Genomic DNA, 56,312 nt, shown 5'->3' with positions numbered 1-56,312 from the left:
AATTAAGCTGATGAATGGTTAATATTTCTGGCCCATAGCCTAGCTTCTGCAAGCGCTCTCGGGTTTTGACTATTTCAATGGGGTCCGCATCAAGTGCTACCATGTGGCCTTTTGACTGCAAGCATTTTAGCATTTCTAGGGTATGGCCACCATACCCTAAGGTAGCGTCCAAGCCAGTTTGTCCGGGCTCTATTTGCAGAAAATCCAATATCTCTTTCACGCAAATTGAAATGTGCATTCCTGCAGGCGTATTGCCCTTTTGGATAATCTTCTCAACCGTATCGGCATATTTTTCTGGTTCTAGCTCTTTGTATTTCTCTTTAAAATTCCTTGGGTGTGTCCCTTTGTACCGCGGGCGCCGTTGGTGCTTCTGCTCTGGGTTCTCCATGATTTAACTTCCCTTTCTTTTCTCCTTTATGTTAAACGATCATTTTATTTTCTTTTTATACTTCTATTATACTGTCTATTCCCGTGCGGTACAACATTCGAATTGATTTTGTAAGTAAAATCGATACGAAAAAGCTTTTGGATAATCTTGTTTTTATTTATTGGTTAATTATGTTATAATACATTTATTTATATGAATTCATGTAGATTGGGAGATTTTAGTATGAAAAAGAAAGCTTTCGCTTTATTCTTTGCTTTCACTATTTCGCTATCATCATCTGTACACGCTCAATCAACACCCAGTGTGTTAACTCTTGTAAAAGACAATTTGCAATACCATTCCATACAGGGGTTTTCTGAGGGATTTTCTACGGTAAGTCAATATACAGACAAAAACAAAAACCGTGAAGTATTTGGGCTTATTGATACAGTAGGCAACGAAGTGATTCCCCTAAAATACCACGAGATGTCAAACGTTTCAGAGGGTTATATACGGGTTGGAATGGATATTGACAACAACCTTAATACCTGCACACAAGGCTCTGAGCGTGGAGTTGATAAATGGGGATTTCTCAATACAAAGGGGGAAACCGTTCTTCCAATTACATACGATAGAGCCGAAGATTTTAAGCAGGGCCTTGCCTTGGTGGGAACGAAATACGAATACGTACAAAAACCAATTGCAGGCTTGCCAAGCACAACGCAAGTCGGCTATAAAACCGGATTCATTAATAAGGATGGCAAGGTAGTTGTTCCGCTCATTTATGACGAAGCTTTCAGCTTTTCAGATGGGCTCGCAGTCGTTATGAAGGATATGAAATTCGGATTTGTTGATAGATCCGGCAAAGTAGTTGTTCCGCTTATTTATGATTTTGCAAACAAGTTTTCGGAAGGGTTGGCGGTTGTTTATCAAAACGGAAAGGCCGGTTATGTTAATACACAGGGAAAGGTTGTCATCCCCTTAAGATACGACTCTGCACAGAGCTTTCACGAAGGCTTGGCCATCATCCGGCAGGGAGAAAAAAACGGAGTGATTAACAAGCAAGGAAAAGTGATCCTTCAGCCCACTTATAGTTCGATTTACGACTTTTCAGAGGGATTAGCCTTTGTTTTTCAATCAAATAAAGAAATGACTGTTAAAAAATTCGGGTTTATTAATGCCACTGGAAAAGTCGTGATTCCTCTCAATTATTATAATGCGTCTCCTTTTTCAGATGGTTTATCCATTGTAAGAACAACGAAAGGGATTGATGGTGACAGTGTCATTGATAAAAGTGGAAAAATAGTACTCCAATACCCCAACAACACACTTGAGGATTTTAAGGATGGTTTTTCAATCATCGGAAATTATAGTGATAAACGTCATAACCTCTCCGATACATTCGGGATGATTGATAAAAAAGGAAACGAAGTGCTCCCCATAAAATACTCTAGTATCCTTCAAAATGACGGATACATTATTGCAAAAGAACAAAATGGAACCAGTACGATTTGGAAGATAAAATAGAATTGTTTCAATAAATAAGCACCTAGCAAACAGATTATTATTGTATTTACCATAGGGTGCATTTATTAAATACATCTTTTGTATTTTTGTTATGATTCATCCTTCGTTTCTTAGCAAGTAATACATTTGTAAGGCTTCGTCTTGTCTTATTATAATTAACTTAATTTTTATAACTCAATAAAAAAACTTTCCATTTGGAGGAACTTCTATGGCAAAATGTGCTCATTGTAAAAAACAAGGTCTATTTCTAAAATTAAATACGATGAAATTGTGTGACCAATGCCAAAAAGAATATGAAGTAACGATTGTTCCGCACATTGAACGCTGGCAAAATAACGTAGAATTTATAAAACAAAATGGCAACTTAGCGGAAAACCTTTCTTATGCCTTAGACGCTCTTGAATCATTATCTGCAATAAAAGAATTTGGCTCGACAGAAATTGATATTATTAACGCCATAGATAGTACGCAACGATTCAAGGAAGTATATGATTGGCTAGACGATATTACCGATTTAATAGGCGGTATGATAGATCAAGTCGAGAAATCTATCTTTCGTAATTTGAGGAAACTAGAAACTGCGACAGAAGACGATTTAGTCCAGGCATTTATTGAGTCCGTAAGGCAAGCAGGTGCCACTCCAAGCGATTTACCATATGATATCTCGAAAAGCATTCACAGTATTTTAAATAATCTTGTCGATGATGAGCATATTGTAAAAAACAAGATAGGGGATGAATACAGGTACTCTATATCGTGCGATTAAAAACAAAGCCTATTTATTAATTGCAGAAGTAGAGTTTTCTTCTTTGATTTTTATCTATATTTCTATTTAAAGAAAAGTATAAAATAACTCCCCCCGCTCTTGGAATTTCAGTTCCAATTGTGGGGGAATTCTACTTTGCAAATGTGATAAAAAAATGAAATAAAAAACGATGATTATAAAACCACCCACTTACATAAATTTTTTGATACATTAGCAATAAGTGAGTTAAAAATATCTTCTTACTTGTTTCAAATACTCACTATATTCTTTACCAAATTGATTTGTACACCATCTTTCTTCAGCAAGAATCACCCAATGTGATGAAATTTGAAAGACCAATACTGCGAGAAATAGAAGTATTGATTGCGTAAGTACAACAAAACCTAAAAAGTAAACACCATAGGCAACATACATTGGGTTGCGCGAAATGCGAAATAAGCCGCTCCGACAAATTCCATATTTATCGGGCCTAGCAAAGCCAACTACTGAAAAAATGAACAGTAATATCCCTAATATATAAATTGAAAATCCAATATAGAGCCATGGTTTACCCTCACGGATATTCAGAAAAAACATATCAACAATGATATACAGTGTAGATGCCTGATACAGTATATACATTTTCTTTTCTATCCCTTGCATAGGTGGGAAATGTGCCGCTCTAGGCAATGCTTTTCTATTAACAAGAGAGAGCAAGCCATACCGAATCAGAAAAAGTGGAATAAGCAATATCGCACTATTCATCTTTATCCTCCTATTTTCTATACTCTATTTATTAAGCTCTTTCATATAGTCTTCATACTCATATAAGGCTAATGATTCTACTTTCAATCTAGATGAAATCTACCTATTAACATACAGTAGCTAAATAAAAATTTGCTATTGCTATATTAAAAGAGCTATGCGAAAGCATAATTGGTAATTTATTGACTCTCTAACTCCTGAATATAATCTTCATATTCGTAAAAAGCCTCATCATTTCCTTCCATTAAGCAAATAACGCAATACGATATGATGGCAGTCCACCTTCTTACTAAAATTACCTGGTCTTCTGGTAAAATTCCTTTGAGCATTCCATCATTTTCTGTCCACATGTTGGAGTAATGTATAATGCCATTTATATTTGCAAAGAGTTCTCTATCGATTTCACTTTTCTGGAACTCATCTTTTAATTCGTTTAAGCATTCCATAATCTCAATAAAATTATCTATAAAAAGCTTTCCTCTATATGGGCGGAGCATACCTAAATATCCATTTTTCCACTTATCATTGTCAATATCCGGATTTCTTCCCGAATGGTAACTGAGTCGGTTGAGTATATCCACTTTTTCCAAGACTCATCATACCTCCAATCCCAAAGTTCTATCTATTACATTTATAACGCAAATTATACCGCTTGCAGCTTACGTTCGCGGCTTAAACTCTAAAAGCTATTTCAATGTATTACACCATAGCTATGTCACTTGCTAAGCCTCAACATCAATTTATAAATACTCAGTTTATTGAATTCTGATGAATAATTTAAACTACAAATGCCTATAAAAATCACGGAGTTTTTGCACCGCGATTTTTTGTTATCTTTCAAAGTTTCATGTACGACATATCGCTCAGTTTTCTTATTACATGTTTGCCTTCTTCATTCTCTTGTAGCAAAGTAACACCACCAGACATACCAAACAAGTCATATTTATTTAGCTTTTCAGGTTCAAATCCAAGCCAAATAGCATTAAACACACTCAATGTATCTCCATGCGATACGATAATAGCATTTTCATTTTCACCATTCATAATTTCATAAAATAAAGGCTGTAACCTATTCCACACATCTCTACGAGACTCGGCATTATGAAACATTTTATCGTCAACAGTAGACTCTTGGCACTCCATATTTTCACGCAACCATTGTACCGACTCTCCAACTGCGGAACCTAAGTTACGCTCCCTTAAAGCATCACGAATCACCAATTCAACATTTAAATGTGTTGCTACAATTTCGGCAGTACGTCTTGCACGAAGTAAATCTGAAGAATACATTATAAACTTCTCTTCCCCTAATTCAGAAGAGAGATTTTTACCGATATTTTCTGCTTGTTCTTTTCCTAGCTGTGATAAATCCCAGTCTGTCCAAGAACCAACCATACCATTGGTATGATGAACGGATTGAGTGTGTTGAATTGTTATTATTCTTTTCATAACAGTCTCCAATTAAATACACTTAAAAAATTGGTCATGAGAGTATACCAGTATCATAGAAAACAATTTATAACCGATAAACAGCAATATAAAATCCCACAAGAGTTGAAAGCTCGTTAAGTTTATCTAACTTTGCTTTATCCTGTTGTGATGTCTTCCGAGTGTATGGTGTCATTGTAAAAAGGTTTTGAATTTCTGAATTGTTATGCAATTTCAACGTGTAGCAAATTGATTTTCGTTCGATTAAAGTCATTCCCTCTGGATGGATAGGTGGTGTATTTAGATACGTCTCGTCATAAACAGCAGCTTTTAATCCAATTAAATGGTCTTCTGTTGGAGAAATTTCTATAAAAAAACCACTAGGGGACATCAATCTCTTAACTTCATCAATAGAATACGGCGCAAATATAGACACAATGCCATCGCAAGAGCCGTCAGCAAGTGGCACTTTAAAAGCATTTGCAACAGCAAAGTGAGCACTTTCGTCGCGGCAACGCTTCACAGCATGAATGACAGCGTTTTTTGAAATATCAATACCAAATAGGGTTACGGCTCTTTGGGTATCAAGCAATCCTTGTGTATAATATCCCTCACCACAGCCACAATCTAAAATAACTGCTGATTTCTGCATGGGAAAATAGGTTTTTACGATTTCGCAAAGCATATTTTTTAAAGGCTCATAATGTCCTCCGTCTAAAAAAGCTTTACGAGCTTCAACCATAGCTTTGTCATCACCAAATGTGTGAGAAGAGCGTTTTTGTGCCATTAGAAGATTGACATAACCAGATTTCGCTATGTCGTAGCTATGACCATTTACGCATAGAAGTGTGTTTTGACTTTGATTAAGGTTTGTTAAGCATTTTGGGCAAGAAAAGTTCAAGGTTCCACCTCATATTATTTTATTAAGTAATTATTGTTATATTTTTCACGATTGTTTTATATACACTTTAAAATTTGAATCATGGGTAAATTATTTCTATATTCAAAAACAAGAAAAACCCGCTGAATCCTAAGATTCATGCGGATTTTCCTTTGGTGCTGGTGATGCAACACCCTCCGAAAAAGGTAAATCCTCCTGTTTTATATTATCAGTATTTTCATCTAGCGGGTTCGTTATTATTCTAATCTTATCATCATAAACGTATACCCGATAGACAAAAGCAAGAAGGGTTTGTTTACCCTCTAAATCATCTACAGGTACATTTGCTATATAGTCTAAAATTTGAAGAATATCATCTATGGACTTGTGTGCCGAAACCTCAGTTTTATCAGTGGCTGCAAGCTGGGTGTAAAGCTTTCTCTGCTCTGTCTCTAACTCGGTTAATTTGTCCATTGTAGAACCACTAAAGATTCCTTGGGCAATAGCATTATTGATATTCTCTAATTGGTGGTCTATTTCTTTAATTCTTTTCTCAATCTCAATTCTTACTCCCGCAGCAGAGCCTAAAAGTTTCCCCTGCGCCTCAAATAATTTCTGAGCTATCTCGTGCCTTTGTTTGTTTGTCACCAGTGTCTCTTTAACATAATTTATTACCATCTGCTCTACCCTATCCTTTTGGATGGGCGCTTTATCACAGTTTTTTAGCCGCTTTTTACCAGAGCAGTCATAATAATAGTACTTGCCATTGCTTCTGGTACCTGTCATCGCCATGCCACATTCACCACAAAACAATTTGCCACTAAGCAGATAATCCACCTTTGCTTTGTTCCTAGCATTTACTTTGTTTGAACGTAAACGGGCTTGAACCTTGTCCCACAAATCATTTGAAATAATCTGGGGCACTGCACCTGGAATCTTTATTGCCGCCGGATTTGCTTTATGACTATTCCTTTTTCCGTTTTTTGCAGGCAGCATTTTATTATATACATATATTCCAATATATCTTTCGTTTTGAAGAAGAGCATTAATAGAGTTGGACCCGAAAGTTCTACCAGCTTTTGTTTTATAACCTTTTTCATTCAGCGTCTGAATAAGATATTTATATGATTTCCCAGAAGCATACAGCGTAAATATTAGTCGAACGGCTTCAGCTTCATATTCATTAATTACATATCGCTTATCCTTGACATCGTATCCTAGTAAAACAGATCCTCCACATACAAGACCTTGCCTTGCGATTCGATTCATCGCGTCCACCACCTTCTGTCTGGTTTGCAACACATGAATTTGATTTACAAGCGCATTAATACCTTCTGTTGCAAAGACCGCCGTATCATTTAGGTCACCGCCAACATACGGTTGCGTAACTGATATAATTTGTATATCGTGATTCTGCATGGTGCGTCGGAAAGAAAACCAGTCAACAATATCTCGGCTGAATCTGGATTGATCATATATTAGTACAACCTCAAATGATCCCATTTCAGCCATGTTGAACAGCTTCTGCAGCTCCGGCCGGTTAGATTTCATTCCTGAAACCGCCTCGTCTGCTAAAACTTCTATAATATTAAAACCCTTTTGCTTCGCGTATTCCACACATCGCTCAACCTGTACTTCAATTGTTTCGTGGCTCTGGTTGTCTGTCGAATACCGAGCATAGATAACTGCTCTTTTCATATGCCTCTCCCCTCTTGATTTCGGAGAGCTGAACTGATACAATATTAGTGCATTTATGTACTGTCAGCCCTTGGTTGATGGTTGCCGCTCGTTCCGGGGTTCAGCCGTGGCGGGCGGTTTTTTATTTATACTTTCCAGCGGTGACCACAGTTCAGGCAGGTAACTACCACTTTGCCAGAACCAATGCCGCCAGCAGCTGCGCCTAAAACGCCAACAGTAAATACACCCACTGCTGCTTTTCCTACTCCAAACCCCTTTTTGTTGGCGCTCAGTGAGGTAGAACCACACTTCGGGCAGCAGGCTACGCCGTTCGCTTTGTTCTCTTTGATGCGATCTTTCTTGGAGAGAGATTTAGATGCCTCCACAGTGGTTTCAGGCACCTGAGCGGGTGAGTGATTCATTGTTGCATAGCCATGATCTATGAACGCTTTTGCTTCCTTCAATTCGCACCCGGTCTTGTATCGAACGTATTTAATTGCCTTTATTTTGTCTTTGCCGAACATACTTGCAATTTCTGAAATATTCAGCCCATCAAAAGATACAGGTGGTTGATGCTTCATTGAAACTGCTTTTTTATCTGGCGGCGCAGAAAACGCCTTGCCTCGAAGCCTTTGCACTTCATTAAAAGCAACAATCCAATTATTAGGATATGCACTAATTTTTTGAGGCTTAAATCCTATAAACTCTTCTTTGAGTTTTAACTTCGACCATTTTGTATCATAAAAATCATCCAGCCTAGAATCTGTATAGCTGACACGTGTAATAATATCTGTATCCGGCTTTTTCTCGTTAATTTTGCAGAACACAATTTCATTCTTGTTTACAAACATGAAATAAGAGTCAAAGACAGAGTACAGATTTCCTACATACAGAATGACCATTCCGGAATCAGAAAAGACATGATGAGCAAGTGCAGCACTGATAACCTTTTCGTCTTTTTCGTAATATTTATCTGGCCCCAAGCGAACAGAGAAATCTATTCTCGCAGGTTCCAGTTGCGCCGCTGCTTCAACAATTGGTGCCCCACACTCAGAACAAAATTTTCCTCCTTTAATTTCCGCTCCACAATAAGAACAAATCATAAACTCTCCCCCCTTCCTTAATCACGCGCTCTGCTCCTCTATATCTTCATCTTCGCAATCTAACAAAGAGTCATCCTCATCAGTCGGACTAAGAGCATCTGACTCTTCGGGAGTATAATCCATTGAAAGGCTCTGGTTATACTGCTGGGCCAGCATCGTACGATTAAACTCTGCCGAGGGTTCTAATTCATTAACCAATTCTTCCAGCTCGTCCAAACTGGCTTTGAAGAATTCTTTTCGCATATTGACTTTGTTTAATCTTCTGTCATTTAGGCGTTTATGCATATTATTTTCAAGGGATACGGCATTTTCAGAAAAGATAAAGCTGTGGACATCAAACGGAAACGGAACACTAGCGCTTCCGAGTTCATCTACGCGCTCCTGTGGCTCTAAGCGACGGGTCATACCAATTTTAAATATATCACCGCCAAATGACCCCAAGTTGCTGATAACATACACGTACCCAGCCTGACCATTCTGCAATCTTGTAATTTCTTCTTTTTTGTGCTCGACTCCACTTAGCTGCTCACGAAGCTGAAGAATTCTTGTTTCCAGCTGTTGAATTTTATTATCGTCTTCGGTAGCACGAAGCTGTGCCTCGACATTTTCGATTTCCGCTTTATATTTGCTTTCTTCTTTTTCAACTTGCTTCCTTTGTTGAGCTAAACGACGGCGTTCCTCTGCTTCCTGACGCATTTGTTCCCGAATAGCACGTTGCTCTTCTTTGATTCTTTCTTTCTGAATAAAGTACTCATATTCAATCGCAATGGCTTGAAGAAATAGATATTCAACTTCTCCAATAAATTTTGAAACCGTTGGAGCGATGCTTTGATTTCCATCGGCGGCAATTGCTTGATATTTTTCACAAATTAATTTAATTGCAGACTCCGCTTTATCTAACTTCCCATAGCTGATAGAACTTAATACATTTTGCAGCTCTGCTTCCAGAGCAATTACCATCAATCTATAAATTGTAATGTTTGCTTTGGTTGTATATCGATCCTGGTATTTCGCCAAAACTTCCTTTATTAATTTATAATTCTGATTATATTTTTGGCGTAATTGCTTCACATCCATGCAGTAAAGCTTAATGCTAACCGTAGGACCTAATTCTTCTGCAATCTCATCTTCAATCGCAGGAATAATGATATCTGAATCAAATATATGCTGGTTGAAATATTTAGTCATGGAATATTCCATGCTTTTGTACAAGGTTTGCGTCTTTTGAACTTTTTTCTGCGCCGTAGCTAAAGCTTTAATCGCTTTTTCATGCTTGCTGGACATGATTTCTATATCAGAGGAAAGGTTTTCAATTTTTCTGCTTAGCTCTTCTACTTCTTTTGTTTTAGCTGAAAGCTCTCGTTCAGCTTCTTCCTGTGCTTCCTGAATTAGTTTTTCTTTAAATCCCTTTTGATCCGATATTTCTTCGCTAAGCACTTCAAGGCTTTTGTGTAGCTCTGCGGCTTGCTGGATTAACATATCATTGCGTTCGCAGTCCGCACAAACACCCCGGGCATTAACATTCAAGAAAAAACCTTTCTTACCACAGTTATTGCATACAGCCACTTTACTTCCCCTCCCGATTGACATATTATTCCAATATGTTACAATATTTTCAGGAGAGTTTCTTTTCTCGGGAACTTCTACCTTTGCCCCTTTCACTGTTCGCAGCAGTGGGAGGGGCTTTTTTATTGCTCTAATGTAAGTCTCTTGATTTCTTTAAGCCGGTACTCTACTAAATCTTCGCTCACGTTTAAGCAACGTGCCGTCTGTTGAATGGTTAAATCTCTATAATCATCAAAATCAGAATCGTGAGGATACAATAAACTAATTGCGAATTGGTTCGCCTGTCGCTCATAACGTCCTGCCTTGAGATATGTACGCGTATCAAGAAATATGGCATTAATATCCTTATGCATCAGTGAGTGTCCCAGCTCATGCGCACAAACAAACTTTTTCACCTGATCCTGTAATCCGCTATCAAGATAAACGATGTCTTGTCCATCATAGAACTGATAAAAACCCCGCACTCCTACAAGGGGAACCTGCATAATAATATAATCCAGATAGCCACATAATTCGTAAGGGTCGTTTGTTGAGAATTTTTTAATTAAGTCGTTCACAATTTCCATTTCGTTCATGCGAAATTTCCTTTTGCTATTTTTTCTTATTTTTTGCTTTTGCGGCAGCCATACCAAGTTCCATTGCACTACGAATACTATCTAAAGCTTCCGGCGTTAAAGGATCGCCATCAAACATTAATCCTTTTTGCCTTTCCATCATTACCATAATTTCATCTATTTTGTTTTTGATATCAAGCTCGTCCTCTTTTGTAAGGACGGGCATTTCTTTTTGTTCTCTATTAAGTAAAAAATCAATAGAAACAGAAAAGAAATCAGCTACTTTTGTGAGCTTATCTCCTGACGGAACAGTGACATCCCATCTTCGTATTGTACCATTTCCAAAACCTAGTTCTCTTTCTAATGAAGCTAAAGTTTCTCCACGCTCATCACAAAGTTTTTTTATTTTATCAACTAGCATCTTAGCGAACCGCCTTAAAAATATTTTAGAAATTCGCATATTTGCTATTGACTTCGATTAGCTCCTGTGCTAATATTAGCTTACAAGCTAAAGACAAAAGCAAACAGAAAGAGATGACGACTGCTACCACGCTATCTAAATCATCTATTTCTGAACTTTAGGGAATTTCCACACTTATAGAATAGCATAATTCCTAATCTGTGTCAATAGCAAATAATCTAATCGCGGAGGTGATTTTTCGATGTTGTACGAAAATGTAAAAGAACTTTGCAAGAAAAACAATATTACGTTTGCACATCTTGAGAGAAAGCTTGAATTTGGAAACGGCACTGTTCGAAAATGGGAGGTCGCATCACCAAGCGTAGAACGGCTGGAAAAAGTAGCTGATTATTTTGGAGTTACTACCGATTGGCTGCTTGGGAGAGTTTCTTAACCCCAGTATACCATCCCTCTCCCCTATTTCAAGAGGGCGGAAAATCGCTGTCCGATTTAAAGGACAGTAAATACAGAAAGGAGTTCTATGAATGGTAGTTGATATTAATCTTAATACCGGTAAGAAAACTGTTATTAAGCCTATGAATGACAATGACAAAGAGTCTCTAGCTACAATACTTATGAACTTGTACCGGCTACACGAAAGCCGTGAGATACAGACATCATAACCACCGCCTGCACCCGCTGCGGGCTGCATCAGGACAAGTCCAGTACTGGCAGAAAGGAGTGAACGACCATCAACGAAAACAAAATTATACTAGACCTCTGTGGAGGGACAGGCTCGTGGAGTAAGCCATACCGTGATGCCGGGTACGATGTCAGGTTGATTACCTTGCCCGACTACGATGTGCTTACATACGAGCCGCCGGAAAACGTTTATGGCATACTGGCCGCACCGCCGTGTACGGAGTTCAGCTCTGCTAAAAACGGCAGAGGCCCACGAGATATTTCAGGCGCTATACAGATTGTGAAAGCATGTTTAAAAATCATTTGGTTTTGTCAACTGCAAGGAAACCTGAAATTCTGGGCATTGGAAAACCCGAAAGCCTCAAGCTCTCCCTGCCCGTTATCCAAGTTCTTAGGACACCCGCATTATTGTTTTGAGCAGTGGCAGTTCGGAGGCACGGCAAAAAAAGCAACAAATATTTGGGGCTTCTTTAAGGACCCAGTTTCAACAGTGGATCTTGCGCCAGAAGTGTTTGAAACCATGGGGAGTAAGCATTCAGAAAACATGCACTATAAGCATCCCAAAACACCAGAGTGGTGCAAAGAGTATATTCATTCCATAAGTGGCGCTACCGCCCGTAGAGCTGCTATTCGCGCCATCACCCCGCCCGGCTTTGCCCAGGCCTTTTTCAAAGCAAATCAATAGGAAAGGAGTGAATCATCATGCCTATTACAACAGCTCTAGCTGCATCCTTTGCGGCACTTGCTTTAGTAGCGCTGGCACAGCAGATTCAGATTTGCCAGCTTAAGAAGCAAGTCAAAGCGGGGTTTCAAATTACTGAAAATGCTCTGAACAAAGGAAAAACCGCCACCCGACTGCAATCGGATAGCGGTGCACAAGTAAATATTCTATCCACATACTAATCTGAAAGAGAGGATTTGTCAAGTGACTTCCATAACTCCTGACTACTGCCCTGTGTGCAGTAGCATCGATATTAGTGCTGGATATTGTCAGCATTGCGGCAGTGAATCTGTTTCGGTCGTACTACAGCAAAAACCGCCGGATAGTATGGTTGCAATAAAACACCCCGGAGGTACTATGCTGATGTCTGCAGACCGTTTTCATAAACTAAGCGATTCTAAATTCAAGAAACTTATCGGAGGTAAATCTCATGAAAAACGTAACCCTGTCTGTAGAAGGCAGCAAGCTGCTAATTGAAGTAGATCTGTCGCAGAACTTTGGCCCCTCAAGCAGCGGTAAATCTATCTGCATCGCATCCAGTGAAGGGAACAAATCCGTTCCAGGCACTGAGGATATTAAAATCGGTCTGAATGTGTACAGGCCTAACAAATAAAGGAGGCTTTATCTGTGCTTTCAGAATTTAGACGGTTTGTTATCTCTGGTAATCCCAATCAACGAGAGGCTTTGGAAGAGCTCATACAAACGAAAGGTCTTACTCGAGAAGACGTTATCTTGATTTTACAAACAGTGGCTTTTCGGGGTCAAGATTTCGATGCTTCAACGAGATAGAGCCTAGTAAATCCTTTAGGTCGATTAAGCTGTGTATGCTGTTATAAATTTCTATAATTTCAGCGCCGGGAATTTTTCTCCAAACATAAACATCTGCGTCTATTGTTTTACGATTATTATCTAAGCCGCTAACTTCGAGGTCATAGTCATCTCCTAATCTGCGGTAAATAACATTCTCCATGTCAATCACTTTTATCTCATATGGTTCCCCGAGAAAAGACTGTACTTTTTTAATTCCGTTTGTTGGGTTATTTGTATTCAAAAACATTACCCCCTTTTTCCACATTATAACATTCCTATTTCACAATATCAATTTAGGAGGAACTACCTATGTCAAACATTGTAATCGAGATTACCGCCCCCGAAATCGTAACCGCTATTCAACAGCTTGCCGCCGTATTAGCACCCCGAAAAATTCAACCGGATATTCTCTCCCTTCCACAGCCACTTGCAGAGCAGGCAACTAGTACGCAGCTTATTCCTGTTCAACCAGAAGTACCGTCGCCAATGCAACCGTACCAACCCGCTGTACCTATAAGCCCTACTCAGGCGGCACCGATGCCAAGCAGCCCGATGATGGATGTGGCAAATACGGCCCCAGTTGTCACACCTGCACCTGTATACAGTGCCCCTATTGCCCTCTCAACTAATCAGACTCTCTCGATACCGGTAGCGGGGGCACCTACAGCAATGCCTGATAGTCAGACTCCTGTCGCACCGATAGCTGCAGCTCCTGCCTATCAGATTGACGATCTCGCCCGAGGTGCCGCGCAGTTGATGGACGCAGGCAAACATCAGGAATGCCGCGCATTGCTCACACAGTTTCAGGTGCGGGGCTTAGGCGATCTCAAGCCAGAGCAGTTTGGCGCATTTGCGACATGCCTGCGCCAGATGGGGGCGAAACTGTAAATGCCTAAAAAACATTCAATCCTTGGCCCTTCAAGCGCTAAACGCTGGATGAGCTGCCCCCCGTCGGTTAGACTGACAGAGAAAATGCCTGATACGACCAGCCCTTGGGCGGCGGAGGGTACATTGGCCCACAATGTGGCAGAGCTGAAAGTGAAAAAGAAGTTTACCGACCCTATGGGTGAACAGACTTTTAAGAGGCGATTAAAGAAACTAGGCGAAACTAAGCTGTTCGATGAGAGCGGTAAAGAGCGTAACCCAAAAGAATACTGGCCGGAAACGCTAAGCGCTACAGATGATTATCTGGACTATATTACTGGTGTGGTAATGTCATACCCTAAAAGACCCCATGTTTCTGTAGAAGTTGAATTGAACTTTGATAGATATGCAAAAGGAGGCTTTGGTACCTGCGATTGCTTGGTGCTGGGCGGCTCTGAACTGCATATCATCGATTTTAAATTCGGCAAAGGAGTACCGGTATCTGCTGAGAACAATCCGCAGATGATGCTGTATGCTTTAGGAGCCCTTGAATTGTATGGCGCCCTTTATGACATACACGACATTGTACTTACTATCTTTCAGCCCCGCGCAGACGGCGACACAGTCAAAGAGTGGAGTATCTCCCGAAATGATTTGGTTGACTGGGGAGTATTCACGGTTCGGCCACTAGCCGAGAAAGCCTTTGCTGGTGAGGGTGAGTTCCGTGGTGGTGACTGGTGCCGGTTCTGCCGGGCAAAGAACACCTGCCGGGCACGCGCTGACCAGTACACTGCTCTCGAAGACTTTGGCGCGCCGAACAGCAAGACCAAAACAGGCAAATTGCCAGTGCCTCCACTTCTCTCTGATGCAGAGGTAGGCGGTGTGCTCGAAAAGGCAATCGCACTGGAAAAGTGGGTTGCCGACTTAAAAGATTATGCGATCACATCATGCCTTGCGGGCAAAGAAATCCCCGGTTGGAAAGCTGTTGAAGGACGCAAGACCCGAGTGTGGGACGATCCAGACGCTGCTTTCGCCGACATTACCACCGCAGGCATTGAGGAAGCAATGCTGTACGAACGCAAACCGCTGACACTGGCGGGCATTGAAAAAATGCTGGGCAAAGCACGGTTTACAGAAGTTGCTGGCGCACATGTTACTGTATCCTCTGGCAAACCAGCACTTGCTCCTGTATCAGACAAACGCGATGCAATTACCAATAAACCCTCTGCAGAAGAGGATTTCAAATAAAAGGAGAAATACATTTATGGCTAACAACAATCCCGCACATATCGTTTTGAGGAACGTCCGTCTCTCTTACACACATCTGGACAAACCTTATGCGCAACAGCCCGGACAAGAACCCAAGTACAGCTGCACGGTGTTGGTACCGAAGAATCCTGCAACCAACCGGACTATGATTGACGCAGCAGTCGCTAATGCCACACAGAAAGCAATTGAGAAGTACGGCAAAGCTTTCCCTGCTACACCGAAAATCAGTGTACACGATGGTGACGGTGTTCGCCCTTCTGACGGGCAGCCGTTTGGGGAGGAGTGCAAAGGTTGCTGGGTATTCACGGCTTCCAACAAATCCCCTGTCACTGTGGTTGACCTCAACCTCCAGCCAATTCTGGATGCGACACAGATTTACTCTGGTATGTATGCCCATGTCGGTGTAACCTTCTTCGGCTACAATGCTCCACAGAACAAGGGTATTGGCGTTGCGTTAGATAACGTGATGAAGATTGCAGATGGTGACCCGCTGGGTGGTTCTCGTGCAAGTGCAGAGGATGATTTCGGTGCAGCAGAACCGCAAGTTTCCGCACCTTATACTCCCGCTTACCAGCAGGTCCCTCCCGCACAACAGTACCCGCAGCAGGGATACACACCCGCCAGTGTACCACCTTGGCAACCACAGGCCCCTGCATACGCACCGCCTCAATATCAGGCTCCGGCAGCCCCGCCGTACCAAGGGCCGGTTGACCCGATTACTGGTATCCCGCTGTAAAACCGTTTCTAGGGCGTTAACGGATAAAGCGCCCTTCCACTAATTTTTATAGAAAGGAGTTCGAGTTGTGGCTCATCATTTGAATATAGACCTTGAAACCTTTTCTTCTGTGGATATCAAAAAGGCTGGCATGTACAAATATGTGCAATCTCTGGATTTTGAAATCTTACTGTTTGCCTACTCATTTGACGGCGCACCAGTTCAGGTTATTGATTTAGCAAAAAACGAAGAGATTCCTGGCTCTATTATCAGCAGCCTTTACCGGCCTGACGTTATAAAACACGCTTATAATGCTGCTTTTGAGTGGTACTGCTTATCAAAACATTTCTACATTCCTGACCCTGGTAAATGGCTTACCCAGTGGCGCGACACAATGCTCCACGGCCTTTACTGTGGATATACTGCTGGCCTTGGTGCTACAGGTGCCGCTTTGGGTCTGCCAGAGGACAAACGCAAACTGGCAACTGGCAAAGCACTGATAAAGCTATTCTGTACTCCTACAACGCCCACAGCGCGAAACGGTGGCAGAACAAGAACACTGCCTCACCATGAACCGGAGAAGTGGAAACTTTTCAAAGAGTACAACCGGCAGGATGTAATTACCGAACAGGAGATACAGCGCCGCTTGTCACCGTTCCCAGTACCGGATTTTGTTCAGAAGCAATGGGAAACTGATTTGCGTATTAATGCCCGCGGCGTAGCCGTAGACCTCGACCTAATTTATGGGGCACTGGAGTGCAATGAGGCAATTACCGACACGCTGACACAAGAAGCCGTTCAGCTGACCGGTCTTGATAATCCTAACAGTGTTCCACAGCTTTCTGGTTGGCTCACAAAAGAAACTGGTACTCAAGTTACAGACCTGCGAAAAGAAACAGTCAAAACAATGTTGGAAGGTGAGATTCCAAATGATACGGTTCGACGGGCTTTAGAAATCAGGCAGGAACTTTCTAAAACAAGTGTAAAAAAATACACCGCCATGACTGAGGCGGTGTGTGAAGATGGTCGAGTACGTGGTTTGCTGCAGTATTACGGAGCCAATCGAACCGGTCGATGGGCAGGCAGAATCATTCAGCCTCAAAACTTACCGAGAACATACCTTCACGGTGACATGCTAGATCTGGCTCGTGAATTGGTCAAAGGCCGGAAGATTGACCACCTGCAGCTGATTTATGGCAGTATACCAGATACCCTTTCTCAGCTAATACGCACGGCTCTGATTCCAGCTCCCGGGCATCAATTTGTTGATGCCGATTTCAGCGCCATTGAGGCGCGTGTGATTGCGTGGCTTGCTGGCGAGGACTGGGTTCTGGACGTATTCCGCGGCCACGGCAAGATTTACGAAGCGACCGCAGCCAACATGTTTGGTGTGCCAATAGAGAAAATCGTCAAAGGGCATCCGGAATACGAGCTGCGTCAAAAGGGTAAAGTCGCGACGTTGGCACTTGGTTATCAAGGCTCTACTGGTGCACTTATCAAAATGAGTGCCCTCAAGATGGGAATACCAGAAGAGGATTTACCGGATATTGTTCGCCGTTGGCGAGAGGCCAACAAGAGAATTGTTGACCTTTGGTACTCTGTTGAAAACGCCGCGCTTGGTGTGGTTCGTACAGGACGACCCGCGGGTGTACGTGGGTTACTGTTTGCTTTAGAGGGTGACCATGATACTGACCAATATTTCCTTACCGTCACTCTGCCTTCTGGCCGCAAGCTCTACTATGCCCGACCCTCGCTCGGTACCAATCAATGGGGAAAGCCATCTATTCAATATTGGGGCATGAACCAGACAACCAAACGATGGGAACCCATAGAATCCTATGGCGGCAAATTAACAGAGAACATCGTACAAGCAATCGCCCGCGATTGCTTGGCAGAAAATATTGAACGTCTGGAAGCCGCCGGGTACCCGATTGTATTTCACATTCATGATGAAGTAGTAATCGACTATTCAAAAGAAAAGGCAGACCTTAAATCGGTCTGCCAAATAATGAGTATACCTATTTCATGGGCGCCTGGTCTGCCGTTGTCAGCAGAAGGATGGATTGGGGACTATTTCACAAAGGATTAAACTGATTCCATTAATCTATTAAAATCGTTTCTAGTATTCTCTAATAATTTTTTCGACTCAAAGACTATATCTGCACAAGCATCACTTGAAAAATACTCCGATTCCAGTTTTTCTTCTATGTTGGAATGTAAAGTGTTAATTTGTGTGCGATATATAGGATCAAAAAACAGATAAAATTCTCCCCTATGCTCTGTATAGAATTTTGAAAAACCAATTAGTGCACGGGTTAGATACTCGGCATCTTTCTCGTTTAGTGTCTCAGAATCCATTTTAGTGATATCTATAAGACAGTTAGTTATTTCTTTAAATAGAACCTGTTTCTGTTTCCAGATATCCATAGACACCGTGCGCTTTGCGATATACTTTTGTTGATAATAACCTATAGTGCCACTCGTAACTGCGCCTGTAATTGCCCCCAATATAGCAAAAACTCCCTCGCTCATCGCGCTACACCTCCCCTTATTATATTTAATTTGATATCTTACCCCATATTATTCCATTTGTAAAGGAGTGACTTCAACAAAATGCTTCAAAATGACCGGCAAATAACCATCAGCGCCGCCGGCAGCCGCAATGCTACCAAGTGGCCGACGCAGAAGCTCTACATATCTGAGCTTTACGATAAATTAGCCGTACCAGTACGCAGCACTGAAACGCTAACCGCTTACCTACGCATGACAAAGCCCCAACAGGATAATTTGAAAGATGTTGGCGGCTTTGTAGGCGGTGTCGTCCACGACGGAGGTCGTCGCAAAGGAAACGCCATCGATGGCCGTGATATTCTAACCCTTGACCTTGACCACGTCCCCGCCGGCGGCACTGACGACGTGCTGCGGCGGGTAGATGGCCTTGGCTGCGGGTACTGCATTTACTCCACCCGCAAGCACGCCCCAGAGGCTCCCCGACTACGTATTATTCTACCTTTAGACCGTACCTGCACGGCCGACGAGTACGAACCAATTTCTCGCAAAGCTGCACAGCTTATCGGTATAGAGATGTGCGACCCGTCCACGTTCGAGGCTTCCCGGTTAATGTACTGGCCATCTTGTTGTTCAGATAGTCAGTACATATACACTTTCGGAGATAAGCCTTTTCTTTCCGCTGATGGTGTTCTGGGACTCTATGCGCAGGCTGGGCAAGATTGGCACAATGTTACTATTTGGCCACAGGTACCCGGTGTGCAAGACCCACACAAACGCCTGGCAGCCAAGCAAGGCGACCCGGTTGAAAAGCACGGTGTTGTCGGCGCTTTCTGCCGAACATACAACGTGCTGTCCGCTATGGATAAGTTCCTGCCAGGTATCTATGAGCCAGTAGACAATATAAGCGACCGCTACACCTTTACAGGTGGTAGCACGACCGGCGGCGCTATCTTATACGACAACGGTACTTTTATATTCAGCCACCATGCTACTGACCCGGCAGGTGGCAAACTCTGTAATGCCTTTGACCTTGTTCGCTATCATCTATTTTCTGATAAGGACGACGAAGCCCAACCCGGCACACCAACTATCAGGCTGCCATCTTATACCGCCATGTGCGAGCTGGCTGTACAGGATAAAGAAGTTTCTACTCTACTCAACAGAGAGCGTTATGAGGCCGCGACAAGAGACTTCTCAGGAACAGTGCCTTTGCCCGAAGATGGTGCTACAGACGTTAACTGGATGGACCTGCTGCAGGTTAGTCCGCAATCGGGTTTACCAGCAAAATCCACCCGCAACGTTCGCATAATGCTAGAACATGACCCTCTATTAAAAGGCCGAATCAAGCTAAACACCTTCACAAATCAGCTACTGGGCATCGCTCCGCTGCCGTGGGGCATTCGCACCGATGCCGAAGGTGAATTCGAGTGGGGCGAGGCCGATGACGCAGGCATTCGAGATTACACTCATGAGGTACTTAAATTCCGTTCTTCTGAGGTTGTTTCTGATGCTGTTTTACTGGTAGCACAAAGAAATACTTTTGATCCTGTTTCAAATTACTTACACAGCCTACAGTGGGACGGAGTTTCACGCATAGACAACTTGTACATTGACTACTTCGGCGCAGAAGATTGCCCTTACACCCGCGCTGTGACCCGCAAGGCACTTGTCGGAGCTGTCGCCCGTGCGATAGAACCGGGTACCAAATTTGACACTATGACGGTTGTACAGGGTATTCAGGGCATCGGTAAAACGACTTTCTTTTCCCGGCTTGGCCGTGGATGGTTTTCTAATAGCGTTGGTACCTTTGAGGGCAAAGAAGCAGCTGAACTACTGCGCGGTGTATGGATAGTAGAAATAGGAGAATTGGAAGCTCTTAGCCGCTCCGATGTAAAACTGGTAAAGCAGTTCCTGAGTAAGACAGAAGACCAGTACCGGGCGGCCTACGCCCGGCGTACAGAAAAGCACCCCAGGCACTGCGTTTTCTTCGGCACTACTAATAACCAAGAGTACCTGCGTGACCCGACAGGCAACCGTCGTTTCTGGCCTGTTGATACAGGAGTACAGAACCCTAGCAAGAACGTATTTAAGGATTTAACTCCCGAGACAGTCAATCAGATATGGGCTGAATCCGTTGTGCGTTGGCAGCTTGGTGAACCTCTAATTCTTTCGAAAGAGCTCGAAGCCGAAGCAGATTCACGGCGTGAGATTCACATGGAAAGAGATCCTTTGCGCGGGCAAATAGAAGCCTTCTTAGAAAAGCAGATACCCGGAGATTGGTTCTCGTGGGACAGTGCTCGGCGAAATATGTTCTGGTCTTCTAGTGTTCGTGGTGACCTGCAACTAATGCCCAGAGACCGCGTTTGCGCATTGGAAATATGGCGTGAATGCCTTGGCGAAAACCGCACAATGCCCAAGGCAGATGCCCACAGAATCAACGAGATTTTAGGGGCTTTACCCGGTTGGGAAAGAGTTAGTACAATGCGATTTGGCTCTAACTACGGCACGCAAAAAGGCTTTAAATATATCGGAAAAGTTGTAAACCAAGATGTAAACCAAGTACCCGAAATTTGTAAACTTGTAAACCATGGTCAAGAAATGGGTGTAAACCAAGTAAACCAAATTTAACTCCATAGTTTACAAGATGATTTACACAAAAAACCGCAGTACAAAGCCATTATTTCTATTTGTAAACTATGTAAACCAATTTTATTTATATAAATAAAAAATAAAGGAATATAAAGTATATATACCTCTATAACTCTATATATTTCCCTCATATAACGTATATAGGGAAAAGGTTTACGGAAATTCTCGAAAGGAATTAATATGATAACTTGTGAAAAATGGTTATTTGTCTTTTTAAAATCTCAAGGATTAACTTGCTGTGATTATGTTCGTAAGAAAGCTTTTGAACAGGGATTTACCAGAAAAGAATTAAAACAGGCTCGCAAAGCTTTAGGGGTAAAATGCTGGAACGATTCCGTGATTAATGGTGAAACATTAAACTGGTTCTGGTATCTGCCAGAGTAGGAGGAAATATGAGAGAAGCAGCGATAGAAGCATATCTTCGCGACAGGGTGAAAGAACTGGGCGGCAAGGCGTGCAAATTCGTTTCGCCGGGAAACACAGGGGTGCCAGACAGATTGGTTTGTTTACCCGGAGGCAGGGCCGTATTCGTAGAGCTGAAAGCGCCAGGAAAACAACCAACGGCTTTGCAAAGAAGTCAGCATAAGAAATTAGAATCTCTTGGCTTTGAAGTGTGGGTAATCGACCGAAAAGAACGTGTTGATCAATTCATTGCTGAGTACATGGGCAGGTGAGGCTAAATGAAATTTCTCCCCCATAACTACCAGGCCTATTGCATTAACCGGATTGTGGACATGCCTGTATTCCCCGGACCCGGGCTAGGCGCTTATCTTGGCATGGGTCTCGGCAAAACGGTAATTACTCTGACCGCAGTAAATGAGTTAAAATACAGCCGCTTTGCCGTCCGAAAGGTATTGGTAATCGCCCCAAAGAAAGTGGCCGAAGCAACTTGGAGCAAAGAGGCTGCCAAGTGGGAACACCTAAAGCTACTGCGAATTATTCCGGTGCTGGGAAGTCTAAAACAGAGAATCCGAGCCCTCAACACCCCAGCAGACGTGTATGTCATAAACCGCGAGAATGTCCAATGGCTGGTAGACTACTACCGAAATGACTGGCCCTTCGACATGGTGGTGATAGACGAAAGCAGCAGCTTTAAGAATCACCAAGCCAAAAGATTCAAGTCTCTTTGCTGGGTAAGAAAGAGGATTTCCCGACTGGTAGAACTAACCGGTACCCCAGCCCCAAACGGACTGATTGACTTGTGGGCGCAGGTGTACTTACTGGATGGTGGTGAACGCTTGGGCAAAACAATAGGCGGGTTCCGGCAGCGGTATTTTGACCCAGACCAGCGCAGTGCCCAGCAGGTTTTTAGCTATAAACCAAAGGATGGAGCCGACGACACCATCCAAGACAAAATTAACGATATCTGCATCAGCATGAGTGCGGAAGATTATCTGGATTTACCCGAATGTCTCTCGATAGAAGTTCCTGTGCAGTTGGATACCAAGGCACAAGCAGCTTACAAGAAGCTAGAAAAGGACATGCTGCTAGAAATCAACGATGAGGAAATCACGGCCACTACAGCTGCAGCCCTTGGAACAAAGCTGTTACAGCTTGGAAATGGCGCTGTATACGGAGAAGACCGGCAGGTGGTAGAAATTCACAAGTGCAAGATTGAAGCATTTCTGGAACTTGTGGAAGCACTACAGGGGCAATCGGCGCTTGTGTTTTATAACTTCCAGCATGACCGAGACCGGATTTTAGCAGCACTGAAAAAGTCAGGCTTACGAATCAGGGTGTACAAAGATGCCCAGGATGAAACCGACTGGAATAATCACCAGATTGATATTCTCCTGGCGCATCCGGCCAGCACCGCCTACGGCCTGAACTTGCAGGATGGCGGTAATCACATTATCTGGTTCGGGCTTAACTGGTCCTTGGAATTAAAGCAGCAAGCAGATAAACGTCTGCACCGACAGGGTCAGAAACAGAAAGTTTTTATCCATCACCTGATAGTACAGGGTAGTATGGACGAGGATGTCATGGATGCTTTGCAGGGAAAAAGCAACACACAAGAAAGTCTTTTGAAGTCCCTTCGCGTCAGGATTGAAAAAGTAAAGGAGGAATCCGCATGAAAAGATTTTTAAATGCATTATCATCCCCAAAAGTCTATTGGTTCATCGTGCGATTAGCCGGGGTCTGCTTTATTCTCAGCGGCATCTCCACCGCCTTCTTAAACTATGCGAATCCCACTAACGCGGCTTTGAATAGTGTCTTTCTAGGATATTGTTTCATGGTCGCTAGACCAATAAGGGAGGCCTCTGAATGAAAGCACGTATTCCCTCCCAGCAGATGATGTCTAACCGGGATTTGAAAGTAGTAGACCAGTATATCCAGGAAGAAAGCCATAGCATGAGCTGCCGGCTGTTTAAGCTGGTAGCCGTCGCTTTGAACGATTTGTATGGGTTCGGAGCTAAACGGAATCTTGAATTATCCCAATATGTCGGGAATCTCATCATCGAGCATCAAGACGATGAAATCTTTTGGCAGCATGTGGACAAGCGTTGCGACCAGATGGGGTTGGGGTATGAGTCCGAGGATTATGAGAAAATGGAAGCCCGGCGAAGGAGGTAGCGAATGGCTGCAGCGACAAATCAACTTATTACCAATGTGAGTAAACAACAAGCTTTAAAAATCATAGCCAAGTATTCGCCTCACGGCCTATTTTGGTGTATCGATGGAAGTAAATTTATAGGAATAGACAACTCCACTGGTGATGCGTGGACTGAGGAATTTGAAACTTTTAAACAATGTGAATCTTGGTTATTAAGGGGGTATTAGAAGTGACCAAAAAAGAACTATCCCAGCTGCGCGATTTAAAGCGTGAGATACAACTACTAAAAGAGCAGCGCGCAGAAATCCGAAATAATATGCGTAGCATGAAAACTCCAAACTGTGTGGAAGCATCGAGCAAATACCCGCCGTACCAAAAGCACAGCGTTACGGTTTGTGGAGTTTCTCCTACCGAAACCGCTGCATTTCACGATGAAGATGCCCGACTTCAAAAAATCAAGTTGGCAATTGCTGAACGTGAGCGCCGGCGCCAAGAGGAATACGACAAGCTTGACCGATTTATCGAAAGTATTGAGGACAGCAAGATTCGTCAGATTATCACTCTGTACTACATACAAGGGCTAACATGGCCCCAAGTAGCTTACCGTATTGGGTGTCGTGACGAAGGAACCCCAAGGAAAAAGATTGAAAAATATTTATTAAATTCCGGTAATTCCGGATTGTATCCTGTAAAATAATATTATGGGAATTTTGTATCAAACGCTTGGCACATAGCCGGGCGTTTTTTCATACCTTTGTGCGGGTCCTATGAAAGGAGCCGTATATGAACTATACCAATAAAATATTTAATATGGACTGCCTGTCTGGTATGAGTATGTACCCGGATAAAAGTATCGATATGATACTGTGCGATTTGCCGTATGGCATTACAGACTGCAGATGGGACAGCTTGCTTCCATTTGACCAGCTGTGGCAGCAGTATCTACGCATCATTAAGAACAACGGGGCTATTGTTTTAACAGCATGCCAGCCATTTACCACAAGATTAATCAGTAGCCAACCGAAGCTATTCCGGTATTGCTGGTATTGGAGCAAAAACATGATAACCGGGTTCGCCAATGCTAAAAGGCAGCCGCTGCGGTGCGTGGAAGAAGTCTGTGTTTTCTATAAACATTTACCCACGTACAACCCACAGGGCATTATTGTACTGGATAAGCCTATTATTCAACGAGGAAAGAAAGCGCCGGCGCACGGAGATTTTGTTTATGCAAAGGATGGAAGCTTGTCTCATGATACCGAAACCTGTGTTGTACATTATCCAAGGCAGTTGCTGGAAGTAAAATGCGAACGCGGTCTTCACCCGACACAAAAGCCTGTTGCACTGTTTGAATACTTCATTCGGACATATACCAATCCCGGCGAATTAGTACTGGACAACTGCATGGGGAGCGGTACAACGGCGGTTGCATGTATTAACTCTAAGCGTAATTTTACAGGGTTCGAGTGGGACAAGCAGTATTATCATATAGCTACACGTAGAATGAAAGCGTATAATTAATATGTTGACTTTATAAATATTTAGTTCTAGTATTAAGGTTAATAAATTGTAGGAGCCATAACATGAAAAATAAATATTATTGGCCTTATTATACACTCGGAGTCATTCTGCCTATATGGATTGTAATATCGTGTATATTAGGTACCGTTGTAACAAATTATGCGGCAGAAAAAGGTAATTACACTCCTGTATATTTTTTCCCTTTGTTTATTTTTGTAATACCTGGCACTATATTGATTACTCTTCTTTTGACTTTTGTTAAAGTAACGGAAAATGAAATTATCTTCTTCAAACATGGTTTCTTACCCCGCAAAATCAATTTCTGCGATGTTACAGAATGGGGCTTATATATAAAATATGGAGGAAACGGAAGAACCGTAAGCCTTTTATATATCACGTCAATTCCTATTTCTGAGTTAAAATCCGGAAAAGTTATTAATAAAAAAGCTTTGAGGCATAAAAACAGGCGAAATTTTATCATTCTTGGATATGATGATAAGAGACTAATAACTTTTCTGATAGAGAACTTCCCCAAAAATTATAATAAGGAATTTTTATATGAAAAATCCGATTATTTAGGTATAGCTGATGAAAGCAAAAATCCATTGTTTAGGAATCTCCGCTAATAGTTAAGGGCGCCCTATGAGGCGTCCTTTTTCATACCCATTTTCAGGAGGTGAGCAGCAGTGAAGTGCATCAATTGCCCTTGGAACGATTACCACAAGGCGGGTGTGCCGTACTGCATGCTGCCGCGATGTTTATATCAGATAGAGCGAGGTGGTGACGAGTGTGGCGAAAGGCAAATATCAAAAGTGGCTGACTCCGGACGGAAGGCTCCTCCTTGAAGCTTGGGCACGAGAGGGCCTAACTGATGAGCAGCTCGCCGAAAAAATGGGAGTTAACCGTGCCACTCTATACGCTTGGAAAGCAAAGTATCCCGACATTTCCGACGCCTTAAAAAGAGGCAAGGAAGTTGTTGATATTGAAGTTGAGAATGCACTACTCAAACGGGCAAAGGGCTACGAGTACCTTGAAGAAAAAGTTGAGGTTGAGGAAGGACCGGGCGGGAAAGTAAAATCCCGCAAGGTAGTTCAAACGATAAAACAGGTTGTCCCTGATGTAGGAGCCGCGGCTTTCTGGCTGAAAAACAGGCGTCCAGATATATGGCGAGATAAACCACCAGAAAATGCTGGATCCGTTAATTCAGAAGACGACCCAATTACAGCAGCTATCAAGGAGGATTTTAAGTAATGGGATTCTCAGCAAAGCAAAAGGAAATACTGCGTTTTCCCTACGCCGGTAAAACCGCTTTGATTTGTGATGGTGCTGTTCGCTCTGGCAAAACTGCTGTTATGTCCCTCTCCTATCTTTTGTGGGCAATGGCCAACTACAACGGCCAGAATTTTGGCATTTGTGGGAAGACGGTTATCTCTGCCGAACGAAATGTAATAAAGCCGCTCCTAGCAATTAAATACCTCAAGGAGCACTTCGCTATTCGATTTGCTAATCACATACTGACCGTAAGCCGTGGAGGCAAAACCAACACCTTCTATGTATTCGGTGGAAAAGACGAAAGTTCCTATCAGCTGATTCAGGGCATCACGCTGGCCGGCGTGCTGCTGGATGAAGTAGCACTAATGCCCCGCTCCTTTGTGGAACAGGCTCTTGCCCGGTGCTCCGTAGAGGGTGCTAAGTTCTGGTTTAACTGCAACCCAGCCAACCCACAGCATTGGTTTTATGAGGAATGGATTAAGCAACTCGATAGCAAAGATGCTATGCACTTACATTTTCTCATGTCAGACAATCCGTCTCTTAGCAAAGAAACTCTTGCGAGATATGAAAGCATGTACACCGGCGTGTTTTATCGCCGCTATGTATTAGGTGAATGGGTACAGGCAGAGGGCCTCGTCTACCCTATGTTTGACCGCGAAAAGCATATCATCTCCGAATTTCTTGGTACAGGCCGTTACTTCATCAGTATTGATTACGGCATTCTAAATCCGTTCTCTGCAGGCTTGTGGTGTGTGCGTGATGGCGTTGCAATCAGAGTTGCCGAGTATTACCATGATGGCCGTAAAACAAAGCAGCAGCGAACCGACGAGGAACATTACTCAGAGGTAGAAAAGCTGGCCGGTGACCTCTACATCGAGCGTGTGGTGGTTGACCCGTCCGCAAGCAGCTTCATTGAAACAGTTTACCGGCACGGCCGGTTCCCTGTAGATAAAGCGAAGAACGATGTTATTCCCGGCATTGCGGCGGTTTCCTCTCTGCTGCAGGCAGGAAAGATACAAATTTGTGAGTGCTGCGATGATTGTATCCGAGAGTTCGAGGCGTACTCCTGGGACCCGGATAAGCCAGAGGACTCCGTGCTCAAAGAGTTTGACCATGCAATGGATGATGTGCGCTACTTTACCAGCACGATTTTAAGGAATGAATTCAGATGGGAGAATTGGCGGTGATACCGTGGGCTTTTTAAACTGGATTAAGGGGGTGTTTCACAACGTGTTTAGTCCACAGGAAGTTTACCAGATTTTCAAAGTTCAGCCGGCAGCGTCGTCTGTTATGATGGGATCTATCGAAAACTGGAAACAAATATACGAAGGTCGGGCTTGTTGGCTGGATGATGACCCGGAAATGCGCTCCGCCCAGTTTGCTTCCATCGTGTCTAGCGAAGCAGCCCGCTTAGCAACAATTGAGCTTGCCTTTAAAATCACAGGCTCTGCCCGCGCTGATTACCTTCAACAGCGCATGGCAAAGCTGCAAGATAAGATACGGACCCAACTGGAATATGCTTGTGCTATGGGCGGTATGATGCTGAAACCAAATGGCAGCGGCGTGGATTTCATTAAGCACGGAGAATTCATTCCGGTGGATTTGGATAGCAACGGAGACATAACAGGAGTCATATTCATATCATCAAAGCAGGTTGGTGACAAATACTACAATCGCTTTGAGTACCAACGTTTTGAGGGAAGCATATACAAAATCAGTAACAAGGCATTCGTGAGTGACAGCCCGAATACTATTGGCCGCCCGATTTCGTTAGCTGCTGTGCGAGAATGGGTAAACATTCAGCCGGAAGTCAGCATAGACCATCTAGAACAACCGCTGTTTTCGTATCTGAAAATGCCCTGGGCAAATCAGATTGACAGTTCTTCCCCCCTTGGTTGCTCTATCTTTGCAAAAGCAATAGACACGATTCAGGATATTGATATTACCGCTCGTGGCTTGCGAAGAGAAATTAAAACCGCTGATCGCAAGGTGTTTGTATCCGATAAAATTCTCCGGCGCGATAATAAAGGCAATGTTACGAACAACCCTATCCCCGACCTGATTCAAGGTTTAGAGTATGGCGTGGACGAAGCAAATACCTACCATGAATTCAATCCTACTATTCGTATTGCTGAGTACCGCCAGAGCATGCAAACATTTCTGAACATTGCCGGCAACCAATGCGGATTCTCTAACGGATATTTCTCCTTTGATGAGAAAACTGGTATGGTCACAGCAACGCAGGTTGAGGCTGACCAGCAGCGCACTGTATCTACTGCGACGGATATTCAAAAGGCATTGAAAACCGCCCTGTCCGGACTGGCTTATGCTCTGGGCGTTTATGCAACACTGTATAACCTCGCCCCTCCCGGAACATATGAAGAAAGCTATTCTATGAGGGACCTGTCTGTCAATGTTTCCGAGGACCGTGCCAGGGCTTGGCAGATGGTGATTGCTAACGTGCTGCCCAAATGGAAGTACCTCGTTGACTACGAGGGATATACCGAAGAAGAAGCAAAACAGCTTGTTGCGGAGGCGCAGCAAAGCGCAAATCTCAGCAATCCGTTTGGATTTGGGGAGCGTGATGCCTAATGCTCCCACCTGATTATTTTGACTACGCCGCAGACGACCTGCTGGGGCTATACAGCAAACTCGACGAAACCATCACCCGTGACATTGTGCGCCGTCTTGTAAAGACTGGCGGCGTTTCTTCTACAGCCAACTGGCAGATTCAAAGGCTCCAAGAATCAGGCCTGCTGCTGGATGATATTATTCGCGCTGTCTCACAAATGACCGACGCCAGCGACCAGCAGGTACGAGGGCTGTTTGAAGATGCTGGGATTCAGGCCTTAGAAATAGACATGAGTATCTATCGTGCCGCCGGCCTCTCTCCCCCACCTTTGCGGCAATCGTTAGGCGCTATGCAAGTGCTGCAAGCGGGTATGCAAAAAACTGCCGGCCACCTAAAAAACCTCTCAATGACTACAGCCATAGCTTCGCAGCAAACCTATATCAATGCCGTTACCCTTGCAGAAATGCAGGTGGAAAGCGGCGCTTTCGATTATATGACCGCTATCCGAAACGCTGTACGCTCTGCGGCTGAATCCGGGACCGAGGTTCTTTACCCCACCGGTCACCGCGATAAATTGGACGTGGCGATACGCAGAGCAACGCTGACAGGGGTAACGCAAACTGCGTCACAGATATCAGAGCATTATGCTGATGATATGGGCTGCGATTTGGTGGAAACAACAGCACACCCCGGAGCTCGGCCGGAACATCAAGCGTGGCAAGGCAAAATCTTTAGCCGGTCTGGTAAGCACAGCAAATATCCTGACTTTGTAAAATCTACAGGATATGGCACTGGTGCTGGGCTCTGCGGATGGAACTGTCGGCACAGTTTTTTTCCTTTTTTTGAAGGTATTTCTCCAAGTGCATACCCTAGAGAGACACTGCGTTATTATGAAAATCAAACCGTTAGATATAACGGTAAAGCTATTAAGTATTACGATGCCACTCAGATGCAGCGCGCCATGGAACGCCAGATTAGAGCTACCAAGCGAGAGCTTGCGGGGTATGATGCCGGAATCAAAAGCTCCGATAGCGAAGAACTGAAAAACGCATTGACTGAGCGTTTTCAGGCTGCCTCAGTGAAGCTATCCCGGCAGAAGTCACAGATGGACGATTTTCTCGGTCAGACCGGTATGCTACGACAAACTGAACGAGAGCAGGTGCTTGGATTCGGTAGAAGTCAGGCGCAGAAAGCGGTATGGTTTGGTAGCAGAAAACGGTAATGTTATTTCATAGTATCTATTGTACTATGTTTATCAACATAACATAAACCTATATGGGTATAAGAAATAGTGCTGTTATTAACGGGTACAATTTTATATGTATTTGTAAAAATGACAGCATCATATACCTCTTTATAATTATGTCTTAAATTTGAATGTAAATCTTGAATTTTAACGTAAGGTGCAATAATAATGTTATCTTTATAAGAAGTCAAAACAACATAGCTCTGTTTATCCATTTCAATCGTACTATAGCTTTCATTATAATTATTCACTCGAAAAAATGTATTTAAAATGTTAATGTATGACAAAACAAAGACAATTAGAGACGATGCTATTCCCAAAGCAATCAAGACCATGTTATTTCTATCATCACATATTGTTTTTATACCACAAAAGATAAAAAGAGATCCAAAGAAGCTAACCAAAAAAAATATAATAGTCCATCTTGTATTTAAATTTCTAATCTCGTTAAATAAATTAATATTTTCGGTATTTAGAGCGAATGATTCTGCTGCGTTGTATAAACATGTAATTAAATACACAATGTACACTAAAAAGTAGACTATGTTATATAACATCTTTTCATGGAATTTAAGTTTAGATTTACATGTCTTCCAGACGGCAAAAGGAACTCCGATACATACTATTATCACTATTAGATTTAATACTGAAGTCACAAATATATCTTGAACATCAAATTCAAGTAAAATGTTATCGATTCCGTAATAAGCATATAATGCTGATTTATAGAAACCAGAAAGAATAATTGCTAAGGTAGAGAATATTGCTAATGCTTTTACAGTAATATCAAAAAAAGAACTTATACTTTCTCTGTCTAACCTTTTACGTTCTTTCTGTTTAACTTTCGCTCTTATCCTTATTTTCATTATATTTTTATGCATTGTTTTCTCCTTTTTATTTATATATTACTATTATTTAATAAATATAACAAACTTCAACATTTTTCAAGTAAATATTCTATAAAAACAGCACCTACAATTTGCAGGTGCTGTTTTTATACCCCAGATTTTGACCGACCCGACGTCGTAAAACTACGGGCGCGGGTGATGCAACCACGTACAAAAGCGTAGCGGGAAAGGAACTATATGAAACGAGAAGACATTATTGCACTCGGAATTGAGGACAAGGATGTATTGGACAAGATTCTGGCGCTGAACGGTGCAGATATCGAAAAGCAGAAAACTTCTATTATTACTCTCACTACCGAGCGCGACGACTACAAAGAACGCCTAGAAGCCGCGAATCAGCAAATCGAACAGTTCAAGGGCCTGAATGTGGAGCAAATCCAGCAGGCTGCAGACGACTGGAAGCAGAAGTATGAAACTGCCGAATCCGATTATCAAAAAAAGCTAGCTGAACGCGATTACAACGATGCTGCTCTTGCCGCCCTGTCTGATGTGAATTTCACGTCAAAGGCTGCAAAGAGCTCTTTTCTTTCTATGCTGAAAGAGAAGCAGTTGAAGCTGGACGGCGGCAAACTAATCGGGTTCGATGATATTCTGACACAGGCCAAGACAGACGACCCCAGTGCGTTTGCCAGTGGCAAGCCCGCCCCCAAGTTTACTGAACCAATTACCGGTGCACCACTGCCGGAAATCACCAAAGAGGCATTTACAAAAATGTCGTACATGGAGAAATTAAAAATTAAAACAGAGCAGCCCGAAATCTACAAAGGGCTGACACAGAAATAGGAGGTAACAACATATGCCTGGTACTTTTCTTGGATTCCCGTTTGATGAGGAACTTTTCAACCAAACTTGGGGTGAAGCTCCAGACCCTGTAAAAACCGCTATGCTGAACAGCGGCGCACTGGTGGAAGATTCCCAGATTGCGTCCATGATTCAGAATGACGGTAATTTCTACACCATTCCGTTTTATAACGTACTTAGCGGTGACCCCGACAACTACGATGGTCAGACCGACATCAACACGGCTGAAACAAGTGGCGATTCTCAGTCTGGTGTTGTGTTTGGTCGCGCCAAGGGCTTCACAGCTCGCAACTTTGTGGCGGAACTGACTGGTGCTGACCCAATGGGAAACATCACCCGCAATATTGCAACCTACTGGCAGAAACAAGACCAACTGCGGTTGCTGAAAATCCTATCCGGTGTATTTGGTGTGACCGGCTCATCTGGCCACGCAAAAAAATGGCACGATAACCATGTGGTTGACCTTGGCTCCACCACCGCGACGCCGTATAAGATTGGTATTACTGATTTGAACGACCTTGCTACTGAAGCTATGGGCGATAACAAGTCTCTATTCAGCCTTGCGATTATGCACTCCAGCGTCGCCAAAACACTAGAAAACCTCCAAGTATTAGAGTATTGGAAACAGACCGATGCAAATGGTGTACAGCGTAGCCTTGCAATTGGTTCCGTGAATGGATATACCGTTATTATTGATGATGGCGTTCCTACTGCTTCCGTGGGTGGTAGCGGCGCAAATAAGGATTTGACCAAGTACACTACTTACCTGTTAGGTGGCGGCGTAATCCGCACTGCTCCCGGCCGTGTCGATGTACCGTCTGAGGCATACCGTGAACCTGCAAAAAATGGTGGTCAGGACACACTTTACACCCGCACTCGCAAAACTTTCCACCCGAACGGATTTAGCTTCATCCCCCCCGCTTCCGGTTTCAGTGGCTCCCCCACCGATGCACAGCTCGCGGCTGCTGCAAACTGGGCGATTAAGTTCGACCCGAAAGCTATTCCAATGGCAGCGCTTATCACAAACGGTTAAGGAGGCAGTTTTATGACGGCGTTTGCTGATTACACATATTATCAGAACAGCTTCCACGGCAACGCCGTCAGTGAGGCTGATTTCCCCAGTCTGGCAGTTAAGGCATCGGCCTATGTCCGAGCGATTACGTTCGGCAGGGCTGATGCGGGCCGCGAAGAAATCAAGGATGCAACCTGCGTCGCAGCGGAAGTAATTCAGCAGCTTGAAAAAGAGCGTTCCGGCACTGCAAAATCAAGTGAAAATGTTGGCAGCTGGTCAGTGAGCTACCTTAATCCGAACGCTCTCGGTTTAGATGAGCGAACTAGGATATCGCAAGCGGTTGACATATACCTAGCGGGCACTGGCCTTATGTATGCGGGGGTGGATAGATGTTTCCCCACACCATAACACTCTACAACTACACCAAGGCTGGGTACAACCGTACCGTCCTGCGCGGCGTCCTCTGGGAAGATACCAAGGCAAAAAACGTCAATAAGAGCGGCTCGGCTGCTGTGGATAGTGTGCGAGTGTTTATCCCATTTGATGTTGATTCTGGCGACGCAGTGTATAAGCTGCCCGCAGACTATCAGATAGCGCCTGCCGGTTCATGGACGATGCAAACTAAGCCCAAGGACTTTATTGTAAAAGGTGAGTGTTCTTTTGCACCGGTTCCCGGTGGATCCATTTCGGAACTGACACAGAATTACGATGCTTTGTCTATTACAAGTGTCACAACCTGCGATTTCGGCTCCTTGCAGCACTGGGAAGTAGGTGGTAAATGATGGATGGTTCCGAGATTAAAACCCCGCGCGGAGAAATCATCATCACTAAAGCTGGTAGGGCTCAGCTTGTGTGGAGCACAAGTTTTAAAAACAAATGGCCGGGGCAGTATTCTCGCGCTCAGCAGTACGTTGACAGTGAGGTACTGCGCCTCTCCACCCCACTTATCCCCATACGGTCTAGCATGCTGATTAAGTCTGGCCAGCTTGGTACTGTAGTCGGTAGTGGTCATGTTAGCTGGATTGCCCCTTATGCTCGAAATCGGTACTATAACACTGCGACGAGCCGACCAGATGATCGGCAACGCGGCGCATATTGGTTTGAGCGGATGAAGGCAGTCCATGGCACGCAGATTGTGAACGGTGCAAAAAGGATGGCAGGAGGTGGTGGCAAATGAGTATCATTGAATCTTTACAGGCTTATATCTCCACCTGCCCCGCTCTTAACTCTTTCGCTGATTTGCACGTCGACGGGCTGGAGCCCGGCGCGGTCAATTACAGCATTGATACCCTGCCCGGCGCCCGTATTCTATCGCAGGATTTAGCCGGGAATAAAACGCGTGAGTTTCCTTTCATGTTGCTTTCTCGCGAGGCGTCCATAGATGATATTACCCGAATCGCTAACACTGGATTTTATGAAGATTTTGCCGACTGGCTTGAGGACCAGTCGGACAATGATACTCTGCCTGACCTCGGAACGAAAAAGATAGCAGAATCCATTGAAGCGACCTCGTGGGGCTACCTTTACCAGCGCGACGAAAACGACCAGACCGCAATATACCAGATTATTTGTAAGATGACTTACACCCAAACGAAAGGATGATATACATGGCAGGAAAAATCAAAAGATCGCTATTTGCAATCTTCTTGAATACAACCCCAAAAGAAACTGCTACTTACGCTCTAATGGGCGAAGGCATTACCAGCCATAAAGTGGATTATAACCCTGAAACCTCCGATGAAACCTATGTAAGCCAAGATAGCGGCACTACCGATGTAGAAAGCTACAAGCCCACCATTCCTACTCAACAGACCGCAATCTTAGGCGACCCGGTGTTTGACTATGTAAATGGCCTCCGTAAAAAGCGTGCGGTGCTTGATGCCGCCCGTACCGATATTGTTATGGTAGACCTGTATGAAACGCCTGTAGGGGGAAAATACCCCGCGGAGAAAAATACGGTATCTATTCAGGTTGACGACTTCGGCGGTGATGGTGGTAAATCGGTGGAAATTAACTACACCGTGAACATGGTCGGGGACCCGGTTATTGGAACTTTTGACCCAACCACAAAAACCTTTACGGCTACCGTATCCGGAGGTGGAGAGTAATGCAAAGTTTGCATATCAACACTGGCGAAATCCGGCTATGCGTCAACGATGACCCGAACCGGGTGATTACTTTTAATCCCACCGACATTTCCTTTGTCGAACGCTTCTATAACTTATTGGGAGAATTTGAGGAAAAAGAAAAAGAGTACCGACAGAAAGCAGAGGCTTTGCAGGAGAACACCGAGGTGGGTGCGTTCGACATTCCGAAAAATCTCGGAAGCGCTCTCGGCCTGCTGCGTGAAACCTCTGCCTTTCTACGGGAAAAGATTGACAATGTATTTGGAGCCGGAACCAGTCAGGCTGCTTTTGGCGAGGCTAATACACTGGATATGTTCGAGCAGTTTTTCGAGGGAATTACGCCATTTGTACAGAAAGCGCGGGAAAAGCAGGTTAGCAAGTATACCGCACCGCCTGCGTCCTACCGGAACGTGCTAAAATGAACGTCCTGATTGACGGCCTGCCAACCGCTGTGGAAATCGACGGCACAGAATACACGTTGAACACTGATTACCGCACTTGCTTGCAAATCATGACGGCATTCGAAGACCCCGAATTAACCGGATTTGAAAAGCAAACCGTTATGTTACAGCTACTATACCCCATTGTTCCGCCGGATGCTCGTCGCGCCTCCGAGCTGGCCGTGAAGTTTCTGAATTGCGGGCAAGAATCCACTGGCAATGACTCCGGTGATGAAGACAGTACCCGGTATTACAGCTGGTCACAAGATGCGCGGTACATCATGGCAGCCATTGAACAAGCCTATCACATAGACCTATTCTCAGCAGATTTACACTGGTGGCGCTTTTCCTATATGTTTCTGGATTTGCCGGAAGAATGCTTTTTCAGTCGGCTGATTTACCTACGCAAGCAAAAAGCAAAAGGTAAACTCACCAAAGAAGAAAAAGAGTGGTACTACTCTATGCGGGAAGTTGTTGACCTGCCGGAGATTTACACCACGGAAGAACAGGCTACAATCAATAATTTTATGGCACAGCTCGGGCAGTGACGCTCGGGCTGTTTTATTTGTAAAGGTAGGTGATACGCTTTGGCAATGGGCTACGATGGCAGCATTAATATTAATACCAAAATAGACAGCGCTGGATTTAACCAAGGAATTAAGGGCATCAGCAACGGTCTGGACGGAATCACTGCTTCCTTAAAAAACTTGCTGCGGCTGTCGGTATCGCCTTTGGTATTGCCTCAATTGTTAATTTTGGCAAGTCTTCGGTAAGTGCTGCAACCGAACTATCCAATGCGCTGCTTGGCCTGCAAAGTATTCTTGAGGGACAAGGGAGAAGCTTTAAGGCGGCGCAGGCCTTTATTCAGCGGTACACGGCCGACGGCCTAATTCCGGCCACGAACGCCATCACAGCGTACAAAAATCTGGCGTCCCGCGGTTACACCGACCCGCAGATTCAGGACACCTTACAGGCATTAAAGGATTCCGCTGCATTCGGACGGCAGGCCAGCTATTCCCTCGGCGATGCAGTTTCGACCGCAACGGAAGGGCTGAAAAACGAGAACTCAATTCTGGTCGACAATGCAGGTGTAACAAAAAACGTCGCTAAGATGTGGGAGGACTACGCCAAGAGTATCGGCGTAACTACCAACAACCTTACAAAACAGCAGAAAATCCAAGCGGAATATCTCGGTATCATGGAAGAAACCCGCTTTCAGGTAGGCGACGCCGCTAAGCTTACCGGTACTTATTCCGGGCAAGTTCAGCAGCTGGGATTTAATTTCAACAACCTGAAAGTCGCGGTCGGCAAAGCCTTAATCCCGATAGCTAGCGCGGTGCTCCCCGGTCTGAACGCTATCATCTCAGCCCTCACCCGTGTGGCGAATCTCTTTGCCCAAGTTACAACTGCACTGTTTGGCCGTCAGGCATCACAGCAGCAATCTGTAGCTAATACCGCATCCAACATAGCCACATCGTCCAATGATGCCGCCAAGGCTCAAAACAAACTGGCAGACGCAACCAAAAAGGCTGGCAAGGCCGCGGATGGGGCGCTTGCGGGATTTGATGAATTAAATGTTTTGCAGCAGGATACGGCTTCTGGCAGCTCGTCAGCAGATGCTTCTACCCCCGACGTTTCCGGTGGTGCAGCAATAGATCCCATCGGAGGTCAGGAGATTGGTGCTGGTGTTACTATCAGTCCAGCGGTACAGGCTGCGGTAGATGAACTAAAACGTATCTTCACCCCTTTGCAAGCAATTGACTTTACTAACCTTAAAAAAGCACTTAGTGGCCTTGCGGACGCCGTAAAACCTTTGGGAAAAACTCTTTTTTCAGGATTGGAATGGGCATATATAAATATTTTTGTGCCTCTTGCAAAATGGACTATCGAGGACGTATTACCTGCCTTTTTAGGTATACTGGCTGGTGCAGTAGAGGTACTCAGCGCCGTTATTGATGCCTTAAAACCCGGAGCTCTATGGTTGTTTGACAATTTTTTAAAGCCTCTGGCCGCTTGGACAGGCGGCTTTATAGTTACGGTACTGACTGATATAAAAAATGCTTTACTGGGAGTATCTGATTGGATTAAGAAAAATCAGGGACTCGTGCAAGACATGACTGTAACAGTTGGACTGTTTTTCGCCGCGTGGAAGGTGGCAGATCTATTAGCGTTTGTCACGAACGCTGGCGGCATGGTCGGAATCCTCGGAAAGATGAAAGAAGGCTTGTGGGCTGTCACGGGTGCTAAGGTAGCTGATAAGATAGAAACCATCTATCTTGCAGGGCTGTATGCAAAAGAATTTTTAGTAAGTCTTGTTAATACCACCGGTGCACTGGTGAAACAGGCTGCTGAGTGGGTCATTACAACTGCTGCAAAAGCGGCCGACACTATTGCGACATGGGCATCTCAAGCGGCTACTGTTGCCGCTACGGCAGCGACGTGGCTCTTAAACGCCGCACTGGCTGTGCTTACCTCACCCATCACACTTGTCGTGGCAGCTATCGCAGCGCTAATTGCCATCGTATACCTGCTGATTACTCACTGGGACCAGGTCAAAGCCGCAGGTGCTGCCGCATGGGACTGGATTAAAAACGCGTGGGCTTTTGCAGGCGGATGGTTTAATACCAACGTCGTACAGCCCATCAGCAAGTTTTTTATTGGCTTGTGGACAGGAATATCCACTGCAGCAGGGAACGCTTGGAAGTCAATTTCCGGAGTATGGCAGAATGTTTCAAAGTGGTTTTCTGAGCATGTAATTGAGCCAATCGAAAATGGTTTTAAAGGTTCCATAAACGCTATGATCGGTATGGTGGAGGGTTTTGTAAACTCCTTTATTGGTGGAGTCAACAAAATTATTGAGGCGCTTAACTCTATCCATATTGATGTCCCGAAAGAAATACCCAAAATCGGCGGCATTAAGTTTGGCTTTAATATTCCAACAGTCGGCAAAGTAGCCATTCCTCGTCTTGCTACCGGTGCCGTCATTCCCCCGCGTGCAGAGTTCGCTGCCATCCTCGGTGACCAGCGCAGCGGTACAAATATCGAAGCCCCAGCAGACTTGATTCGCAGCATCGTAGCGAGTGAAATTGACAAGCTCAATATTCAGCCACAAGTTAATATTATTGCTTCAGGAGATAACGCAGGGCTGGTCAAGTGGATGAAATTTGAAATTGAACAGGAAAGCAGCCGAGTAGGCCCAGCATTTGCAACAGGAGGCGGTCGCTAATGATTATAATCGACGGAGTAAAATTTGATATTCCTATTGTCAGTCTAAAGCGCACTGCCGAGTTTTTAGATAAGTATGCAAAGCGTACAGAGGACGGCAACCTGCAGCGCAAGCTGATAGGAGTTTATTTTAACTACCAGTTAAAACTGGCTCGTAGCACCGCCGTCGAAAAAAAGGTATATCAAAAGCTGTGGGATAAACTTACTGAACCAGTAGAATTCCACATTGTGACCGTCCCAGACGAATCAGGGAACTACACCTTTACTGCATACTTTGCCAACGTTGGAGACGAAATGCTAACACAGCAAGGCAGTGAAAATTATTGGAAGAACCTCACTGTAAATTTCACCGCCAAGGCGCCGGCACGGAGACCCTCTTAAGGATGTGATTGCTTGGAATATACCGAAATTACGCTAGACCTAATTGATGTTACAGCGAGAGAAGACAGTTCCCCGGCGGCGTCGGATATACAGCCATTTGCGGATACCGAACAGCTGAAGCGTGACGATCTGACCGTACCGGATTATGCAACCTTGGAAGAAAACTTCTTTTTGTTGGACGGCAGCAAACCGTTGTTCCCTGACTCTCCTGCCGGTATGGATTTCAGTTATTGGAGCCAGAGCATATCCGATGCAGATGGTGTCTTCGCAGAACCGCCGAAGTTAGAAATCTCTTTCACCGAACAACACACTAGCGCAGGATTGACGCTTCATTTTCTGCCCGACTTCCCTGCCTTAGTTAATATTCAATGGCTCACCCTTGGCGGCGTGCTTATTATCAGCAAGGATTTTCAACCGGATGCCTTGGACTACTTTTGCGAGTGCCCGGTCGAAAATTTTGGGAAGCTCGTTATTACCTTTAAACGTACTGCGGAGCCTTACCGGTATATCAAGCTGCATGCCATCAATTATGGCACCTTTCTTACTTATTCAGATACCGATGTTGTCAGCGCAAAAATCACAGAGGAAGTCGATTTAATTTCCAATACCCTGTCCATCAACATGGCAAATTTCACGCTTCACAGCCCCACCGATGATTTCAACCTCATGAATCCACAGGGGGTATTTAAACTGTTCCAGCAAGGGCAGCAAGTGCACATTCGTCATTTCTTGGATTCTGGTCCCGTACAAATGGGTACGTTTCGGTTAGCAACGTGGCAAAGTGCAGATGCGTCAACCGGGCAGTTTACGGCAAATGCGAGCGTAGGTGAACTGGATAAGACCGATTTTAAACTTGGGAAAATCTATGTGAACGAGCCTGCTGAAAATATCATCAATGCGATCATGGCATCAGCAGGCTGGATAGATTACACCGTCGAGGACGCAATACGCAGCACTCCCCTCTCCGGTTGGCTGGCTATCAGTACTCACCGAACCGCTTTGCAGCAGGTCGCATTCGCCGCCGGAGCTATCGTGGACGACAGCAGGGGCAGCACAATACGCATTTACTCCCAGCCGCCAACTTACAACCACCTTATCCCTCGTTCCCGAAAGTTTTCCGGCGGTAACGTCAAGTTGCTGTCCTACATCTCGGACGTGTCACTCACAGCGCATAATTATGTACTCAAATCCGATGCGGAGCAGATATTTCAAGGCACACTTGCAACCGGCCAACATGAAATCCAGTTTGATGCAGCATGTGCAGAGCTGGCCATTACCGGCGGAACCATCGCCGAGCAGCACACCAATTATGTGGTCGTATCGGTTGATGTCGACGGTGAAGTTACCCTTACGGGAAAAAAGTACGAAGACCACCCTGTAACATACCTGCGAGCCGCTGAGAAGCTTCCAGCGGGCGCGGCGCGAAACACCATCAAGTTTGAATCCGCTACGCTGATTTCCGCCTCGAACGCTCCAGCAATCGCCCAGCGGCTTTACGAATATTATCAGCTCCGCTACCAAACCAGCTTACCGTTTATCCTCGACCAGGAACGCGCCGGCGAAAAGGTTGCGCTGCAGCACGCTGACGGCACTGGCTACACGATGGATACCATTGAAAAGATGGATATTGACCTGACCGGGGGCTTTGTGGCAAACGCTACGTTAATCGGTAATGGCGTTGATATTGTATTGGCCTACTACGCCGGTGAGCTTTATGCCGGGCAGAATACGGGGGTGCTGTGATGACGTGGATTGAACCGGTTTACGACCGAACGCAAAGTGACATAAATAATCAGACTCCGAAGGGCTATTACAACGCCGTCGACCTGAATCGTATTGAACAGAACTGTGCATATCTGGCAGGCATCTTTGGTGTGGCGATTAACACCCGCGCATGGAATCGCACAGATTTCCCCACGCCGGGTGAATTTGAAAGAATCCTCTCAAACCTAAACAACCTGCGTACTGCTTATTTTGTATACCAGACAACGCCTTCAACTCCCCAAAATCCTGTGAACGAATTTCACAAAGCAAACAACATAGAACAAATCTTGCATGACCTATACGCTTTATATGATGATAATAAGCAAGCAATTATGTATGCCGGTGAACCCTACGCTGGGCAAACGATTGGAGTGATTTAAAATATGACATATCAAATAAAAGTCTGGAAAAACAGATTGTCAGAATTTCCGAACCGCCGCCGATTTGAAACTACGGGAATAGAAAACACTTATGACGTGATGCGCGCCGAGGGTAATGTTACAGAAATTGGAAACGCTTTTGACGAAACTGAAATGAATGATTTAGAGGGGCGTATTGCAGACGGATTTGAGGTTACAGCCAGTGCGGAAACCCTCGCCACTCATACCTCCGACACCACCGCTCACATCACCGCTGCCGAGCGTACAAAGTGGAACGCCTCCGTCCCCAACACCCGGAAAATCAATAACAAAGCACTTAGTGCAGACATCACACTGACCGCTGCGGACGTGAGTGCTGTGCCTACAACCGATGTAGTGACTACCGCTAATGCAAACAAGCTGCTTAAGCTCGATGCAAGCGGAGTATTACCTGCGAGTATTACTGGTTCATCCACAAATACCACCTCCGTTACCAGTGCTCTCACTGTATCCACCTCTGCTCCGTCGTCTTACATTGGTGACGGTAAAATATGGGGTGTGTACTGATGCCGGAGTTGTGGCTACCAAGCGGTGGTGTGAACCGTAAGCAAAAGGAGTTGTGGCTGCCCCAAGGTAGTGTGAACCGAAAACAGAAAGAGCTGTGGGTAGCAAGTGGGAGTGTGAATAGAAAGATTTTCACTAGCGGAGTAGGTTATACAATTAGTTGGCGTACGGTGCAGAACGATTGGAATCTATATGTAGATGATTATGGAAATTTAGTAATGAGTGTATCTCAATCCAATAAAAACAGTATAATTGCTTTTCAGTGTGCTGTGGATTTCACACTTGAGACAGGTATAACTATTACAAAGCTTATAGATTTATTTAGCTTTAATAGTTGTACAGTTGAAAAATATTATGCTGAATCATCTATGGGATTGGTTTATTCAAGCTATCAACCTACTGGGCTTCCATACTGGAACAATAATCAGATTATAACTCGCGCAAGCTTTGATAAGAATTTTGTATTAAAAAGTCCAAATGCTGATAAGTATGACGCTAGATACATTTCCATTTTCATTAGTGCCACTCTTACATCGACAAGCTCACACGGCTCCAGTTTTTACTTTAAATGCCCAGCACTTTATTTTTTGAATGAACGAATTAACGGCACAACAGGTAGTTTGCCTATATACCAAGATTAATTTAAGGAGGAGATAAAATGACACAGCAAATTATTTTCGCAGACGAAACAACCATTAACGTCGCTAATATTAACGCAAATGGTGGTTACCATCAAGGAGCGCAGCGGGACAGCCTTGAAATCCAGATTGCTAAAGATACAATTTCTTTTGATGCTTTAGATGCTTTAGATGCCTTAACCTCAGAAGCTAGCAAAACCGACCGCCTGACCATTGTCACGCAGGATGGTGATAAGAAGATGCAGGAGGTTTATGACCATTACGTACTACGCACTGCGTTAACACTTAAACCTATTGTCGTAACCAAAGCCACGGCAAGTACCCCAGCCGTTACCGAAGAAAGACTCTGTGTCACTCTGGCGCAACTTACTTACACAGAAGTGCAGCAAGCAACGCAGGCGGCCGAGATTGCCGATATGCAAGCCGCTATTGCTGCTTTGGCGTTCGGAGGTGAGGCATAATGAATATTCTGCTTAAAATTGTTTGCCAAGTAATTGCACGCAGAAAAGCAAGTGGGGAAACTTTTGAGGAGATTATTAAGGAGTACCCCCGCATGACCGCGGAGGATGTAGCCCAAGTGGAAAAGGAGTTGAACATAAATGCTTAAAGGTATCGACGTGAGCAACGCCAACGGACGCATTGATTGGGACAAACTCAAGGGTAACATTGATTTTGCCATCCTGCGCTGCGGAATTGGCAGTGATATACCCAGCCAAGACGACAAGCAATGGGCGCGTAATATATCCGAATGTAACCGGCTGGGCATCCCGTGGGGTACATATCTGTACAGCTACGCTATGTCAATTACGGATGCAGAGAGCGAGGCAGCACATGCCTTGCGCTTACTTAAGGGTTTAAAGCCCACATACCCGGTGTACATTGATATGGAAGATGCCGACGGCTACAAAGCAAAGCGCGGTGGGATTAGTAAGCAGATGGCAACCGATATTTGCCGTATCTTCTGCGAGCGCCTAACCGCTGCTGGTTTTACTGCTGGGGTGTACGCGAATAAGGATTGGGCGGTTAACCGACTCGACATGGCGCAGCTCTCCAATTGGACGTTCTGGCTGGCGCAGTATAACAGCAAAGTAACTTACGCAGGTAAGTACGATATGTGGCAATACAGCAGTACCGGTACCCTACCGGGTATCAGCAAAAAGGTAGACCTCAATTACTGCTACAAAGATTTTACTGCCCCTGCTCCAACTATTACCGGCCTAACGCTCGACACTAGCAGCAAAGACATGGCAGCCGGGGACAAATACACGCTGCTTGCAAAGTGCAAGGATAAGCCTGCCGTTGCCACAACTGGGCGAGATGTAATTGCAGTATCCGAGCCGTACAAGGATTCCAAAGGCCGAGGCTGGCTGATTGATGTACAGGGCTTGCCTCCGGAGCCGGTTGCAAGACACGCTCATATCAAAGTAACTGCTAACAGAGTGACGCAGCAGTGCAATTTTAATGTAGTTTGAGGGGGATAACATAATGCTTCTATCTGCAAAATCTATGTACTTTTCGGCGCTGACCGCAATTTCCGCGGCCGGCGCCGCTATTTTATCTGCTCTGGGCGGCTGGGACGATAGTCTGCAATTTTTAATTGGTATTATGGCCGTAGATTACCTACTAGGTATCCTGATTGCTTTGGTTTGGCACAAAAGCCAAAAGACCGCGGACGGTACGTTCGAGAGCAACGCCAGCCTTAAGGGGCTACTCCGAAAATTTAGTGTACTGCTGATTGTTTATGTCGCAGTGCAGCTCGATACCGTAGCCAATACCGGCGGGTATCTGCGCACAGCCGTGATTCTGTTCTTTATCGCAAATGAGGGATTCAGCATCATAGAAAACTTTGGCATCATGGGTGTACCGATGCCGAAGCAGGTGAAAGATGCTTTTGCGGCGATTAAAAGCAAAGCGGAAAAAACCGAATAGATGTGGCTATCCCCCGCTAGAAGATTTCTTCTTGGCGGGGGATTCTTATTTTATGCTAAATTATCGACAATACAGACCGATATTAATATAGAACAATTGTTTATATTTAACTAAAAGCATTAATGCTCTATGAAAAGAATGGAGAAATTAAAATGAAATTAAATATGAAAAGAGGCTTAGTGTTTTTGCTGATATTAACACTAATGTCATCCATTATGCCATTTGCGTTTGCGGAGGAACCGCAAAACTGGAAAGTGAAATCTAAACCGCAAAATCTTTATAATGGTTCCGCATATAATCATGTAAATTCAGTAACCCATAATGGATATATTTATTATTTTGGTGGCAAAACAATAACCACTAGTACTGATTATAATAAAACAGAGATGTACGATTTTTCCACGAATCAGTGGCACGAAAAGGCAAATATGCCTATTTCGCGTTTAGACTTTGACACTGTTTCATTGAACAATAAGGCATACCTGGTAGGCGGTTATCCAAATGGAGATGTCTTATTGGCATACGACTTTGCATCCGACTCATGGGAGACTAAGGCCTCTCTCCCATTTAAATCATCAGCAAATTCAAAAGCGATTGTAATGGATGGAAAAATATATACATCAAATGAATCCTTATTTGCTGTATATGACCCTCAAAAAGATACCTGGGAGAGCAAAGCTTCGCTACCCACACCAATATATAATTACGACAAAATAGAAGTGGTTAATGGAAGGTTATATGCTATCATTGGAAGAACTAATAAAAATATAGTTGTCTTAGAATACGACCCTTTATCTGATGTTTGGACAAGCAAAGCGTCTGCCCGAACTTATAGAGAGAAGTTTAATACCGCGGCAATTAATGGGATAATATATGTTATAGGTGGAATGGACGGTCCAGACCACATAAATAGGAACGTGATGGAAGCTTATGACCCAATTTCTAATAAATGGTCAACGCTAGCAAGTATGAAAGAGAAAAAATTTGATGTCAATACGATAGTCGCTAATAATGAAATATATGTAATTGGAGGAAAAACCGGTGTTAGCAGTGCGTCTTTTGAATATCTAAATACGGTAGAAAAATATAATATAAATGAAAACAAATGGGATTCCCTACCTTCTTTAAAGTATACAAGAAGTACCGATGTTCAAGTTCACTATGTATCAAATTCTTTATTCGTATTTAAAGGATATTCTGATTTCCCTGAAATTTACACTTTGCATAATAACGAATTTATCCCCACACTCACCGTCACCGCCTCCCCCAACAAAGTAAAAGTAGGCAATCGTTTCAGCACAACCGTTGCTATCCACAACGTCAGCAACATCTACGCAGAGGATATTAAAATCGACTATGATGCGGAACGATTTGAGTATCTAGGAGCCTCTGCTAAGGATGGTTTAAAAATCTATAAAGAGGATACTTCCACTCCCGGCTCTGTGAGATTCATTGTCGCGCACTTAGGAAAAGATAGCGGTGCGACCGGAGACAAAGATTTGATTGAGCTCACGTTTAGAGCAAAGTCTGTGGGAATCGGAAAAGTAGATATTACGAAGGGACGAATCGCCGATAACGACGTTCTGGAAATGGATGTTGCAGAGGAAAATTGCGGTGAAGATACTATTGAAGTTGAGGCCAATAAGGATGTCAACCGCACTGGAGAATACACTCTTTTAGACTTAGGTATTGACGCCTATTATTACGGGTTGCAAGCAGACCAAACCGATACCACACGGTTTGATACGGATGTTATTCCTGACGGTGTAATAGATGATAAGGATTTGACGGCAATTACACAGTCTATTCTAGATAATAGCAATTATCCGTTTAACTAAGTGAAAAATCCCGCCTTGTATTATAATACAGGGTGGGATTTTTTATATACTTTGCAGCTTTTCCGTTAGCCACTCTAGCATTGCACCTCTACCGTTATCGTTTAGCTCAAATTGAGATTCATCTTCCATTTCTGACTTTTCATAGCAATAAGGCCCTTGCCACGTTTGTACTAGTAGTTTTTCGTCAATAGGTTTAATAATATACCGTATATTACCTTTACTACCTTTGAAAACACCACCGTTTTGAAAATACAGCAGACCTGGCAAATCCATCTTATCACCTCGCATAAGTTAGATTATATACCTATAATTATAAATAGCAAGCTTCTTTATAGTCTATTTTACATTATATTTCCATTGATGTTTTCGAACGCATGTTCTAATATATAGAAGCATACACTAGAACAAGCATTCGGAGGTGGAAATGTGGATCGGATAATATTGCACTCAGATTGCAATAGCTTTTATGCCAGTGTCGAATGCCTGCATCTCCCGGAGATACGGGATAAGCCGGTGGCAGTGGGCGGCGACGTTGAGCAGCGGCATGGCATTATCCTTGCAAAAAATGAGCTTGCCAAAAGGTATCAGATAAAAACTGGCGAGGCGCTTTGGCAAGCTCGGCAGAAGTGTCCTGAACTGGTGATTGTGCCACCTCGCTTTGAGTTGTATCAGCGCTTCTCACACCTGTGTCATGAGATTTATCTCGACTATACAGATCAGGTGGAACCTTTCGGGCTAGATGAGTGTTGGCTCGATGTCACGGCCGCCGGCGCGAACGGTGTGAATATTGCTCACAAAATTCGCGAAAGAATTAAATTTGAGTTAGGAATTACCGTGAGTATCGGAGTATCTTACAACAAAATATTTGCCAAACTGGGAAGCGATTATAAAAAGCCTGACGCAGTTACCGAAATCAGTCGAACAAATTATCAGGAGATGGCTTGGCCTTTGCCCGTGGGTGATTTGTTGTATGTTGGGAGGGCTACGCAGAGAAAATTAGAATCTTATTGTAAGCATACAATAGGTGACTTAGCCGTTACTCCTGAAAAGACTTTGAGAGGATGGTTTGGAAAATGGGGCAGCGTGCTGTATGCCTTTGCAAATGGGTTTGATATTTCACCAGTCTCACGTTATGAAGACAGAGATGTCGTGAAAAGTATTGGCAATAGCACCACTACGCCACGTGATTTAATCGACAACGAAGATGTGAAAATCATCCTGTACATATTGGCAGACAGCGTTGCCCGGCGACTCCGAGAACATGGCTGTAAAGGGCGGACAATCAGTATCAGCGTCCGAGATAATCAGCTGTCCGGTTTTACACGGCAACACGCCTTAGCCAATTACACTAACATTACCACTGAAATAGTGCAGGTTGGTATGGAATTATTTTTAAAACATTATGATTGGCAGCATCCTATTCGCAGCCTTGGAATTGGCATTTCTGATTTGGTAAGTGACTCTGCTCCTTTACAGCTGGATTTATTTGGAGCAGGAAAAGAGCAACTGCGAATGGAACAATTAGATATTGCCATGGATGGCCTGAAAAAACGCTTCGGGACAAATGCAGTACGCCCCGCGATATTATTAAAAGACGCAGAACTGTCAGGTTTTGACCCTAAACGTGACCATACGATACATCCCGTAAGTTTATTTCGGGGGCCTTTGTAAAAGATAAGTAAGAGGTGAGTTATATGTGTGGAAGATACGTTTTGTTCAGTGATCCCGAGATGGCCGAAATTAGAGAAATTATTGAAGAAGTTCAGAGAAAACATCAAGAAATAAAAACAGGCGAAATTTTTCCTACCAACAAAGTACCAGTTTTAATACAAGAAGATGGAAAAATAATGCCTGAAGCTGTAAAGTGGGGCTTTCCTAATTTTCACAATAAAGGTACTGTAATTAACGCCCGAGCAGAAACTGCACCTGAAAAGCCAATGTTTCGGCGTAGCTTAGAAACGAAACGCTGCATTATACCTTCTTGTGGCTTTTTTGAATGGTCGCATTCAGGTGACACAAAAATAAAGTATCAGTTTAACCTACCTGAAGAAGATGCTCTATATATGGCTGGTCTTTATAATGATTTTAATGGAGAACGTCGGTTTACTATATTAACGACAGCAGCTAATCAATCCATAGTAGATATACACAATCGAATGCCGGTTGTACTAAAGCGCCCAGAGATGGAACAGTGGCTTGAAAGCTATCAAAATGCTTTAGATATATTGCAAACCGACAGGCCGAAGTTGGTAAAGCGGTTGGCATAACTTCTCAGCCAGGTATAAAATAAAATCCCCCAGCTATCACAGCCGGGGGATTTTTGCGTTCAGAATTACAAACAAATCATAAATCTGTACGTTTAAGAATGGTGCTGGTGACCGGACTTGAACCGGTACGGTGTTGCCACCGAGGGATTTTAAGTCCCTTGCGTCTGCCGATTTCGCCACACCAGCAAATAACGATTACATTGCATAAACTGTGATTCATACACTCAAAAAGCAATTAAGAGCCGGAGTATCTATGCAATATTCCACGTAAAAATATACATAAAAAACGGCGTGAAGATATTATAGCACAACCGGCTCGTAAAATCAATGCAAATTTACTGCTATATGGGAGAATTTGCACAAAATATTAGTGTTTAAAAACTGCGACTACCGTTTGAAGCATAATCTTAAAATCTTGCCATACTGAGATACGATTGAGATATTCTAGGTTATAACGCATTTTTTCCGGCAGAATGTCATTAATATAAATTTCTTCCGGGTCACCACCAGAATTAAGCAGCTCATCCTCATCCTTAAAATGGATACTCGCCGTTGCGGTTACGCCCGGGCGCACCAAAAGGGTTGCCAAATACTCGGGCTTGTAGGCATCTACATACTTACGTACCTCTGGCCTTGGTCCCACAAGGCTCATGGTACCATCCAGCACATTTAAAACCTGCGAGAACTCATCCAAACGGCACTTTCGAATCAACTTGCCCACTCGCGTGATTCGTGAATCCCCTTCTGTGGTAAGAGCCAAGCCCTTTTTATCGGCATCCTGCACCATAGAGCGAAACTTATAAATACGAAAATCTTGCCCGTTTTGCCCCACCCTTACTTGTCTAAAAAAAACCGGACCCTTGGAATCAATTTTAATTGCCACTGCTAACAGCAAAAAGAACGGCGATAAAACCAATAAAATTAACGCCGCTACCACAATATCAAACACTCGCTTAAAAAACAACGAGGTCTTTTGTTTGTTTAGCAGCTCAATATACGGTTTGATTTCTTCCTGTTGCATCCACTGGGGTAACTCCTGATATAGCACACTTTTCACCATTTTCCTTAAAAACTTTGCGTGGAAGCTTCTACCTATCATTATGGCAGAATTTTCTCTTTTTAAACTGTACCCAAAGAAATAACATTTGTCAAATCCTTTTTCTTTTTGTCGACGATAACGAAACAATTTACGAAACTGTTAGTCAATGATATAATTGTTATAGAAAAAAGAATAGTATATTTTCTATATTATAACGATAGAAACGGGGTTTTCCGATGTATTATCTTGGCATTGATTTGGGCGGTACGAACATTGCGACTGGTGTTATTGATCATAACGGTAAGCTTTTATCCAAACAGTCTATGCCCACCGGTGCTCCTTGCTCACCACAGGAGCTGTGCGACCGAATTGCTGTGGCTGCCCAAATGGCTTGTGCAGGGGTCGAACAAGTACAATCAGTGGGAATCGGCTGTCCTGGCTCGGTGAATCGTAACACCGGTGTAGTGGAGCTTACACCGAACTTACCGTTTCGTCATTTTCCCATTCGGGAGGAATTAGAACGCCGTCTTCATTTACCCGTAGGTGTAGATAATGACGCGAATGCCGCCGCATGGGGAGAGTTTAAGGCAGGAGCACTTAAGGGCGCACATAATGCAGTTGCCATTACCCTTGGAACTGGTGTTGGGAGTGGCTTGATATTGGACGGTAGTATCTATGCCGGGCAAAACGGAGCTGCTGGCGAAATGGGCCATATGGTGATTGAACGCGACGGTCGCGCCTGCAACTGCGGCAGACGAGGCTGTTGGGAAAAGTATGCTTCCGCCACGGGGCTAATACTTACAACACGTGAGCTTATGGAGCAGGATTCCACCCATGAGAGCATACTTTGGCAAATGGTTAATGACGATTTAAACCAAATTTCAGGCAGAAGCGCATTCGATGCCATGCGTAAGGGAGATGTGCTCGGCACAAAGATAGTGGAAGTTTATGTTAGAGACTTGAGCTGTGGGTTAATTAATATCATCAACAGCTTACAGCCAGATACGATTTGTATTGGCGGGGGAATCAGCCATGAGGGAGACGCTTTGCTTACACCCACAAGGGTAATTGTGGAAAAAGAGCAATATGTAACCAATTCTCCGCTTAAAACAAAGCTGGTTACCGCTCAATTAGGCAACGATGCAGGCATCATCGGTGCAGCGCTATCCGGTGCGGAGCTTTGTGGAAAATAACTTTCTATCCTTACATAAAGCTATATAGAATAAACGATGCGTCCTGAACTCGAAACATACCGAGTTCGGACGCATTTTTCTTTTCTGTTAACAAATCGAATTACAATTCATATAAACTATGGGTTCGTTCAAACTAAAAACAAAAGGTGTGAATTAGCTCGCTGCAAACTGACTGTTATATAAATCAGCATAAAAACCTTTTTTCGCAAGCAGCTCCTCGTGTGTTCCCTGCTCGATTATTTTGCCAGCATTCATAACCAAAATTGAGTCTGCTCCCTGTATGGTAGAAAGGCGGTGAGCTACCACAAAGCTGGTGCGCCCTTCCATCATCCGCTGGAACGCCTTTTGAACCAATAGCTCTGTGCGAGTGTCAATGCTGCTGGTTGCTTCATCGAGTATCAGCATTGGAGGGTCAACGAGCATCACCCGGGCAATACAAAGCAATTGCCGCTGCCCTTGTGACAGATTTCCCCCATCCTCTGATATCATTGTATCGTAGCCATTGGGCAAGCGAGTAATAAAGGAATGCGCCAGCGCCGCTTTTGCAGCTGCTGCCACTTCTTCCATTGTAGCGTCTGGTTTTCCGTAGGCAATATTTTCACGAATCGTACCGGAGAACAGCCATGTATCCTGCAATACCATACCAAATAAAGAACGCAGGCTGCTGCGGGTAATCTGGCGGATATCGGTATCATTAATCCGAATACTCCCACTATCAACATCATAAAATCGCATAATTAGATTAATAATCGTAGTTTTGCCGCAACCAGTGGGGCCTACAATGGCAATTCTCTGCCCTGCGTGCGCATTTATATCAATCTCCTGCAAAAGCTTGGTATTCGGGCGGTATGAAAAACTGACATCATGAAAGGTTACCGAATAGTCACTACCCTGCACCTGTTGCGCATTTTCAGGCTCCGCTGGCTCTTCCTCTTCATCGAGCACCTCAAATAAACGGCGAGCGGAAGCAAATGCCGTTTGAATTTGAGTGAGCACAGCGGTCACTTCATTAAAAGGTTTGGTGTATTGGTTTGCATACGCCAAAAAGCTAGTAATCTGCCCTACGCTTAATTGGGTAGGAGCTCCGGTGATGGCACAAATTGCACCAATTACTGCAACTGAGGTATACACAATGCCGTTTACAAAGCGAGTGGATGGATTGGAAAGCGAAGAATTAAATTGTGCTTTTTCACCTGCTTCGTAAAGCCTTGCATTGATTTCGTCGAACGTATTCTCTGCACGATTCTCATAGTGGAATGCGCGAACCGTTTTAATACCGCTGACCATTTCTTCAATTAATCCGCTAAGCTCTCCTTGGCATGCCTGCTGGTCAAAAAAGCGCCTACGAGAGATTTTCGCGATAAAGGCAGCCACAAACAAAGAAAGCGGAGTGATGCAAACCACTACCAGCGTAATCACAGGGCTGATGGTGAGCATAAACAACAAAGTGCCAACAATGGTGACTACACCCGTGAACAACTGCGTAATGCCTTGCAGCAGGCCGTCCGACACTTGATCCACATCGTTTACAACACGGCTAACCAAATCGCCATGCGCGTGGCCATCAATATACTTTAACGGTAAGCGGTTTACCTTTTCATATGCTTTTATACGTAAATCACGTACCGTACGGTAGGTTGCTTGATTGGTGCAATAGGTCATAATCCATTGGAATACCGCACTTGTAACAACGGTAACCGCCAGCAAAAGAAGGATTTGCCGCATTCTTGCAAAATCCACCTTACCTGGTTCTATCACTTGGTCAACCGCATGGCCGATGAGAATAGGAGCATATAACGAAAGAGAAATATAAATAATAGCACAGAGCAATGCACCTACGAGATACCCCAAATAAGGTTTCATATACCCGGCTATACGACCAATTACTGTGCGCTTCATTTCGCCACCTCCTCGCGGTTCATCTGCGACAGGCAGATTTCCTGATAAACCGGGCAGCTTTGAACCAGCTCTTCGTGAGTGCCGATTCCAGCCACAACACCGTCATCGAGAACAATGATTCGGTCTGCATGGCGAATCGAGCTTACGCGCTGCGAAACAATGAAAACCGTGGTACCGGCTGTTTCGTTTTTTAAAGCACGACGCAAGGCTGCATCTGTTGCAAAATCCAATGCACTGGAGCTATCATCAAGAATTAATACTTGTGGTTTTTTTGCGAGCGTTCGGGCAATTGCCAAACGCTGACGCTGACCGCCCGAATAGTTTTTACCACCTTGACTAACAGGCGAGGATAGTCCCTTTGGCAAGGCCTTTACAAAATCTTCTGCTTGCGCCGTTTTGAGTGCCTGCCACAATTCGTCATCTGTTGCGTCCGCATTTCCCCATTGCAGGTTTGTGCGGATGGTGCCAGTAAACAGTTCGGATTGCTGAAGTACAATTCCAACTCGATTGCGTAAGATTTGGAATGGGTAATCCCTTACATCTACACCATCTAATAAAATCTGACCTTCGGTAACGTCGTAAAAACGAGGAATCAAATTCACCAAGGTAGATTTACCAGAGCCTGTACCACCAATAATTCCTATGGTTTCTCCAGATTCTATTGCAATACTGCAGTTTTGAATTGCATATTCACCTGAATGATGATAGGAAAAGTTTACATTGCGAAACTCTACCTTTGGTGCTCCAGGTATGGTGTTTATGTCTTCTATACCAGCAACATCTTTTACTGTGGTTTCCGTTTGAAGAACTTCGTTGACCCTAGATGCAGAAGCAGAGGCTTTTGTAAAAATAACAACCAAATTTGCAACAACCACTAGAGCTAAGAAAGTTTGGTTCATGTAGTTAATTAAAGCAACAATTTGACCCTGAGAAACCACACCGTTGTCTACCCGATAGCCACCAAACCATACAATTGCCAGAATAGAAAAATTGACAATCGCAAACGTAACTGGATTTAATAACGCAGATAGCTTACCAACGCGAACAGCAACCGCAGCCTGCTCTTCGGCGGCATTGGCAAAGCGCTGTGTTTCTTGCTCTTGCCTTGAAAAAGCGCGGATGACCCGAACTCCAGACAAACTTTCGCGCGATAAACGGGAGATTGCATCTAATTTTTTCTGTATAGATTTAAAGAATGGAATAGAACGACTCATAACCAAATATAGTGCTAGACCAATGAGCGGTGTTGCCACAACAAAAATAATCGCTAAAGGAATATCGATTGTCATCGCCATAATTACTGCCCCAATCGCAAGAAAAGGCGCACGCACGACAAGACGAATCAACATTGCCACAGCAAGCTGAAGCTGATTAACGTCGTTTGTTAAACGTGTAATTAAAGATGGTGTGCCAAAACGGTCTATCTCTGCATATGAGAGCGTGTTAATATGGCGAAATAATTCTCCACGCAGAACAGTACCGAAGCCTTGAGAGGCCTCCGCGGCCATCTTCTGGCAGACTAAAGTGGAACATAGCCCAACAACACCAAGAAGTAGCATGATACCGCCCATTTTCCAAACGTATGGTACATCTGCTTTTAGCACACCTTCGTCAATGATTTTCGCTGTTACAATGGGAATAATTAGCTCAAATATAGCCTCTATCAACTTAAATATAGGACCGAGTATTACTTGTTTTCGATATGATTTTAAGTATTTGGTTAGTTCACGCAAAAATAATCAGGCCCTTCATTTGGTAATTGTAATGATATTATAAGTCTAATAAATTGTAAAATGGAATCTTTAAAAATGAATACCATAACCACTCTTCATAGTTGAAAAATCATCCTAAGAAAATCATGCTCTCCCAGCCGCCAAAAGCTTCGCTTTTGTTTTGCGACGTGAGGTTATCCAATCATATTTAGATTCGGCTTTTCGCGAGACATTTTACTGTTTTTCTTACCATTTTGCAGATGATTCAATGCTCTCCCAGCCGCCAAAAGCTTCGCTTTTGTTTTGCGGCGTGAGGTTATCCAATCATATTTAGATTCGGCTTTTCGCGAGACATTTTACTGGTTTTTATTACCATTCTACAGATGATTCAATGCTCTCCCAGCCGCCAAAAGCTTTGCTTTTGTTTTGCGGCGTGAGGTTATTCAATCATATTTAGATTCGGCTTTTCGCGAGACATTTTACTGTTTTTCTTACCATTTTGCAGATGATTCAATGCTCTCCCAGCCGCCAAAAGCTTCGCTTTTGTTTTGCGGCGTGAGGTTATTATAACACGTTTTACTTACAAACACACCTAATTTGAATGCTTTATAATTCATGCCTAGAAAAATATTAACTCTAAATGATTTTAATCTCCAAGTTTTTTCAGGTAATAATCAAATAAAATTCCGACAAACTATATGGCAAGGAGTGATCTTATGGATAATCAAGAAAATCAAATGATTGGAAATTTACCTTCAAATATTAATGCAGTAAATCCAACACCAAGACCAGACGCACAATCTATTACCCAGCTGGTAAAGCACAGTGGCCGCATTGAAGGCTATCAACTTTCTAACGGGCAAATTGTTAGCAAGCAACAAGGAGTTGAACTGGCAAAAGCCGGGGAGATTCGCGGTGTTGCCGTAGCTGTTCGAAAAGGGAACGAATACCTTCGTTCTCTACCGGATGGAGAGGAAAGCAACAATTTAGGAAATCTTCCTTCAATTTCGCAATAGTTTTTGTCGTATTACACTGTTTTATAAAAAAATCAGGATGCAAAAAACCACCAGTAATTACTGGTGGTTTTCTTTGGCTCCCCAAGTTGGACTCGAACCAACGACCCTGCGGTTAACAGCCGCATGCTCTACCGGCTGAGCTATTGAGGAATATTAGTGTTGGCATCATCCTATTGTTCCGGGCCGTTACCAGCCAAGTATCTTCGGCACTGATGAGCTTAACTTCTGTGTTCGGAATGGGAACAGGTGGACCCTCACCGTCATCGACACCAACTATGTACCGCAGAGGAGGTTTTCGCCTTCCTGACGGATATTGTAAAAACAGTTTCCTGTTTTATACGGCTACTGTAAAGATTGTTTTGGTGACCCGTGGGGGAATCGAACCCCCGTTACCGGCGTGAGAGGCCGGTGTCTTAACCGCTTGACCAACGGGCCAAATATCTCAGCCTTAGTCAGGTGCAGAGGCCAGAGATCTGCCTCAGACCCCCGCCTGACTTCTTTGTGGTGCACCATCAGGGACTCGAACCCGGGACACCCTGATTAAGAGTCAGGTGCTCTACCAACTGAGCTAATGGTGCTTGCCAAGCGAAAACTTGAACCTCTTGCCGCTTTTCAGCAGCCGATGCGCTCGCAGCCCTTCGCCAATCTTTTGTACCCTATAACGGGCACTGAAAACTGAATAAAGAAGAAACAGAAGTAAAGCGATTGAGCAAGGCCCAACCAAGAAATATGGTCAAGCCCTCGACCGATTAGTACTGCCAAGCTAAATGCATTGCTACACTTACA

General features: G+C 44.0%; 64 protein-coding genes, 4 tRNA genes and 1 rRNA gene (1 of these 69 running past the window's edge). 47 read left to right on the top strand and 22 right to left on the bottom strand.

Annotated features, from left to right (window positions below):
- On the bottom strand, positions 1-388 hold the 5' portion of the coding sequence (rsmH, locus tag CAN90_RS05760) for a 16S rRNA (cytosine(1402)-N(4))-methyltransferase RsmH (RefSeq protein ID WP_085832900.1). It extends 662 nt beyond the left edge of the window; the window shows 388 of its 1,050 coding nt (coding positions 1-388); it begins with the start codon at positions 386-388; its stop codon lies beyond the left edge, outside the window.
- Positions 389-610: 222 nt separating this feature from the next.
- On the opposite strand from rsmH, the gene CAN90_RS05755 reads away from it, so the two are divergent.
- Positions 611-1,894 carry a WG repeat-containing protein gene (locus tag CAN90_RS05755; RefSeq protein ID WP_159450358.1) on the top strand — a complete coding sequence of 428 codons (1,284 nt, stop codon included), beginning with the start codon at positions 611-613 and terminating at the stop codon, positions 1,892-1,894.
- 208 nt (positions 1,895-2,102) lie between these two features.
- Complete coding sequence (locus CAN90_RS05750) at positions 2,103-2,660, top strand: hypothetical protein (protein ID WP_085832898.1); 558 nt, start codon at positions 2,103-2,105, stop codon at positions 2,658-2,660.
- Positions 2,661-2,885: 225 nt separating this feature from the next.
- On the opposite strand, the gene CAN90_RS05745 is transcribed toward CAN90_RS05750, so the two are convergent.
- From CAN90_RS05745 to CAN90_RS05705, 9 genes are all read right to left on the bottom strand, one after another.
- Positions 2,886-3,404 (bottom strand): methyltransferase family protein, encoded by a 519-nt coding sequence (locus CAN90_RS05745; RefSeq protein ID WP_085832897.1) that lies wholly within the window; start codon positions 3,402-3,404, stop codon positions 2,886-2,888.
- A gap of 179 nt (positions 3,405-3,583) precedes the next feature.
- Positions 3,584-3,994, bottom strand: a complete 411-nt coding sequence (locus tag CAN90_RS05740) for a hypothetical protein (protein WP_085832896.1) — start codon at positions 3,992-3,994, stop codon at positions 3,584-3,586.
- 247 nt (positions 3,995-4,241) lie between these two features.
- The gene (locus CAN90_RS05735) at positions 4,242-4,853 is read right to left on the bottom strand and encodes a histidine phosphatase family protein (protein WP_085832895.1); all 612 of its coding nucleotides are present in this window, start codon (positions 4,851-4,853) and stop codon (positions 4,242-4,244) included.
- 67 nt (positions 4,854-4,920) lie between these two features.
- Positions 4,921-5,733: a putative RNA methyltransferase gene (locus CAN90_RS05730; protein ID WP_085832894.1), complete on the bottom strand. Its 813-nt coding sequence runs from the start codon at positions 5,731-5,733 to the stop codon at positions 4,921-4,923.
- Between the two features lie 129 nt (positions 5,734-5,862).
- Positions 5,863-7,410 (bottom strand): recombinase family protein, encoded by a 1,548-nt coding sequence (locus CAN90_RS05725; protein WP_085832893.1) that lies wholly within the window; start codon positions 7,408-7,410, stop codon positions 5,863-5,865.
- Between the two features lie 125 nt (positions 7,411-7,535).
- Entirely contained in the window at positions 7,536-8,492 is a 957-nt protein-coding gene (locus CAN90_RS05720; RefSeq protein WP_085832892.1) for a ribosomal protein L7/L12, read from the bottom strand.
- 21 nt (positions 8,493-8,513) lie between these two features.
- Positions 8,514-10,058, bottom strand: a complete 1,545-nt coding sequence (locus tag CAN90_RS13695) for a GIY-YIG nuclease family protein (protein WP_242953586.1) — start codon at positions 10,056-10,058, stop codon at positions 8,514-8,516.
- 122 nt (positions 10,059-10,180) lie between these two features.
- Positions 10,181-10,633 (bottom strand): ImmA/IrrE family metallo-endopeptidase, encoded by a 453-nt coding sequence (locus CAN90_RS05710; RefSeq protein ID WP_085832891.1) that lies wholly within the window; start codon positions 10,631-10,633, stop codon positions 10,181-10,183.
- Positions 10,634-10,649: 16 nt separating this feature from the next.
- The gene (locus CAN90_RS05705) at positions 10,650-11,033 is read right to left on the bottom strand and encodes a helix-turn-helix domain-containing protein (RefSeq protein WP_085832890.1); all 384 of its coding nucleotides are present in this window, start codon (positions 11,031-11,033) and stop codon (positions 10,650-10,652) included.
- A gap of 241 nt (positions 11,034-11,274) precedes the next feature.
- Here CAN90_RS05705 and CAN90_RS05700 point away from each other — a divergent pair, with 241 nt between their 5' ends.
- The 4 genes from CAN90_RS05700 to CAN90_RS05685 all read left to right on the top strand — a co-directional run bounded on the left by CAN90_RS05700 (position 11,275) and on the right by CAN90_RS05685 (position 13,048).
- Positions 11,275-11,466: a helix-turn-helix domain-containing protein gene (locus CAN90_RS05700; RefSeq protein ID WP_085832889.1), complete on the top strand. Its 192-nt coding sequence runs from the start codon at positions 11,275-11,277 to the stop codon at positions 11,464-11,466.
- A gap of 393 nt (positions 11,467-11,859) precedes the next feature.
- Positions 11,860-12,399, top strand: coding sequence for a hypothetical protein (locus CAN90_RS05695; protein ID WP_143750805.1), 540 nt, complete (start codon positions 11,860-11,862; stop codon positions 12,397-12,399).
- Positions 12,400-12,416: 17 nt separating this feature from the next.
- Positions 12,417-12,617, top strand: a complete 201-nt coding sequence (locus tag CAN90_RS05690) for a hypothetical protein (RefSeq protein ID WP_085832887.1) — start codon at positions 12,417-12,419, stop codon at positions 12,615-12,617.
- A gap of 248 nt (positions 12,618-12,865) precedes the next feature.
- On the top strand, positions 12,866-13,048 hold the full coding sequence (locus CAN90_RS05685; RefSeq protein ID WP_085832886.1) for a hypothetical protein: 183 nt from the start codon (positions 12,866-12,868) through the stop codon (positions 13,046-13,048).
- A 114-nt stretch (positions 13,049-13,162) separates the two neighbouring features.
- Here CAN90_RS05685 and CAN90_RS05680 read toward each other — a convergent pair whose 3' ends face one another.
- The gene (locus tag CAN90_RS05680) at positions 13,163-13,486 is read right to left on the bottom strand and encodes a hypothetical protein (RefSeq protein ID WP_187138309.1); all 324 of its coding nucleotides are present in this window, start codon (positions 13,484-13,486) and stop codon (positions 13,163-13,165) included.
- 68 nt (positions 13,487-13,554) lie between these two features.
- Here CAN90_RS05680 and CAN90_RS05675 point away from each other — a divergent pair, with 68 nt between their 5' ends.
- The 4 genes from CAN90_RS05675 to CAN90_RS05660 all read left to right on the top strand — a co-directional run bounded on the left by CAN90_RS05675 (position 13,555) and on the right by CAN90_RS05660 (position 18,182).
- Complete coding sequence (locus CAN90_RS05675; RefSeq protein ID WP_085832884.1) at positions 13,555-14,133, top strand: hypothetical protein; 579 nt, start codon at positions 13,555-13,557, stop codon at positions 14,131-14,133.
- Positions 14,134-15,357: a DUF2800 domain-containing protein gene (locus tag CAN90_RS05670; RefSeq protein ID WP_085832883.1), complete on the top strand. Its 1,224-nt coding sequence runs from the start codon at positions 14,134-14,136 to the stop codon at positions 15,355-15,357. It begins immediately after the preceding gene.
- A 16-nt stretch (positions 15,358-15,373) separates the two neighbouring features.
- The gene (locus CAN90_RS05665) at positions 15,374-16,114 is read left to right on the top strand and encodes a DUF2815 family protein (RefSeq protein ID WP_085832882.1); all 741 of its coding nucleotides are present in this window, start codon (positions 15,374-15,376) and stop codon (positions 16,112-16,114) included.
- 130 nt (positions 16,115-16,244) lie between these two features.
- The gene (locus CAN90_RS05660) at positions 16,245-18,182 is read left to right on the top strand and encodes a DNA polymerase (protein ID WP_085834294.1); all 1,938 of its coding nucleotides are present in this window, start codon (positions 16,245-16,247) and stop codon (positions 18,180-18,182) included.
- Here the strand turns inward: CAN90_RS05660 and CAN90_RS05655 are convergent.
- Positions 18,179-18,625 carry a hypothetical protein gene (locus CAN90_RS05655; RefSeq protein WP_085832881.1) on the bottom strand — a complete coding sequence of 149 codons (447 nt, stop codon included), beginning with the start codon at positions 18,623-18,625 and terminating at the stop codon, positions 18,179-18,181. The genes CAN90_RS05660 and CAN90_RS05655 overlap by 4 nt on opposite strands.
- A gap of 81 nt (positions 18,626-18,706) precedes the next feature.
- On the opposite strand from CAN90_RS05655, the gene CAN90_RS05650 reads away from it, so the two are divergent.
- From CAN90_RS05650 to CAN90_RS05585, 12 genes are all read left to right on the top strand, one after another.
- On the top strand, positions 18,707-21,232 hold the full coding sequence (locus tag CAN90_RS05650; RefSeq protein ID WP_085832880.1) for a virulence-associated E family protein: 2,526 nt from the start codon (positions 18,707-18,709) through the stop codon (positions 21,230-21,232).
- Between the two features lie 413 nt (positions 21,233-21,645).
- Entirely contained in the window at positions 21,646-21,927 is a 282-nt protein-coding gene (locus CAN90_RS05640) for a PDDEXK family nuclease (protein ID WP_085832878.1), read from the top strand.
- A 6-nt stretch (positions 21,928-21,933) separates the two neighbouring features.
- Positions 21,934-23,328 carry a DEAD/DEAH box helicase gene (locus CAN90_RS05635; protein WP_085832877.1) on the top strand — a complete coding sequence of 465 codons (1,395 nt, stop codon included), beginning with the start codon at positions 21,934-21,936 and terminating at the stop codon, positions 23,326-23,328.
- A 190-nt stretch (positions 23,329-23,518) separates the two neighbouring features.
- Positions 23,519-23,827, top strand: coding sequence for a hypothetical protein (locus tag CAN90_RS05625; protein ID WP_085832875.1), 309 nt, complete (start codon positions 23,519-23,521; stop codon positions 23,825-23,827).
- 3 nt (positions 23,828-23,830) lie between these two features.
- Positions 23,831-24,034 (top strand): hypothetical protein, encoded by a 204-nt coding sequence (locus CAN90_RS05620; protein ID WP_085832874.1) that lies wholly within the window; start codon positions 23,831-23,833, stop codon positions 24,032-24,034.
- A 2-nt stretch (positions 24,035-24,036) separates the two neighbouring features.
- The gene (locus CAN90_RS05615) at positions 24,037-24,504 is read left to right on the top strand and encodes a hypothetical protein (RefSeq protein ID WP_085832873.1); all 468 of its coding nucleotides are present in this window, start codon (positions 24,037-24,039) and stop codon (positions 24,502-24,504) included.
- An 86-nt stretch (positions 24,505-24,590) separates the two neighbouring features.
- Positions 24,591-25,325 carry a DNA-methyltransferase gene (locus tag CAN90_RS05610; protein ID WP_085832872.1) on the top strand — a complete coding sequence of 245 codons (735 nt, stop codon included), beginning with the start codon at positions 24,591-24,593 and terminating at the stop codon, positions 25,323-25,325.
- 62 nt (positions 25,326-25,387) lie between these two features.
- Positions 25,388-25,951, top strand: coding sequence for a hypothetical protein (locus tag CAN90_RS05605; RefSeq protein ID WP_085832871.1), 564 nt, complete (start codon positions 25,388-25,390; stop codon positions 25,949-25,951).
- A gap of 163 nt (positions 25,952-26,114) precedes the next feature.
- Positions 26,115-26,576: a transposase gene (locus CAN90_RS05600; protein WP_085832870.1), complete on the top strand. Its 462-nt coding sequence runs from the start codon at positions 26,115-26,117 to the stop codon at positions 26,574-26,576.
- Positions 26,576-27,784 carry a PBSX family phage terminase large subunit gene (locus CAN90_RS05595; protein WP_085832869.1) on the top strand — a complete coding sequence of 403 codons (1,209 nt, stop codon included), beginning with the start codon at positions 26,576-26,578 and terminating at the stop codon, positions 27,782-27,784. The genes CAN90_RS05600 and CAN90_RS05595 overlap by 1 nt, the downstream gene beginning before the upstream one ends.
- Entirely contained in the window at positions 27,756-29,189 is a 1,434-nt protein-coding gene (locus CAN90_RS05590) for a phage portal protein (RefSeq protein ID WP_085832868.1), read from the top strand. The genes CAN90_RS05595 and CAN90_RS05590 overlap by 29 nt, the downstream gene beginning before the upstream one ends.
- Entirely contained in the window at positions 29,189-30,391 is a 1,203-nt protein-coding gene (locus CAN90_RS05585) for a phage minor capsid protein (protein WP_085832867.1), read from the top strand. Before CAN90_RS05590 ends, CAN90_RS05585 begins: the two co-directional genes overlap by 1 nt.
- Positions 30,392-30,393: 2 nt before the next feature.
- Here CAN90_RS05585 and CAN90_RS05580 read toward each other — a convergent pair whose 3' ends face one another.
- Positions 30,394-31,296 carry a hypothetical protein gene (locus CAN90_RS05580; protein ID WP_085832866.1) on the bottom strand — a complete coding sequence of 301 codons (903 nt, stop codon included), beginning with the start codon at positions 31,294-31,296 and terminating at the stop codon, positions 30,394-30,396.
- 204 nt (positions 31,297-31,500) lie between these two features.
- Here CAN90_RS05580 and CAN90_RS05575 point away from each other — a divergent pair, with 204 nt between their 5' ends.
- From CAN90_RS05575 to CAN90_RS05475, 21 genes are all read left to right on the top strand, one after another.
- Entirely contained in the window at positions 31,501-32,106 is a 606-nt protein-coding gene (locus CAN90_RS05575; protein ID WP_085832865.1) for a phage scaffolding protein, read from the top strand.
- A 13-nt stretch (positions 32,107-32,119) separates the two neighbouring features.
- Complete coding sequence (locus tag CAN90_RS05570; protein WP_085832864.1) at positions 32,120-33,157, top strand: coat protein; 1,038 nt, start codon at positions 32,120-32,122, stop codon at positions 33,155-33,157.
- Positions 33,158-33,169: 12 nt separating this feature from the next.
- A complete protein-coding gene (locus tag CAN90_RS05565) occupies positions 33,170-33,544 on the top strand; it encodes a head-tail connector protein (RefSeq protein ID WP_085832863.1) in 375 nt (124 codons plus the stop codon).
- Positions 33,526-33,918: a DUF6751 family protein gene (locus CAN90_RS05560; RefSeq protein ID WP_085832862.1), complete on the top strand. Its 393-nt coding sequence runs from the start codon at positions 33,526-33,528 to the stop codon at positions 33,916-33,918. The genes CAN90_RS05565 and CAN90_RS05560 overlap by 19 nt, the downstream gene beginning before the upstream one ends.
- A complete protein-coding gene (locus CAN90_RS05555; RefSeq protein ID WP_242953585.1) occupies positions 33,915-34,313 on the top strand; it encodes a hypothetical protein in 399 nt (132 codons plus the stop codon). The genes CAN90_RS05560 and CAN90_RS05555 overlap by 4 nt, the downstream gene beginning before the upstream one ends.
- On the top strand, positions 34,310-34,738 hold the full coding sequence (locus tag CAN90_RS05550) for a hypothetical protein (RefSeq protein ID WP_085832860.1): 429 nt from the start codon (positions 34,310-34,312) through the stop codon (positions 34,736-34,738). Before CAN90_RS05555 ends, CAN90_RS05550 begins: the two co-directional genes overlap by 4 nt.
- A 5-nt stretch (positions 34,739-34,743) precedes the next feature.
- A complete protein-coding gene (locus CAN90_RS05545; RefSeq protein WP_085832859.1) occupies positions 34,744-35,244 on the top strand; it encodes a phage tail tube protein in 501 nt (166 codons plus the stop codon).
- A complete protein-coding gene (locus CAN90_RS05540; RefSeq protein WP_085832858.1) occupies positions 35,244-35,684 on the top strand; it encodes a hypothetical protein in 441 nt (146 codons plus the stop codon). The genes CAN90_RS05545 and CAN90_RS05540 overlap by 1 nt, the downstream gene beginning before the upstream one ends.
- Positions 35,681-36,250: a bacteriophage Gp15 family protein gene (locus CAN90_RS05535; protein ID WP_085832857.1), complete on the top strand. Its 570-nt coding sequence runs from the start codon at positions 35,681-35,683 to the stop codon at positions 36,248-36,250. Before CAN90_RS05540 ends, CAN90_RS05535 begins: the two co-directional genes overlap by 4 nt.
- Positions 36,251-36,289: 39 nt before the next feature.
- Complete coding sequence (locus CAN90_RS05530; RefSeq protein ID WP_085832856.1) at positions 36,290-36,475, top strand: hypothetical protein; 186 nt, start codon at positions 36,290-36,292, stop codon at positions 36,473-36,475.
- Between the two features lie 338 nt (positions 36,476-36,813).
- Positions 36,814-38,928: a phage tail tape measure protein gene (locus CAN90_RS05525; RefSeq protein WP_085832855.1), complete on the top strand. Its 2,115-nt coding sequence runs from the start codon at positions 36,814-36,816 to the stop codon at positions 38,926-38,928.
- Positions 38,928-39,308, top strand: coding sequence for a hypothetical protein (locus tag CAN90_RS05520; RefSeq protein WP_085832854.1), 381 nt, complete (start codon positions 38,928-38,930; stop codon positions 39,306-39,308). The genes CAN90_RS05525 and CAN90_RS05520 overlap by 1 nt, the downstream gene beginning before the upstream one ends.
- A gap of 12 nt (positions 39,309-39,320) precedes the next feature.
- The gene (locus CAN90_RS05515; protein ID WP_085832853.1) at positions 39,321-41,051 is read left to right on the top strand and encodes a hypothetical protein; all 1,731 of its coding nucleotides are present in this window, start codon (positions 39,321-39,323) and stop codon (positions 41,049-41,051) included.
- A complete protein-coding gene (locus CAN90_RS05510) occupies positions 41,051-41,452 on the top strand; it encodes a hypothetical protein (RefSeq protein ID WP_085832852.1) in 402 nt (133 codons plus the stop codon). The genes CAN90_RS05515 and CAN90_RS05510 overlap by 1 nt, the downstream gene beginning before the upstream one ends.
- Before the next feature lie 3 nt (positions 41,453-41,455).
- Positions 41,456-41,998, top strand: a complete 543-nt coding sequence (locus CAN90_RS13690) for a hypothetical protein (RefSeq protein ID WP_085832851.1) — start codon at positions 41,456-41,458, stop codon at positions 41,996-41,998.
- A complete protein-coding gene (locus CAN90_RS05500) occupies positions 41,998-42,636 on the top strand; it encodes a hypothetical protein (protein ID WP_085832850.1) in 639 nt (212 codons plus the stop codon). Before CAN90_RS13690 ends, CAN90_RS05500 begins: the two co-directional genes overlap by 1 nt.
- A 17-nt stretch (positions 42,637-42,653) precedes the next feature.
- Positions 42,654-43,094 (top strand): hypothetical protein, encoded by a 441-nt coding sequence (locus CAN90_RS05495; protein WP_085832849.1) that lies wholly within the window; start codon positions 42,654-42,656, stop codon positions 43,092-43,094.
- Positions 43,094-43,240, top strand: a complete 147-nt coding sequence (locus tag CAN90_RS05490) for a DUF433 domain-containing protein (RefSeq protein WP_085832848.1) — start codon at positions 43,094-43,096, stop codon at positions 43,238-43,240. The genes CAN90_RS05495 and CAN90_RS05490 overlap by 1 nt, the downstream gene beginning before the upstream one ends.
- Entirely contained in the window at positions 43,233-44,105 is an 873-nt protein-coding gene (locus CAN90_RS05485) for a glycoside hydrolase family 25 protein (protein WP_085832847.1), read from the top strand. Before CAN90_RS05490 ends, CAN90_RS05485 begins: the two co-directional genes overlap by 8 nt.
- Positions 44,106-44,118: 13 nt before the next feature.
- Positions 44,119-44,562, top strand: a complete 444-nt coding sequence (locus CAN90_RS05480) for a phage holin family protein (protein WP_085832846.1) — start codon at positions 44,119-44,121, stop codon at positions 44,560-44,562.
- A gap of 152 nt (positions 44,563-44,714) precedes the next feature.
- Positions 44,715-46,400, top strand: a complete 1,686-nt coding sequence (locus CAN90_RS05475) for a cohesin domain-containing protein (RefSeq protein ID WP_159450357.1) — start codon at positions 44,715-44,717, stop codon at positions 46,398-46,400.
- Between the two features lie 42 nt (positions 46,401-46,442).
- Here the strand turns inward: CAN90_RS05475 and CAN90_RS05470 are convergent, their stop codons facing one another.
- Positions 46,443-46,673 (bottom strand): hypothetical protein, encoded by a 231-nt coding sequence (locus tag CAN90_RS05470; protein ID WP_085832844.1) that lies wholly within the window; start codon positions 46,671-46,673, stop codon positions 46,443-46,445.
- Between the two features lie 153 nt (positions 46,674-46,826).
- Here CAN90_RS05470 and CAN90_RS05465 point away from each other — a divergent pair, with 153 nt between their 5' ends.
- A complete protein-coding gene (locus tag CAN90_RS05465) occupies positions 46,827-48,071 on the top strand; it encodes a Y-family DNA polymerase (RefSeq protein WP_085832843.1) in 1,245 nt (414 codons plus the stop codon).
- Positions 48,072-48,094: 23 nt separating this feature from the next.
- Positions 48,095-48,667, top strand: a complete 573-nt coding sequence (locus CAN90_RS05460; protein WP_085832842.1) for an SOS response-associated peptidase — start codon at positions 48,095-48,097, stop codon at positions 48,665-48,667.
- A 99-nt stretch (positions 48,668-48,766) separates the two neighbouring features.
- On the opposite strand, the gene CAN90_RS05455 is transcribed toward CAN90_RS05460, so the two are convergent.
- Together CAN90_RS05455 and CAN90_RS05450 are read right to left on the bottom strand one after the other, a co-directional pair.
- Positions 48,767-48,853: transfer RNA gene (locus CAN90_RS05455), tRNA-Leu, on the bottom strand.
- Positions 48,854-49,034: 181 nt separating this feature from the next.
- Complete coding sequence (locus CAN90_RS05450) at positions 49,035-49,688, bottom strand: sugar transferase (protein ID WP_242953584.1); 654 nt, start codon at positions 49,686-49,688, stop codon at positions 49,035-49,037.
- A gap of 254 nt (positions 49,689-49,942) precedes the next feature.
- Between CAN90_RS05450 and CAN90_RS05445 the strand changes: the two genes are divergently transcribed.
- Positions 49,943-50,899, top strand: coding sequence for an ROK family protein (locus CAN90_RS05445; protein ID WP_085832840.1), 957 nt, complete (start codon positions 49,943-49,945; stop codon positions 50,897-50,899).
- A gap of 153 nt (positions 50,900-51,052) precedes the next feature.
- Here CAN90_RS05445 and CAN90_RS05440 read toward each other — a convergent pair whose 3' ends face one another.
- Complete coding sequence (locus CAN90_RS05440; RefSeq protein WP_085832839.1) at positions 51,053-52,798, bottom strand: ABC transporter ATP-binding protein; 1,746 nt, start codon at positions 52,796-52,798, stop codon at positions 51,053-51,055.
- Complete coding sequence (locus tag CAN90_RS05435; protein WP_085832838.1) at positions 52,795-54,531, bottom strand: ABC transporter ATP-binding protein; 1,737 nt, start codon at positions 54,529-54,531, stop codon at positions 52,795-52,797. Before CAN90_RS05435 ends, CAN90_RS05440 begins: the two co-directional genes overlap by 4 nt.
- A gap of 695 nt (positions 54,532-55,226) precedes the next feature.
- Between CAN90_RS05435 and CAN90_RS05430 the strand changes: the two genes are divergently transcribed.
- A complete protein-coding gene (locus CAN90_RS05430; protein ID WP_085832837.1) occupies positions 55,227-55,526 on the top strand; it encodes a DUF3892 domain-containing protein in 300 nt (99 codons plus the stop codon).
- A gap of 74 nt (positions 55,527-55,600) precedes the next feature.
- Here CAN90_RS05430 and CAN90_RS05425 read toward each other — a convergent pair.
- The 4 genes from CAN90_RS05425 to CAN90_RS05410 form a co-directional block, all read right to left on the bottom strand.
- Positions 55,601-55,676: transfer RNA gene (locus CAN90_RS05425), tRNA-Asn, on the bottom strand.
- A gap of 7 nt (positions 55,677-55,683) precedes the next feature.
- A 5S ribosomal RNA gene (rrf, locus tag CAN90_RS05420) occupies positions 55,684-55,800 on the bottom strand.
- Positions 55,801-55,886: 86 nt separating this feature from the next.
- A tRNA-Glu gene (locus tag CAN90_RS05415) sits at positions 55,887-55,961 on the bottom strand.
- A 67-nt stretch (positions 55,962-56,028) separates the two neighbouring features.
- A tRNA-Lys gene (locus tag CAN90_RS05410) sits at positions 56,029-56,104 on the bottom strand.
- Between the last annotated feature and the right edge of the window lie 208 nt (positions 56,105-56,312).

It is taken from the genome of Clostridium merdae (genome assembly GCF_900176635.1).
In the GTDB taxonomy this organism is placed as follows: domain Bacteria; phylum Bacillota; class Clostridia; order Oscillospirales; family Acutalibacteraceae; genus Faecalispora; species Faecalispora merdae.
This window is presented reverse-complemented; position numbering and strand designations above follow the sequence as displayed.

Excerpts from the sequence above, each read along its gene's own strand:
- CAN90_RS05755 (WP_159450358.1), top strand. The coding sequence starts at position 611 with ATGAAAAAGAAAGCTTTCGCTTTATTCTTTGCTTTCACTATTTCGCTA.
- CAN90_RS05750 (WP_085832898.1), top strand. The coding sequence starts at position 2,103 with ATGGCAAAATGTGCTCATTGTAAAAAACAAGGTCTATTTCTAAAATTA.
- CAN90_RS05745 (WP_085832897.1), bottom strand. The coding sequence starts at position 3,404 with ATGAATAGTGCGATATTGCTTATTCCACTTTTTCTGATTCGGTATGGC.
- CAN90_RS05735 (WP_085832895.1), bottom strand. The coding sequence starts at position 4,853 with ATGAAAAGAATAATAACAATTCAACACACTCAATCCGTTCATCATACC.
- CAN90_RS05725 (WP_085832893.1), bottom strand. The coding sequence starts at position 7,410 with ATGAAAAGAGCAGTTATCTATGCTCGGTATTCGACAGACAACCAGAGC.
- CAN90_RS05720 (WP_085832892.1), bottom strand. The coding sequence starts at position 8,492 with ATGATTTGTTCTTATTGTGGAGCGGAAATTAAAGGAGGAAAATTTTGT.
- CAN90_RS05710 (WP_085832891.1), bottom strand. The coding sequence starts at position 10,633 with ATGAACGAAATGGAAATTGTGAACGACTTAATTAAAAAATTCTCAACA.
- CAN90_RS05705 (WP_085832890.1), bottom strand. The coding sequence starts at position 11,033 with ATGCTAGTTGATAAAATAAAAAAACTTTGTGATGAGCGTGGAGAAACT.
- CAN90_RS05700 (WP_085832889.1), top strand. The coding sequence starts at position 11,275 with ATGTTGTACGAAAATGTAAAAGAACTTTGCAAGAAAAACAATATTACG.
- CAN90_RS05690 (WP_085832887.1), top strand. The coding sequence starts at position 12,417 with ATGCCTATTACAACAGCTCTAGCTGCATCCTTTGCGGCACTTGCTTTA.
- CAN90_RS05685 (WP_085832886.1), top strand. The coding sequence starts at position 12,866 with ATGAAAAACGTAACCCTGTCTGTAGAAGGCAGCAAGCTGCTAATTGAA.
- CAN90_RS05675 (WP_085832884.1), top strand. The coding sequence starts at position 13,555 with ATGTCAAACATTGTAATCGAGATTACCGCCCCCGAAATCGTAACCGCT.
- CAN90_RS05670 (WP_085832883.1), top strand. The coding sequence starts at position 14,134 with ATGCCTAAAAAACATTCAATCCTTGGCCCTTCAAGCGCTAAACGCTGG.
- CAN90_RS05665 (WP_085832882.1), top strand. The coding sequence starts at position 15,374 with ATGGCTAACAACAATCCCGCACATATCGTTTTGAGGAACGTCCGTCTC.
- CAN90_RS05660 (WP_085834294.1), top strand. The coding sequence starts at position 16,245 with ATGTACAAATATGTGCAATCTCTGGATTTTGAAATCTTACTGTTTGCC.
- CAN90_RS05655 (WP_085832881.1), bottom strand. The coding sequence starts at position 18,625 with ATGAGCGAGGGAGTTTTTGCTATATTGGGGGCAATTACAGGCGCAGTT.
- CAN90_RS05650 (WP_085832880.1), top strand. The coding sequence starts at position 18,707 with ATGCTTCAAAATGACCGGCAAATAACCATCAGCGCCGCCGGCAGCCGC.
- CAN90_RS05640 (WP_085832878.1), top strand. The coding sequence starts at position 21,646 with ATGAGAGAAGCAGCGATAGAAGCATATCTTCGCGACAGGGTGAAAGAA.
- CAN90_RS05635 (WP_085832877.1), top strand. The coding sequence starts at position 21,934 with ATGAAATTTCTCCCCCATAACTACCAGGCCTATTGCATTAACCGGATT.
- CAN90_RS05625 (WP_085832875.1), top strand. The coding sequence starts at position 23,519 with ATGAAAGCACGTATTCCCTCCCAGCAGATGATGTCTAACCGGGATTTG.
- CAN90_RS05620 (WP_085832874.1), top strand. The coding sequence starts at position 23,831 with ATGGCTGCAGCGACAAATCAACTTATTACCAATGTGAGTAAACAACAA.
- CAN90_RS05610 (WP_085832872.1), top strand. The coding sequence starts at position 24,591 with ATGAACTATACCAATAAAATATTTAATATGGACTGCCTGTCTGGTATG.
- CAN90_RS05605 (WP_085832871.1), top strand. The coding sequence starts at position 25,388 with ATGAAAAATAAATATTATTGGCCTTATTATACACTCGGAGTCATTCTG.
- CAN90_RS05595 (WP_085832869.1), top strand. The coding sequence starts at position 26,576 with ATGGGATTCTCAGCAAAGCAAAAGGAAATACTGCGTTTTCCCTACGCC.
- CAN90_RS05590 (WP_085832868.1), top strand. The coding sequence starts at position 27,756 with ATGAATTCAGATGGGAGAATTGGCGGTGATACCGTGGGCTTTTTAAAC.
- CAN90_RS05585 (WP_085832867.1), top strand. The coding sequence starts at position 29,189 with ATGCTCCCACCTGATTATTTTGACTACGCCGCAGACGACCTGCTGGGG.
- CAN90_RS05580 (WP_085832866.1), bottom strand. The coding sequence starts at position 31,296 with ATGCATAAAAATATAATGAAAATAAGGATAAGAGCGAAAGTTAAACAG.
- CAN90_RS05575 (WP_085832865.1), top strand. The coding sequence starts at position 31,501 with ATGAAACGAGAAGACATTATTGCACTCGGAATTGAGGACAAGGATGTA.
- CAN90_RS05570 (WP_085832864.1), top strand. The coding sequence starts at position 32,120 with ATGCCTGGTACTTTTCTTGGATTCCCGTTTGATGAGGAACTTTTCAAC.
- CAN90_RS05565 (WP_085832863.1), top strand. The coding sequence starts at position 33,170 with ATGACGGCGTTTGCTGATTACACATATTATCAGAACAGCTTCCACGGC.
- CAN90_RS05560 (WP_085832862.1), top strand. The coding sequence starts at position 33,526 with ATGTTTCCCCACACCATAACACTCTACAACTACACCAAGGCTGGGTAC.
- CAN90_RS05555 (WP_242953585.1), top strand. The coding sequence starts at position 33,915 with ATGATGGATGGTTCCGAGATTAAAACCCCGCGCGGAGAAATCATCATC.
- CAN90_RS05550 (WP_085832860.1), top strand. The coding sequence starts at position 34,310 with ATGAGTATCATTGAATCTTTACAGGCTTATATCTCCACCTGCCCCGCT.
- CAN90_RS05545 (WP_085832859.1), top strand. The coding sequence starts at position 34,744 with ATGGCAGGAAAAATCAAAAGATCGCTATTTGCAATCTTCTTGAATACA.
- CAN90_RS05540 (WP_085832858.1), top strand. The coding sequence starts at position 35,244 with ATGCAAAGTTTGCATATCAACACTGGCGAAATCCGGCTATGCGTCAAC.
- CAN90_RS05535 (WP_085832857.1), top strand. The coding sequence starts at position 35,681 with ATGAACGTCCTGATTGACGGCCTGCCAACCGCTGTGGAAATCGACGGC.
- CAN90_RS05525 (WP_085832855.1), top strand. The coding sequence starts at position 36,814 with ATGTGGGAGGACTACGCCAAGAGTATCGGCGTAACTACCAACAACCTT.
- CAN90_RS05520 (WP_085832854.1), top strand. The coding sequence starts at position 38,928 with ATGATTATAATCGACGGAGTAAAATTTGATATTCCTATTGTCAGTCTA.
- CAN90_RS05510 (WP_085832852.1), top strand. The coding sequence starts at position 41,051 with ATGACGTGGATTGAACCGGTTTACGACCGAACGCAAAGTGACATAAAT.
- CAN90_RS13690 (WP_085832851.1), top strand. The coding sequence starts at position 41,456 with ATGACATATCAAATAAAAGTCTGGAAAAACAGATTGTCAGAATTTCCG.
- CAN90_RS05500 (WP_085832850.1), top strand. The coding sequence starts at position 41,998 with ATGCCGGAGTTGTGGCTACCAAGCGGTGGTGTGAACCGTAAGCAAAAG.
- CAN90_RS05495 (WP_085832849.1), top strand. The coding sequence starts at position 42,654 with ATGACACAGCAAATTATTTTCGCAGACGAAACAACCATTAACGTCGCT.
- CAN90_RS05490 (WP_085832848.1), top strand. The coding sequence starts at position 43,094 with ATGAATATTCTGCTTAAAATTGTTTGCCAAGTAATTGCACGCAGAAAA.
- CAN90_RS05485 (WP_085832847.1), top strand. The coding sequence starts at position 43,233 with ATGCTTAAAGGTATCGACGTGAGCAACGCCAACGGACGCATTGATTGG.
- CAN90_RS05480 (WP_085832846.1), top strand. The coding sequence starts at position 44,119 with ATGCTTCTATCTGCAAAATCTATGTACTTTTCGGCGCTGACCGCAATT.
- CAN90_RS05475 (WP_159450357.1), top strand. The coding sequence starts at position 44,715 with ATGAAATTAAATATGAAAAGAGGCTTAGTGTTTTTGCTGATATTAACA.
- CAN90_RS05470 (WP_085832844.1), bottom strand. The coding sequence starts at position 46,673 with ATGGATTTGCCAGGTCTGCTGTATTTTCAAAACGGTGGTGTTTTCAAA.
- CAN90_RS05460 (WP_085832842.1), top strand. The coding sequence starts at position 48,095 with ATGTGTGGAAGATACGTTTTGTTCAGTGATCCCGAGATGGCCGAAATT.
- CAN90_RS05450 (WP_242953584.1), bottom strand. The coding sequence starts at position 49,688 with ATGCAACAGGAAGAAATCAAACCGTATATTGAGCTGCTAAACAAACAA.
- CAN90_RS05445 (WP_085832840.1), top strand. The coding sequence starts at position 49,943 with ATGTATTATCTTGGCATTGATTTGGGCGGTACGAACATTGCGACTGGT.
- CAN90_RS05440 (WP_085832839.1), bottom strand. The coding sequence starts at position 52,798 with ATGAAGCGCACAGTAATTGGTCGTATAGCCGGGTATATGAAACCTTAT.
- CAN90_RS05430 (WP_085832837.1), top strand. The coding sequence starts at position 55,227 with ATGGATAATCAAGAAAATCAAATGATTGGAAATTTACCTTCAAATATT.